Here is a 57671-nt window from a genome sequence, read left to right as displayed (position 1 = left end):
CAACGTCGCCTTGCGCCCGTACTTGTCTCCGAAATGTCCGAAAAGAACGCTTCCGAACGGACGAGCAACGAAGGCGACCCCGAGGGTTGCCAACGAAGCCACCGTGCCAGCCGTCTCCCCGAGCGACGGGAAGAACACGTGAGGGAACACCAGCGCCGCAGCCAGCCCATAAAGGACGAAGTCGTTGCCTTCGACCAGCGTGCCGATCAGACTGGCCGCCGCGATGCGGCGGTTGAACCTCTCAGGGGCCGGGCGGCGGTCTCCGGGCACCAGGGTTCCTCGGGCGCCGTCCTCAGCATTGATGGACATGTCGAACCTCCTGAACGAACCGAGTGGCCGACCGGCGACCCGGGCTTTGCGGTCAGCCGACCCGTCGACCCCGTTCACGCGTGAGGCCTTTCCGCACCCGAAGTCCGCTCACCGAGCCTCCGTTCCACATCGTTGCGCGAAAAGTGCTGGCAACGCAGATGGCCGACGCCGGGCACTGTTCAATATTTCGGATACAAATTCGGAACTGGAAACAGAATAAGAAGGGCAACACGCCGTGTCAAGATCTCGGCGCCGCCCGGAGCGAGCGGGAAGCCCCCGATAGCGGGCTTTCAGTCAGCACTCAAGCACTCCCTGTCCACGCCGACGCCCGTGCCCGTTCACGAGCGCAGGGTGTGACGATCTTGTGCCAGTGGTCAGCCATTGGCCGCCACGTATGGCTGCTGAGTAGCCATTGGTTCGGGATTGGAGAGGCTCATTGCCCCAGGTGACCTGCACCACCTAGCTTTCGGGCATCGCCGCTCTACCTGTGGCCCGCCGCGGCGGGGCAACGCCCACCATTTGCTTTCACCTCAAGGAGGAGGACGACGTGGACGCCGCCGAGAACTTCGGCCCGGTCCGGCCCTCGACCGACTTCCCGCGGCTCGATGGCCCTACTTGGTGTTGTGTCTTCTCGTGGCATTCTCCCCGAACATCGGTGTGCTGATCGCGAGCCGCGGCTTGTGTGGCGTGTTCATGGGGCGGAGCTGATCTTGATCGACACCTACCTCAGCGAGTTGATGCCCAAGCTCAGGCGGGGTCGGATGATCGCGATCGCCTACACGATCGGATTCTTCGCACCCGGTGGTCGCGCTGCTCGGCGGGCTCCTGGTCGCCGACTCCCACTTCCTGTGGGAGGGCTGGCGGTGGTTGCCGCTGTTCGGCTGGGTCCGCGCAGCCTTCCGGAATCCGCACGTTGGCCGGCCGAGCACGGCCGTGGTGCCGAAGCCGACCGTGTCGTCAGCCGGATCGAACGGGAGTTCGAGGCCGAGCGCGACCCGCTGCCCGAACCCGAGCCGGCGGCGCCGGTCGCCATGGTGTACCGCATCTCCGACGAGCGCAAGCGGATACGGGCCCGGCTATACACACGTATCCACTGATCGGGGTGCCGGCTCCGTAGCAGCCGCGCCATCCGGTATGTAGTCCGCCGCTTGAGAGTGCGGTCGACAGACAGCCGAGCGGCGGCAAACCCGCAGTCGCCAATACCTGAATTTATTTGCGCAGGGCACAACGATGTGCTGCGTGCCGCCGGGAGTGTTGTTGGCAACGTCGTGCAGCGATCCTTGGCCCCCGCCGACGTCCCGGCGTCCACTATGGACGACCTGGCGGACCTCGCCCGCGATCTGTGGCCCGCGGTATGGCGCGACGCGATCCTCGACTGCATCGATCGGCGCGCCGTCATCGGAACCCCGATCGCGGAGCATGTACCTAATCGGATCGTCGACGGCCGCCTTGCCCTCGTCGGCGACGCCGCCCACGTGGCGACACCGATGACTGGATCCGGTTTCAGCGCCGCCCTGTACGACGCCGAGGCCCTTGCCGACGCATTCCCGTCCCGTGGCCCCGGCGGCTCGATAGCCGAAGGTCTGCTGGAGTACGAAACAGCACGGCTCGACAACGTGCAGAGGATGGTCGAATCCGGTCGACAGTTCAGCCGTTCTTTCGCCCGTCGGGCAGCCTGAACGCAGCTGCGCGAGCGGGGTGTTCGGATGATCCACAAGCGACGGCTAGGGCACCGGCTCGGGTTTTCGCCCCTGGGCTCGGCTGCATGGGGATGAACGTCCACTGCGGCACCCGACGGTCGAGGCGGACATGGTTGCCCTGATGCAGGCCACCGCCGCCCGCGGTTTCACCTTCTTCAACACCGCCGAGATCTACGGCCCGTTCGACAATGAAGAACTCGTCGGCAAGGCTCTCGCCCCGCAAACCGTAGAAGGCTCCCTGCGGCCCCTGCGCACCGACCGTATCGATCTGCTCTGCCAGCACGCGTGGACCCCGAGGTGTCGACCGAAGAGATGGCCGGCGCCATGGACGGCCTCGTCGCCGACGGAAAAGGTTGGCCACTTCAGGCAGCCTGAAGCCTACGCGTCCACCACCCGCCGCGCCCACATCGGCTAATCCCGCACTACCGGGCGATACGACTTGGTCACACCCCATAATCCCAGCCAAACCCCTTCGGCGGCAATCGATTCTGCAACAGCCTCTACGACGTCGAGATACGCCGTGTGATCTGCTCGACCAACGCGATCGAGTCGCTCAACGCCTGCTACCGGCGCGCAGTGGGGACTGTCTCAGATCTGGTCGGGTGGCCCGGGGTATCTCAACCCCGGGCTCCCACAGATCCGTACGTGACAGTCTCCCGTCATACGGCTCTTGTCGTCCTGGTCATCCGGCAGCCGGTTTCACCCAGGCCCAGTGCGCGAAGTACCTCGGCCGGTCGACAGCCGCGTCAGCCAGCACTCGAATGGCTTTCTTCCAGGTGCTGTGCTTGTTGTACTTGCTCATGATCCAGCGCAGCAGATAGGTGTTGATGCGCCGGAGCACGGGATACAGCGCCGAAGGATAGAAAGCCCCGTAGTAGGCCATCCAGCCTCGTATCTTAGGGTTGATCAGCTTCGCGATCTCCCGTCCGTCCGAGCTGACCCAGCGGTGCAGCCGCCAGGATCGAACTTCGGCACCGATTTTCCTCAGGGCATCCTTGCTGATCGCAGGCAGGAACGCGGTAAACCGCATCCCGTCCTTGCGTTGCGACTGCCGTGGCCGGAACGTAAAGCCCAGGAACGTGAACGACGTGTTCTCATACGAGCCGCGCCGGTTGCTGTCTTTGCAGTACACGATCCTGGTCTTGTCCGGGTGCAGGTGCAGCCCTACTCCCGCCATCCTGTTCTCCAGTGCGGCAAGCACATTCGTTGCCTGCTGCAGGCTTCTGCAGTGAATGACCGCGTCATCGGCATAACGCTCGAACCTGACCGACGGGAACTCCCTCTCCAGCCACAGGTCGAACGCATAGTGCATGAACAGGTTGGCGAGCACAGGCGAAATCGCCGATCCTTATGAGCAGTGCTGGGTTATGCGCAGTGCGGCTGGATGTGGGCTGGTGACAGTGGATTTCGGGGTCGAACGCTGCGCATAACGCGGATCCTCTGATCTGGAGGTCTCGGCATGGGGCCGGGCCCGGGTGATCGGAGGTCGATTGTCATGACGAGGTTGTCTGTGCTGGTATCGGGCCTGGAAGCGGAGTTACGGCGTCTGGGATATAAGGACTCGACTCTCGTGTGGTACCAGGGTTGTTGGCGGCGGATGCAGAGACACTTCGACGCCCGCGGTGTCGAGGAGTTCTCCCTGGACGCGGCGATGGCGTGGGTCGATGATGCGTGCGGCTTCTTCGCCAAGGAACAGGCTGGCACTTTGAAACAAACGGACGTCTATCTGTTCAGGGTCGCCCAAATGCTGCAGGACTACGCCGTTCATGGCGCGGTCCTGCGCCGCTACAGTCGGTCGGTCAGCAAGCTCGACACCGGCGGTGCCGCGACGATCGCCGTGTTCCAGGCGCACCTGCGCTCGACCGGTCGTTCGGTCTCGACGGTGCGGACATATGGAACGCTGGCCGCGGAGTTCCTCGCGTTCACCGACACTCGCGCAGGGCTGGGCTGCTGCGACGCCGCCGTGATCGGCGCGTTCGTCGCTACCCTGACCGGTTACCAGGTCAAGACCGTCGAGCAGAAACTGTGCGCGGTGCGGTCGTTCCTGCGGTTCGCCGCCGCGGCGGGTCTGGTCGACGGCGCCTGCCTGGACGCGGTGCCGGCGGCGCGTTCGACCAGAGGGGCGCGGATCCCGTCGGTCTGGGATCCCGGTGAGGTGGCCGCGATCGTGGCAGCGATCGACCGCGACAACCCGTGTGGGAAACGCGATTACGCGATCATTCTGCTGATCACCCGACTCGGTCTGCGCGGAATCGACGTCAAGCGGCTGGAGTTCGCCGACTTCGACTGGCCGGGCAACCGGCTGCTGGTGACCCAAGCCAAGACCGGTCACGAGGTTCGGCTACCGCTACTGAAGGATGTCGGCTGGGCGGTCATCGATTACCTGCGTCACGGCCGCCGGATTGTGACTGCCCGCAGGTGTTCGTGCGGCACACCGCGCCGATCGGCGCGTTCTCCGACCAGGATCATCTGCATCAGATCCTGGTCAAACACGCTCGGGCAGCGCACGTTCCGGTGAGTGAGAAACGCCGTCACGGCATGCACTCGCTGCGGCACACCCTGGCGACCCGGCTGATGGAGAACGGCACTCCGGTCGAGCAGATCGCTGACATCCTGGGTCATCAATCGGCCGAATCGGCCGGGGTCTACCTGAAATCCTCGCTGAGTCTGCTGGCGCAGTGCGCGCTGGACCCCGACGCACCGGCGGACGGGGCGTCGCGATGAACACCGCCGCTATGCCGATGACCGACGCGATCACCGCGCTGATCACCGAGAAACGCGCCACCGGTTACAAATACGACGCCGAACAGCGGGTGCTGAACCGGTTCGCGGCGTTCACCGCGGACCGGTTTCCCGGACAGCAGGCACCCACCCAAGCCTCGGTCGAGGCGTGGATCGACGCCGCCCGCAGGCGCGGCGTCGCCCCAGCGACCCTGCACGGTTTGGTCACGCCAGTGCGGGAACTGGCCCGCTGGCTGGGCCGCCGGGGCGCGGCGGCCTACGTCCTGCCCGCCGGGGCGTTGCCCCGCCCTGCCCGCTACGTCCCGCACATCTACACCGATTCTGAACTGGCGGCTCTGTTCGGTCGAACCGACCTCTGCCACTACGACTGTCAGGTCCCTTTTCGGCACCTGGTCATGCCGGTACTGTTCCGCACGATCTACGCCTGCGGGCTACGCGCTTCCGAAGCGCGGCTGCTGCGTTTCGGCGATGTCGACCTCGACGCCGGGGTGCTGAGGATCCGCGATGGCAAAGGCGGCAAGGACCGTCAGGTCCCGGTCAGCGCCGGGCTGCGCGACAGGCTGGCCGGCTACCACGCCCGCGTCGCCGGGCGCACCGGCGGCGACTGGTTCTTCCCCGGCACATCAGGAAATCCGTTGACGATCGGCAACATCGACAAGAACTTCCGCCGGTTCCTCTGGCAGGCCCGCATCCCGCACGGCGGCCGAGGCCACGGCCCCCGGGTCCATGATCTGCGACACACGATGGCGGTCAACAATCTTCGGTCGTGGTTCGCTCGCGGGATGGACGTCGGCGCGTTGCTGCCGGTCCTGCAGGCTTACATGGGTCACTCCAGCATCGCCGACACCGACTATTACCTGCGGTTAACCGCCGAGTCCTACCCGCACATCACCGCCGCGGTCCAGCGAGCCTACGGCGACATCATCGCACCGGTCACGGCAGGAGCGGGTCATGGCAACTGATTTCGCGGTGCTGCTGCACCGCTTCCTCACCGCGCATCTGGCCGGGCTGCGGGGCTGTTCACCCCACACCATCGCCTCCTACCGCGACACCTTCAAACTGCTGATCGCCTGGTTCCGCGACAACAGATCCGTCCCGCCCGAGAAACTCACCCTCGACTACTTCGATGCCGCCGCGGTCACCGGGTTCCTCGACTGGCTCGAAACCGAACGGCACAACAGCATCTCGACCCGCAACCAGCGCCTCGCCGCGGTCAGCTCGTTCTTCCGGTGGCTGCAATCGGAAGACCCGGCCCGAATGGCCTGCTGCCAGACCATTCTCGCCGTCCCCGCCAAACGCGACGCCCAGCCGCGGGTGAATCACCTGACCGTCGATCAAACCCGCTGCCTGCTCGCCGCACCCGACCGGGCCACCCGGCGAGGCCGTCGCGACGCGACCCTGCTGGCCACGCTCTACGACACCGCCGCCAGGGTTTCCGAATTCGCCGACCTCACCGCAGCCGACATCCGCCTGGCACCTCCGCCGCTGGTGGTGCTGACCGGCAAAGGCCGCAAGACCCGCCACGTCCCGCTCGGCGACAACACCGTGGCACTGCTGAACGCCTACCTGACCGAACACGGCCTCGACCGGCCCGGACACGATGACCACCCGCTGTTCACCAATCAGCATCACCACAAGCTCAGCCGCGGCGGCGTCGCCTGGATCCTCACCAAATATCAAGCCCGCACCGCAGATCCGGCGCTCACTGGCGCGGATCTCAGCCCGCATATCCTGCGCCACAGCAAGGCGATGCACCTCTACGAGGCAGGCGTGGCGTTACCGTTCATCCGTGACATCCTCGGGCACGTCGATCTGACGACCACCGAGATCTACGCCCGCGCCTCCACCGAGGCCAAACGCAAAGCCCTCGAAGCCGCTTACACCGATATCGTCACCGACGAACTGCCCGAATGGAACCGCGACACCGGACTACTCGACTGGCTCTCCAGTCTGTGAGCCCAACATCCACCGCGAAGGGTTATGCGCAGCGTGCGACCCCGAAATCCACTGTCACCAGCCCACATCCAGCCGCACTGCGCATAACCCAGCACTGCTCATAAGGCGGGTTATGCGCAGCTGCGCATAACCCGCCCTGCGGGGTTCCGCGATCCCGCTCTTGCAAGGTCCCTTCGGGCAGCTGCAGTGCAGCGGCCAGCCACCGCTTCACATACAGCACCACCCAGCGGGTCTCATGGTCGGTGTGCTTGTCCACCGCCTTGACGATCAGGTCCCACGGCACGCTGTCGAAGAACTTCCGGATGTCCATATCGATCACCCAGTCGAACTCCCAGCAGCGTTTGCGGCATGCCGCCACCGCGTCCAGCGCGCCTCGCTTGGGCCGATACCCGTAGGAGTCGGGATGGAACAGCGGTTCCACCACCTTCTCCAACCGGGCCGCGGCCACGGTCTGCGCGATCCTGTCCGCGACAGTGGGCACCCCGAGCACGCGAGTCCCTCCGCCATGCGGCTTCGGTATCTCCACCGCCATCACCGGCGGCGGGAAGTAGGTCCCCCGACGACATCCGGTTCCAGACCTTGTACAGGTTGTTCCTGAGATCCTTCTCGAACGCCTCGATGGACTGCCCATCCGCCCCAGGCGCGCCCTGATTCCCCTTCACCTTCAGCCAGGCGTCCCAGACCTCATACTTCGAGATCTCGAACGGCTTGCCAGATGCTTTCAGCTCGCCCACGCAACTCCTCCCGGCACGCGCCGGTTGATCGAACGGACAACAGCCACGGACAACCCGGCCCCTTCGCTCCGCCTCCATTACAGAGACCTCACCGCTACTACGAGCCGGTCCGCCGGCGTGTCGGGCAACGGTACTCACGTCCCTACGGGGCACTCCCGGCTCGGGCGCTCCCTCTCACCACTGCTGAAGCGGCAGTATCCAGACACGCCTTCTCACGTTCCGCACGACAGCCGCAGGCCGGGCTCACGCCACCTCTACGCCGGACACCGCCTGGCCAGTCAGCGGACACCCGCCAGGCTCATCCCGAGACACAGAGCAACGCCCCGGTTTCGATGTCATCTGAGTGAGTTACGACGCTTCAGCAGTGGTCGTCTTCCCGTCCCCCGCCTGACGCCTCCAGGACGCCTTTTCCTCATCGCTCACCACGACAGTCTTCAGCTAACGCAGCATGAGGCGGCTTGAAGCCTCCCTCCGCAGGGCGACTCCGAGGGGCCATCAATCCCTCATCTCTCGTGCAGCACCGCATCAAGAAACCTCCCCACCTACACAGGCGGCCCCTCTCTACGTTCGTGACACACGCTCTGTCGCACTTCCGACACTCCCGCGGTCGACGATCGCCGCGCCCGGCAATTAGTCAAAGACGAATGCGGCCTTGCTTGAGGTCTGTCGGTCGAACTCGGCGTAGGCCTCCTCGGCCTGGTCGAGGCGCCATTGGTGCGAGAAGAGCTCGTCGACTGGGAGGCCATGCTGTGCGATGAACCGGGCGCACTCGGCCTGGTGGACGATCGACATGGACCATGAGGTCATGACGGTGATCTGCGTGCGGAGGTACGACTGCGGGGCGAAGCTCACCGTACCGCCGAGGCCGATCATGCAGGCCTTACCCCACTTGGCCAGCGAGTCCAACGCGGTCGTGGCTGCGCTCGACGAGCCGGACGTCTCGAGGACGAATGGCGTGCCGACGCCGTCAGTGAGGTCTCGTACCGCCGCAGCGACGTCCACTTCGGCCGGGTTGAGGGTCTCGGTAGCGCCGAACTTCCGAGCCGCTTCCAGCCGCTCGGGCGAGAGGTCGATCGCGATCACCCGGGCGCCGCGCGCTCGGGCGAGCATGGTTGCGGACAGACCCACCGGCCCCTGACCAAACACCGCCACAGTCGCGCCGCCGATGTCGTCCTGGAGCCGGGCGAGGCCACCCCACGCGGTGCCGGTGCCGCAGCCGATGGCGGCACCCGCCTCGAAACTGAGTGCGTCGGCGAGCGGGACCAAGGTGCTGACCTGGGCGAGCATGAACGGCGCGTGCGCACCGTTCGTGTCCGTCCCGTAGACCTTGGCGAACACGCGGTCACACATCTGCGGCCATCCCGACCGGCAGCGGTCGCACGCGCCGCAGCCGCCATAGTGGTGCATCATCACCCGGTCGCCGACGGCCGCGACCTCCGGCGCCACGCCCGGCCCCACCGCCGCGACGACGCCTGCCGGCTCGTGACCTGTGACGCACAGCTGCCCGACCTCGTCCTCGCGAACGGCCGGTCCCCGGTAGCGATGGAGGTCGCTGCCACACAACCCCGACGCCTTGATCGCCAGGACCACCTCACCCGCCCCAGGTTCCGGCTGGTCGAACTCGCGCAGCTCGACGCGCCGCTCCCCGAGGAATACCAGACCCTGCATTGTGCAGCCTCCTTCGCACAGACCAATCAGAAAACGGACAACGGATCCATCCCGGGCGTGGAGGACTCAGTTCTGTTCCTCCGAATCTGCGGCGGGCGGCGAGACGATCGACGTTCCCGCGATCCGGTCGACATACAGGGCGGCAGTGTCGACCCGCGCTTCCCCGCCGTTCTCGTTGATGCACAGTTGCAGGTAGTCGCGGGTCAGGTTGCCGAAGAACATCGGCAACCCGCTCTCGGATCCGAGTTGGCAGGCCAGCCGGACGTCCTTGTGCGCGAGGGCGAGGGTGAAGCCCAGATCGAGGTTGCCGTTCATCACGTGCGGCAGGCTCGTGTCGAGGTAGGCGTTGCGCGCACCACCTGCGGCGAGGACCCGGACCGCTACCTGGGGCTCCAGGCCGTTGCGGGCCGCGAGCGCCACCCCCTCGAGCGTCAGCAGGCGCTGGGCTCCGGAGATAAGGTTATTGACGAGCTTGATCGTGTGGCCCGCCCCGATGTCGCCGACATGGAACACGTTGGGGCTGATCGACTCGAACAGCGCCTTCAACGCGTCGAACCGCTCCCGAGGGGCGCCGACCATGATCGCGATCGTCCCCGCCGCGGCTCTCATCGGGCCGCCGCTGACCGGCGCGTCGATCAGGTGGATGTCCCGTGCGGCAAGCGCCGCGGCGATCTCACGAGTCGCACTGGGGTCCCCCGATGTCTGGTCGACGATCACCGTGCCCGGGTTCGCGAGGTCCGCGAGCGCCTGCTCCCCGAAGAGCACCTCGCGGACATGGTCCGAGGTGGGCAGACAGAGCATGATCGTCTCGCTGCGCGCGGCCAGCTCTGCGATGTCGACAGGGGTCGCGCCAAGCGCGGCGAGCCGCGCGCCAGCGGCCTCGCTCCGATCGTGCACCAGCAGTGGGTGGGTGAGCAGCAGCCGCTCTGCGAGCGCGCCGCCCATTGTTCCCAATCCGATGTAGCCGATGGTCATGCCGTTCCTTCCGTAGGTGTCGACGCGTGGTGGTCCCCCGTGCCACACCGATCACTGGTCTGCGGCCGCCGCGTCGAGCTGCGAGCCGCGGGTCTCCCTGAGGCTGAAGGTGCAAACGGCGCCCACCCCGCAGAGTCCGGCGAGCAGCAGGCCGAACGCCATGGGCCCGAACCGCGCGCTCAGCGCGGTCGCAAGCAGCGGCGTGATCGAACCGCCGACAAGGTTGCCCAGGTTGTAGGAGATCGCCGACGCGGTGAAGCGGTACCGAGTGCGGAACAGCTCCGCGAAGAACGCTCCTTGCGGCCCGAAGACCGCACCGGAACAAGCCATGGTGACGATGAGCGCGAGGATGTAGATCCCGGGCGTGCCCACGTCGAGGACCGGGACGAGAAACACTGCCCAGATCGCGCCAGCGATGCTGGCGGCGGCGATGGTGCGACGGCGCCCCCACCGGTCGGAGAGCAGCGCGGTCGTGACGACGGCGACGGACAGCACCACACCTCCGATCGCCCCTGCGGCGAGGACCACGGAGCGAGACAGGTGCAGGGTGCCGGTGGCGTACGTGGTCAGGTAGGTACCGGAAACGTAGAAGAAGCAGGTCGTCCCGAGCCCGACGCCCGCCGCGACCAGGATCTCGCGGGGTTGGCTGCGGAACGCCTCGACGATCGGGATACGGGCGGGACCTCCACGGGCCGCTTCGGCCCGGAAGACCGGCGTCTCCTCGATCTTGAGCCGGAAGTAGAGGCCGGTGACGACCAGGAGGGCACTCGCCAGGAACGGGATGCGCCAGCCGTAGCTCGCGAAGGCCTCGTCGCTAATGCTGAATCCGGTCGCCAGGAAGACGGTGTTGCCGATCGCGGTCGCCGAGGTGGCGCCGACCTGCGGGAACACCGTCCAGAAGCCGCGTTTGCCCGCCGGAGCGTGCTCGGTGACGAACAGCGTCGCGCCGGCCCACTCGCCTCCGGCCGCGAGCCCCTGGAACATTCGCAGGATTACCAGCAGGATCGGCGCGGCCAGACCGATCTGCGCGGCTGTGGGGAGCAACCCGATAACCACGGTCGAACCCCCCATGACCATCAAAGAGGTGATGAGGGTCGTCTTGCGGCCGAGCCGGTCTCCGAAGTGACCGAACAGCGCACCGCCGACCGGGCGGGCGGCGAAAGCGACCCCGAACGTCGCGAACGACGCCAGCGTCCCCGCTGCTGCCCCGAGGTCGGGGAAGAACAACCGGGGGAAGACGAGCGCCGACGCGACACCGTAGATGATGAAGTCGTAGAACTCGATCATCGTGCCGATCATGCTGGTGATGGCGATACGACGCTTCTCGGTGCGGCGATACGGTGGCTCTGCCGAGCGCACTGTGCCGTTGTGGACGGCCCCGATGTGGGCGACGGGAGGTCTTTCGTCGAGCATGTCGTGTCTCCAAAGATCCGCGCCGCCGTCGGCGCGAAAATCGCAAGTTGGTCAGGTCGGCCGTCGTACGCCGGCCTGTCACGCGAGCTATCGGGCGTGCGGGCAGTGATGCGGCGGCCCGGAGGCGCCGAGCCCCCGCTCGAGCAGGAAGTTCTCAATAAGGGTCGCAAATTCGACGTTGTCGAGATCGGCCATGGGGAAGTGGGTGTTGCCAGGCAGGCCGCAGTCCCGGAGCTCAAGCAGGGTCGCGTCACCGCCGCGGGCGTTCACGGTCGCCACGAACTGCTTCGCCCGCTCACGGACGACGCGCCACAGCTCGACCCCGAACGCCTCGTCGGGCTCGTCGGCAATGAAATCGCCGAACATCACGAGGATCGGGATCCGTGTCAGAGCGGCGAAGTCCGCTGCCGGGATCACCTGCGGAGCCATGAACTCACGCAGCAGGTCGGAGTCGGTGGAGACGTCCTCAGGTACCCCGTCATGGGGGAATGCGTACTCGCCTGGCTCGATAGCGACCACCGCGCGCACGAGTTTCGGCTGCCTCACAGCGGTCACCCAACCGTATTGGCCGCTGTGCGAGTGGGTCATCAGGACCGAGGGTCCGATGCTGGCTACCAGCTCGGCCACCGCACCGCCGAGGAACTCACGGTGGCCGGCGTCCGGGAACGGCTCGACACCCGTGCCCGGCGTTTGCTGGCGCATGAGCTGCTCAATTGACGCCTGGTCCCGCGCCATGCGGAGCCCGTCGAAGAACGATGCGGCGCCCGGGGGCTTCCATCGCCCTAGACGGAAGGTGGCCCAGGCCTCGCTCTCTGCCTCCATCGTCGGGATGAGCGGCTCGGCGTCGTCCGCAGGCATGGCTCGCCCGGCGCGGCCGCGGCGCGGCTGGTCGATGATGTAAACGGGCCAGTTCCGACGCAGGAAAAGTTGCCAGAAGCCCTCCCGTCCGTCCGGTGTAGACTCCCAGCACTTGCCGGACTGGCCGAGGCCGTGCCACATCACGAGGGGAAGGTCCCGCGCCGGCTCAGGCACGAAGTATTGCGCGTAGCCGTGGTCGCCATGGAAGGTCTCCCCGTCGACCGCCCGCGCCACTCGGCCCGCGAAGAAGAAGCTTCCCATCTGGTTGAGGATTATTGGTTGCTGTCCGACGTCGCCGGCGGTCGTTGCCAGCAGAGCGTCCACGTTGACGATCTCACTCATCCCATTCTCCAGGTGATCGTATCGCTGTATCACCCCGAACCGTCGGTGTCCGGAGGCGCAGCACAGTACGGCCAACGGCTGCGCCGAGGCCGCGGCGCAGTACGTCCGGCTTCGCGCCGGAGGACGGGCCGCAGAAGTCAGATGCCGACCTTCGCGTCCTCGGGCTGGGGAATCTCCGGCAGACCTGCGCGCCGCCGGTTGAGGTTGATCGTCCGGTAGACGCCCGCCTCCATGCTGAATCGGCTGTGGAAGCCGAAGTCCGTGGTGGCCCGATTCGAGTCGTACTGGCGGGAGAACGCGAAGCCGGAGCCGGGCGGGAGGACGAGGTCCTCCATCTCCAGCTCGATCCTGGCGTCGGGCAGCAGCCGCCGGACGTACTCAACCGCCTTGGGGATGGGCTGCCGGTCACCGCTGAGGATGTAGTTATTGGCCGCCTTGTCACCACGGAAGCCCAAGGCCTTCACGAAGCCGTCCGCGATGTCCTCGACGTAGACGAAGTCGAGGCTGCGGGAGCCGAACGGAACCGTGACGGCGGTGTCCCCGACCGCCGGAGCGTAGAGCAGATTGCCCAGCCAGGAGCTGCCACCACCGCGACCGGCCTTGATGTATTCCCCGTAGCCGTAGACGCGGGTGGGCCGCAGCCCAGTGATGTCGATGCCGTGCTTGTCGCTGTAGGCGAAAGCGAGCTTCTCCGACATGACCTTCGACGCACCGTAGAGCCAGACCGGGTCGTACATGCAATCGTCCGTAAGGACGCCCGACTCGGGGACTGATCGCGGCCCGAACACATCGACGCTGCTAGCCCATACCACCTTGTCCATCTGCATCCGGGCAGCGACCTCGAAGACGTTCGTCGTGCCGATAACGTTGACGTGCGTAGAGATCAGCGGGTTCGCTTGGGCGCCTGCGGAGAGCATGGTGGCGAAGTGCAGGACGGACCGCGCCTCGTGCCTCTCGGCCGCGTCAGACATCCCACGCAAGTCGCTGACATCTCCGACGACGACCTCCACCTGGTCGCGGTACCGCCCGTCGGTCAGCCCGCCGCCGGTCAAGTGGTCTATGTAGTCGATCTCCGGCAGCTCGCCGTGCGGGTCTCCCTGGCCGCCGAGGTAGCCAAAGAGGACGACCTTCTCCCCCGCGAAGAGAAGATCCCTTACCGCGTACCCGCCGATGTACCCAACCCCGGTGACCAGTACGGCCATAGCTCGATGACTCCTCGTGTCGACGTCGCCGTGTCCACCTAACCCGACCGGAATAAGCCTTCAAGGTGTTCACCATATTGAATATAGGTACGATATCCCGACTCTTGGTGAACGTCAATGAAGGCATTGGAAACCTGCTCCCGGTCAGAAGCGCATCCGGAACGGGTCGACGGCAGTGGGTTCGTTCTCGACGAACACAGCCTTGACCTGAGTGAAGTCGAGAACGGCCTCGATCCCGCCCTCGCGGCCGATGCCGCTGTCCTTAACCCCACCACCGGGCATGTTCGGAGCCATCGCCCGGTAAGTGTTGACAAAGACCGTGCCCGCCTCGAGCGCACGTATCACCCGGTGCGCCCGTGCGAGGTCCGCCGTCCAGACTCCGGCTGCGAGTCCATAGCGCGTCGAGTTGGCGATCGCCACAGCTTCCTCCTCAGCATCGAACGAGATGACCGCGAGCACCGGCCCGAACACCTCCTCCTGAGCGAGCCGGGAGTCGGCGGCCACGTCCGCGAAGATTGTCGGGCGGAACCAGAAACCGTCGCCGACTCGCTCGCCGCCGGTCACGAGCCGGGCCCCGTCCTCGTGCCCGACCGCCACGTAATGCTCGACCTTCGCCAGCTGCGGGGCGTTCGCAATCGGCCCCATCTCAGTACTCTCCTGCGCGGGGTCGCCCACCACGATCGCCGCAGCCCGGGCACGCAGGCGCTCAAGTACCTCGTCGTGCACGGCGCGATGCACTAGGACCCGGGACCCAGCCACACAGCTCTGGCCCGCCGCCGAAAAGATCCCGCCCAGTGCACCGACGACAGCGGCGTCGAGGTCCGCGTCGTCGAACACGATGTTGGCGGACTTGCCCCCGAGCTCGAGGGTGACACCCTTGAACCGGGCGCTCGCCGCGGCAGCTACCCGCGAGCCGGTGCCGGGGCTCCCCGTGAAGCTCACGTGCGCGACATCGGGGTGCTCGACGAGCGCGGAGCCCGCCACCGAACCACCGGTGACCACGTTGAGCACTCCGCTGGGCAGGCCAGCCTCGGCCCAGAGCCGGGCCAACGCCAGGGTTGACGAGGACGCGAACTCGCTCGGTTTGAGGACCACCGTGTTGCCGGCCGCGAGCGCGGGGGCGATCTTCAGAGCCGCCATCAGAAGGGGCGAGTTCCAGGCCGTGATGCAGGCGATAACGCCGAGAGGCTCCCGCAAGGTGAAATTGAAGGCCGAGGGGCTGTCCGAATCGAGCGTGGCACCATGGATCTTGTCGGCCAGTCCGGCGTAAAACCGGTACCAGCGGGCGGTACTCCCGATCTGATTGATCGTCTCGCGCAGGATCTTGCCGTTGTCCCGGACATCAAGCCGGGCCAGGGCCTCTGCGTTCTCGGCGACGAGGTCCGCCAGACGGTGCAACGCCGCGGCGCGCTCCGAGGGTGAGGCGCGCCAGCGCCCGCGCGCGGCGGCCGTGGCAGCGGCGACCGCCCGGCCGACCGCAGCCACGTCGGCGTCGACCAGGCTCGACCACGGCTTACCGGAGGTCGGGTCAAGGACCGTCAGGCGCGCGGACCCCCGAGGAGTCACCTCCTCGTTCGCTATCCAGATGCCGAACTCACGGACGTTCTCTGTGACCTGAGTTGTCGTATGGATGGTCGTCACGTCGCTCCCATTGTCGTCCTGTTTGGGTTTGTCTGCGCGGTCACACCGGCTTCGCACGTCGCTCCGCGACTGCGTAGGTGGTGTGACCACGATGATGAGGATGAGGCCATAAAGGATCTGGCTAACCGCGTAGGGCACGGCCAACAGCTGAGTCACATTGCTCAGCATGAGCAGGAAGATCCCCCAGCAGCGGTTCCGGAGAACGTGCCACGGCCACCCTGAGCGTGGCGCCACCCAGGAGGCAAGATGCGAAGACAGGCAGGGCGAAGGTCAAGGCAGCGTTGTTGCTGCCGACGGCCCTCACCGACTTGAATACAAGACCTTGCGATCCGATATACGTACAAAAATACATATATTCAGACATAGATCCGAGAGGCGCTTGAAGACCGAACCCGACTACTTGTCCCAGACTGTGAACAGCACGTCGGTTCGATCGCGCCGCGACGGGGTCCACTTCGGATCCAGCGGGAGGTAGAGCTCGTCGGTCTCTCGGCGGACCCAGTCGAAGGCCACGAAACGCCGCGCGATGCGCCAACCCACCCTGGGCCGGTCCTCGAAGACATCCACGAAGCGGGACGCGACCGTCCGCCGCGCCACCCCGTCAGCCCCGTTCCTACTGAGGAACGGATCGTTCGCCGCGGAGGAAACCTCCTTGAGGCTGAGGCAGTAGCTCTCGACGCGCGCCGACCGGCGGTCGGCCGAGAGCGTGATCGAAATGTTCGTGAGCATGTGCATTGACGATGTCACGGTCTCGTGGTTTCCAGTCAGCCAGGCCACCAGGTCGTCGGGCGCCCCGACGAAGTTGCCATGCGAGTCGACGGCATCGTCGTGGTAGCAGGCACGCACCTGCTCCCACTCCCGGCGGTCGACGCCCTGGCAGTATGCATGGAGCACCTTCGTGATTCGGCGCTCGACCAAGAGGTCCTCGAGCTCCGAGTTGACCTCGGGCTGGATTGTGGTCATAGTTCCTCTCTCTCCGTCTCTGCTCACCAGCGGCCCGACCGGGCTCGCGGGTCTGCTGTTGCCGCCTCGTCGACAACGAGTTCTTCGGGGTCCTCGACCGGGCCTCCCATGATCACGACGCCGCAGTACAGGGCGGCCCCGGCAGGGGGTCACGTATTCGTCCCGGACGTCTCGCAGCACGCTCGCCGGGTCCTGAGCGAGGGGATCTTCGCCCCAGCCGCCGCCTGCGTTCGTCTGGTAGCGGAAGACCGCCGCGCGATCTACGCCCAGCTCCGCGACGCCGACGACGACCAGTCCGTAGACCTTGTCATGGTCGGCGGCCAGCTTGGCCTTCCGAATCCGCCCGTTCAGGAAGGAGGCGACGTCGGTGAACGTGCCTCCCACGTCTACGACGAACAACCAGACCTCCATCGTTGGTGGATCCGTCGAGAAAACAGCTTCCATAGAATACCGTATTTTGTCCAGTAGAACGGAATGTCGAACGCCTGAGAGCGGGGCGTCCCGGGACACGCAACTACACGAAGGCAGGCGGCAACATGGGCAGGCTCGAGAACAAGATCGTGCTGGTAACCGGGGCAGGAGGAGGGATCGGGCGGGCAATCTGCGCCCACATACTGTCCGAGGGCGGCTCCGTGGCCGCAGCCGACATCGACCTGGACGCCGCCCGGGCGGGTGTCGGCGAGGAGCACATCGCCGCGGGCCGCGCGACGGCGATCGAGTGCGACGCTGGCGACCCAGCCTCGGTGCGTGCGACGATCGACGGCACCATAGCCGCCCTGGGTGGACTGACCAGCATCTTCACCGTTGCCGGCGGGTCTACGGACCGCGACGGCCCGGTGATCTCGGCCCCCGAGGAGGAGTTCTGGCGGGTCGTCCGCCTTGATCTCTTCGGAACCTTCCTGGCGTGCAAGTACGGCATCCCGAAACTGATCCAAAATGGCGGTGGCGCCGTGGTGACGATGACGTCGATGGCCGCACTGATGGCCGTCCCCAACCGAGATTGCTACACCGCAGCCAAGGGGGGAGTCGCCGCAATGACGCGTTCCATCGCCGCTGGTCACGCGCAGTCGGGGGTCCGGGTCAATGCGATCGCTCCGGGCATCACGGCGACCCCGCGGGTGCTCGCGCAGCAGCGCTCCAGTCCGCAGATGTCCGCATTGACGGAACGACACCTCCTTGGCGCGGTCGAGCCCGCCGACGTGGCCGCTCTCGGCGCCTTCCTCATCTCGGACGAGGCGACCAGGATAACTGGCCAGGTACTTTCGGTGGACAGCGGCGTGACCATCCACTGAGCGGACCGCCAAATCTTCGGCGACCCTGACACCCCCGATGGCCAATCGTTGGTCTTTCTCAAATCGGAGCGAATGTACGCAATAATGAACGGCCACACTTTGCGAAGACGGGATCCCCGATGATGTCGACCACAGAGGGCCCCGGCTGGGTCGTAAGAGGATGCTGGTAGCCACGATCGTCATCGTGGGTTTGGTACCACGTTGATGGGAGTCCCCTCGGCGGCGACGATCGGCGTAGCCGCCCCTACCTTGCTCGTGGTTCTGCGCTTCGTGCAGAGCCCTCGCAGTCAGGGGCGAGTGGGTGTGCTCGGTGCTGTTCGCCACCGAGCACGCTCCGACGAAGCGCCGCAGCCTCTACGCCTCCCCCAGATCTGGCCCTCCACCATGCTTTCGGCGCTCAGCTTCCTGCTGATCAGCGCCAGTCAGCCCAGAGACATTCCCTGCGGGGAGCTGGCGCAGCCGTTTCTCGGGAGCGCGGTGCTCGTTGCGTTCGACCTCTGTGTCCGGTCGAAGGTCGACGAGACGCCGATCTTCGAGCGCCAGCAGGAAACAGGTGCCATCGTCCGAATCCCGCTCATGGTCGCGTTCCACGCCCAGCCCTGGGGAAACCTCAGTGGTGCCGGCGTGCCGCCGGTCGCCATCGCCTACACGGTCAGCGCATTCATCGCGAACTATGTCGTGGACTATGTGGGGCTTTCGCGCAACCAGATCATCGGTGCCACGGCGCTCGGCGGGTTTGGATACCTGGTCTCAGGCACTGGCTGCCTGGTCTCCGACCGTGTCGAACGCATGCGGGTTCTAGGCTACGCGCGGCTGCTCGCGGCGGTGTCGGCAATCTGCCTGTTTCCGATCCTGAACTTGGGTACGGTCTTCGCCTACTTCCTTGTGCTCCGCCTGACCTTTGCCATCACTGGGCGGGCCTACGGCGCCATCGGTGCCTTCCTGCCGGAGCAGTTCAAGACGCGCTACCGCATGACCGCGACCGGGGTGCCCTAACAACCTCGGCAGGGTCGGTGGTGGTGGTGGTGTGGTCCCGCTCGTCACGCCGATCATCGTCGGCTCGGCGGGTTCGACGATCTTCGGCATCGTCCTGGCCAGCGCATGCGTCGTCTCCTTCGCCTGCACGCTCTCCCTGAAGGACTCGTCGTCGCGCAGCCTGGACTTCTGAACGAGGAACCAGCCCGAATGCTCATCGTCGACAAGAGGAACGCACCCGAGGTGGCGGGCACCTCACGCGCCACAATCACGTCACCGGCGAGATGTGGCGCGACCACCTGCACCATAAGGTGACGGCCTCGGTGTCAGTAAGAACAACTTCACCCCTGCGCGCGGACCGGCTGGCACGTGCACGAGGGAGGGCAGGTCCTGATCTGCGAGCATGCTGAGGGGTTCGTGGTCACCGCCGACGAAACTGTCCGGATGGGCTTCGGTGATAATGTGTGGACACCGCCGGACATCCGGCACTGGCACGGCGGAGCCCATGAGCGCGGCATGCTCTCCACACTGCGGTCTCTTTCGGGGACATCTACTAGGCTGAGCCGGTGACCAACGAGCAGTATGAGGCGACCCGCAGCGAGTAGAAGCCCTTCCCGTGCGATAACCACCGGCGCTGCCCGCCCCCTGCAGTTGGGCGGGCAGAGCCCGTCGGTGCCTTATCGCCAAACAGTGTCGAGGAAGGACGCGATCGCGGTCCAGCTCGCCTCCCGGTTGCGGTGCATGTTCATACAGTGGCCCATGCGGGGAAGACTCTCGACAACACAGTCCGTGCTCGCGGGCCAGCACTCCCGCTCCACTGCGGCGAATCGGCCAGGCATGATCGGGTCGAACTCGCCGAGTTGTACGTACACCGGGCACGTCACCGAACGCGAGCCATTGACCTGCGCGTCCCCGCGCGCGGCACGGCAGTCGAGCCACAGGCGCCGTGGTAGGGAGACGCGCAATGTCGCGTTGTCGTAGTCGATAATCCGGGGATCGGTCTGCCCGGCGTGGAAGAAGAAGCGAGCGCGCTCCGCTATCGGCAAGCAGGCGTACGGACTCTGTAGGGCGTCGGCGACGACGCTCGAGTTTGGGGACACCGCCTGCCCGAGGTTGAACCCGGTCGCCAAGACGACTAGCGCGTCTGCTGAGTGCCACCGGCTCTGCGCGACGGTGCTCACGACGCCGCCCAGCGAGTGTCCGACCAGGGCCACCGGCACGTCGCGACCGTGATCCGCGGTGAGATCCGCGCGGACCGCGGTAACGACCTCGTGCAGATCGCGGGCTACGGCGTCCAACGAGACCGCGTCCCCGTCCGGCCGCCCGCTGTCCCCGGTGCCCGGCAGGTCGACAGCAAGGCACGCGTAACCGCGGGCGGCCATGTGATGGACGTAGGAATAGTCGTCCGGCCCGGGAAAGGACACGTCCCAGTAGCGGTGGTCGTACGTGGCGCCGTGCACCAAGACCTGGAGCCCGCGCGGCTCCCCCACGACCGGTGTCCAGTGTGTGGCCATCCCGGCCGCCGGCCGGGCATCAGGCACGCGCATCGGTGAGCTCCTCGTTGTGGTCTTTCAAGGAGAGCGTCCCTGCGGCGCCTAGGGCGCACAGCACGGCCATCACGACACCCCACGCCGTAGTCCCCGCGTTCGCGACGACGAGCGGCGCTAGAAGCGGCGCCAAGCCGCCCGCGACAACGCCGGTGATCTGGTACGAAAGTCCGAGCGCGCTCGCCCGATAGCGGGTGTCGAACTGCTCGGCGAGGTAGGCGCCCGCGGGTCCGTAAGCCAAACCTGCGAACATCATCGTCACACAGAGCGCCCCGAAGTAGGTGCCCAGGCTTGTCAGGTTGAGGATCGGGAACAACGCGAGCGCCCACACTGCGGCGCCCGCCTGCGTGAACCCGATCAGTTTCCGCCTGCTCACCCTGTCGGAAACGTAGGCGCTGAGGACGGTCGCTGCGGTAAAAACCAGGCCAGCGACGGCGTTGGCCGCGAACACCTGGTTACGGCTCATGCCCAGCTGCCCGAACCCGTAGTTCGCGATGAAGGCCCCGCTGACGTAGACGAACATCAGGGTGGTGACGGCGACGCCCGCGCCCCGGATGATCCGGCTGGGCTGCGCCTTAAGGGCGTCTCGCAGGGGCGAGTGCGAGGCGCCCCGGGTCTCGACCTCGTGTGAGAAGACCGGGGTCTCCTCCGCCTTCAGCCGGACCACCAGCCCGACGATCACGAGCAGCGCGCTGGCCAGGAACGGGATCCGCCAGCCCCAGCTGATGAACGTCGCCGGGTCGATCGTCAGCCCGACGACGAGGAAGGTAACAGCGGACAGGGAGACCGGTAAGGCATGCCCGAGCTGGGGGAACATCACGTAGAGGCCGCGCCGGCGGGCGGGCGCGTGCTCGGTCGCGAAGAGCACCGCCGCCGCGAACTCGCCGCCGAGGGCGAGGCCTTGGAGGGCGCGCAGCAAAATGATCAGGATGGGTGCCGCGACGCCGATCGCGGCCGCCGAGGGCACCACGCCCATCAACGTAGTACCGGCACCCATCCCGAGGATGGTCGCGACCAGCATCCGTTTGCGCCCCAGCCGGTCGCCGAAGTGGCCGAGAACCACGGCGCCGAGGGGCCTGATCACGAACGCGACGGCCACGGTCGCCAGCGAGGCGACCGTCCCGGCCGCGCCGGTGAGCCCCGGGAAGAACACCTTGGGGAATACCAGGGCAGCGGCAACGGTGTAGAGGCCGAAGTCGTAGCCCTCGATGAGAGTCCCGACCATGCTGGCCATCGCCACCCGGCGCAGCCGTGGGTCCTTCGCGGCCCCTGCCCCGGACGGGGCCTGCTCGACTCGACCCGCCTTGACGGTGCCGTTCTTTTCGTAGACAGACATCGTCGTCTCCCTTTACCTTCGCGGCACCCCGATGGGCACCGATCGTTATCTGCTCGATTTGCTACCGCGCGTGCGCTACGCCTGTCCGAATTTCCGCACCGCGCGGTCGACTCGCTCCTGGTCGACAGCGACGGTGACCCCGGCGCGCTCTAGCTGGACCTTCAGGAAGGCCCGTGAGTCCTGCTTGCCGTAGCCCTTGACCAGGGCCTCGTTCATCTCGGCCAGGGTGAGCGCGCCGATGTGCAGCGGGACGCCGAGTTCCTTGGCTAGGTCGTTCGCCAGCACCACGTCCTTGCGCGCGCCATCCAGCACGAACGCCGGCGGCTCGTACTTGCCGGGGAGGAACTGGGCCACCAGCATGTCCAGCGGCGAACGGCGGCCGACCAGCCCGGGCTTGAGCGCCTCCCAGAGATCCAGCGGGTCCATGCCCGCCTTGCACGCCATCGAGAACGCCTCGGCCAGCGACTGCATGATCATGTAGCCGAGCAGGTTGTTCGTCAGCTTGGTGACCGAGCCCATGCCGATGTCCCCGACATGACGGGGGGACTTCCCGATGATGCGCAAAAGATCCTCGTGCCGGTCGTAGACCTCGCGGTCACCACCGACCCACAGAGACAGCTCGCCCGACGTCGCGCCCGCCGGCCCGCCACTGACCGGGGCGTCGAGCATCGCGCATCCGCGGGCACGGAATGCCTCGTCGATGCGCTGGGCCAGGGAGGCCGAGCTCGTGGACAGGTCGAACAGCACCAGACCGGGTCGGGCGTGCTCCAGGATCCCGCCCGAGCCCAGGATCACCGCCTCCACCTGGGCGGGGCCGGGCAGGGACGTGAACACGACGTCCGCGGTGCCAGCGAGGTCCGCGACGCTCGAGGCCACTTTCGCGCCCAGCCCCAGCAGCCCCGCCGAGGCATCCGGGTTGCTGTCGAAGACCACAAGGTCGACATCTGCCCGCGCCAGGTTGATCGCCATGGGCCGGCCCATCCGACCCAGCCCGATGAATCCGACGTTCATTTTCTCCTCCTAGGAAACATGGTGCCGCTCCGGCACCTCAGGCCCGCGAGAAACGGTCCACGAGCGCACGTTTGTCGACCTTGCCTACCGACGTCAGTGGCAGCGCGTCCACGAAATACACGGTCTTGGGCGCGTACACCGGCCCCTTGCGGTCACGGACAGTGGACCTCACCACGGCCGCGAGCGCCTCCTGGTCCATATCGGGCGCGCTGACGACCACAGCGGTCACCCGCTCGCCCCACTTCTCGTCCGGCAGACCCACCACACACACCTCGCGCACGCCGGGAAGCTGGTCGAGGACGTCCTCGACTTCCCTGGGGTACACGTTGAAGCCCCCAGAGATGATCATGTCCTTCATCCGGTCTGTGACGTAGAGGTAGCCGTAAGCGTCCCGGTGCCCCAAGTCCCCGGTGTGCAGCCAGCCCCCGCGCTTCGCCACTGCCGTCTCCTCGGGTTTGTTGAGGTACTCGAGGAATACGTGAGGGCCGCGGACCAGGATCTCGCCGCGCTCGCCGAGCGGGACTTCGTTGCCATCCTCGTCGGCGATCCGAACCTCCGCGATGGCGACGGGGCGCCCCGCTGAAGAGAGCAGCCCGGGCCGCGTCAGTGCGCAGATGTGGTCCTGCTTATCCATTCCCGAGATCTGCGAGTAGCACTCGGTCTGGCCGTAGCACTGGACCAGGATCGGGCCGAACGCTTCGACGGCCCTGCCCAGTGTGGACGGCGAGATCGACGAGCCGCCGTACACCAGCGTCTCCAGGCTGCCGAGATCCCGCCTACCGAGTTCGGGATGGGCCAGCACCACGGTGATCATCGTCGGCACGAGGTGTGTACTGGTGATAGCGTGCTCCTCCACCAGATCGAGGAACCGCGTGGCGTCGAAGTCGCCCAACAGATAGTTGGTGCCGCCGCGCAGCCAAATCGGCAGAAGGCCCGCGACACCACCGTGGGTGAGCGGAGTGCAGTGCAGGTATCGCTCGCGCTCCCGCGTGCCCCACTCCAACTGGACGCCGGTCATCGAGCTCAGCAGGGTCCGGTGCGAGTGCACCACGCCCTTGGGCAGCCCGGTCGTGCCCCCGGTGTACTGGATGAAGACCTCGGCCTCCGGGTCGACGTCGCGCGGCGCGGTGGCATGCGGGTCCTGCCCGTCGATGTCCAGCGGGGTCACGCCCGAAAGCTCGGCGCCGAGGGTGCGGACGTACTCGACTGAGGCGGTCTCGAGGATCTTCTCCGCCGCTGCGGCGGTGCGCCCGTGGTAGAGCAGCACACGTGCCGCCGCGTCCCGGACCATGTACGCGTGATCGCTCGGTGAGAGCTTCACATTCAGCGGCACGATCGTAAGTCCCGCCCACAGCGCGCCCTGCATCGCGAAGACCAAGTCGGAGGTGTTTTGCATGAGAATCGCCACCCGGTCACCGGGGCCGAGGCCCAGCGCACGCAGCGCCTGGCCCACTGCTCGGATCCGGGTGACGACCTCGATGAAGGTCAGCCGCTCGGCGCCTTCGACCAGGGCGAGATCGCCGGGGAACCGCTCGACCAACGCATCGATCACGCTTCCGAACGTACGTCCATACACATTCCACGCTCCTTCGGGCAGAACCGGTACTGGAAATATGAGAAGGTTCAGGTCACGGGCACGAAGCGGCGGCCACCCGCTGCGGTAACCAGCCGCCCCAGGCCAAGGCCTGGGAAGTGCCCCGCCGCGACGAGAGCGGCGCTGTCCAGCGCCTCGTCTGCAAGCCGGTCGCGGACTTCACGGGCACCTACCGGGTCCAGGTCGTAGAGCCCGTGCCATTGGGGGTCGGTGAGCTCGCCGATTGCGTGGACCACGTCCCCGAGCAGCAGCGCCCGCTCACCGCCGCCCGCCACCACGAAGATCGTCGAGCCTGGCGTGTGGCCGGGGGCGGGGCGGGCCACGATCCCTGGCACCAGCTCTGTCTCGGTGTCAAACGGCTCGATCCTCTCCTGCAGCGGCGACAGCTTGCGGACCGCACCGGGAACTGCCAACGGGCCGGACACGAAGTACTCCCAGTCCGCCGCGTGCACGCGATGAGTAGCCCTGGTGAAGATGACCTCGCCCTGTTGGGTGGACCACCCGACGTGGTCCCAGTGCAGGTGGGTGAATAGCACGTCGGTGACATCCGTGGGCTCTACACCAGCCGCCCGCAACCCGCCGAGCAGCCCACCGGCCTGCACGCTCGGTTTGTCCACCTGGCCCATCCCGGCGTCGACGAGCACAATTCGATCGCCGGTGCGGACGAGATAGCCGCCCAGACCCAGCTCGATTCGGCCGTCGGCATCGACCGGATGGCCCGGGCAGCACCAATCCGCGCCGACGTCATGCGCGACAACCTCGGACAGCGGCTCGTGTGCGACGCCGTCCACGATCGGCAGCAGGTCGATTTCGCCGATCCGGATTGAAACCGGTCGGCCCATAACGGTCACCGGCCCTGGTATTTCGGCGGTCGCTTGTCGAGGAAGGCTTGCATGCCCTCCTTCTGGTCCGCCGAGTCGAACAGGATTTGAAAGGTTTTGCGCTCCAGCAGCAGTGCAGTCTCCAGCGGGACGTCCGCACCAGCCTGCACGACCTCCTTGACCGCCGCGACGGCCAGCGGTGGCATCGCCGCGATCTCCACCGCGATCTCGCCAGCCCGAGCCAGCGCCTCGCCCTCCGGGGTGATCTCGGAGACCAGGCCCATTGCGAACGCCTCGGGCGTGCGGATCATCGCGCCGGTCAGCAGCAGGCGCATGGCCTGGTAACGGCCCACTGTTCGCAGCAGCCGCTGCGTCCCGCCAGCGCCGGGGATCACGCCGAGCTTGATCTCGGGCTGCCCGAACCGGGCTCGCTCCCCCGCCACGATCAGGTCACAGCACATCGCGAGCTCACAGCCGCCGCCGAGTGCGTAGCCCTCGACCGCGGCGACGAGCGGAGTCGCGCAGCGGCGCAGCGACGTGAACATCCGGTCGGTGACTCGGAGCGTGTGCTCCACCGGGGTGAGCGTCTGCATCTCGGCGACGTCTGTGCCGGCGACGAAAGCGCCACCGGCGCCGGTCACCACAATCGTCCGCACCTCGGGATCGGCGTCGAGCTCCTCGACGGCGTCCGCCACAAGGGTCTTGACCTCGATGTTCAGCGCATTGCGCCGCTCCGGGCGGTTGATCATAAGCTGCGCCACGCCGGGCTGCGGCCGCTCGACGATGACGACGTCGTCGGCCCGCATCACACCGCTCCCTGCGAGAAACCGGGCCGGACGCGAGCCCGGATCAGGTCGGCCGCTCTCTCAGCGACCATGATCGTCGGCAGGTTGAGATTAGTTCGGGTGATCCGCGGCATCACGGACGCGTCCGCGATGTACAGCCCCTCCAATCCGATAACCGCGCAGCTCGGGTCGACGACGGCCTCGGGATCGTCCTCGGCGCCCATCCGGGCGGTGCAGGAGTGGTGCCATGCGAGGTTGACGCGCTTGCTGAGGAACTCGTCGAGCAGCTTGTCGTCCGCCAGCACCTGCGCCACTGTCGGGCCCTCGCGAACGACCTTATCGAGCAGGAAGTTCCGCGCCGCCGAAGAGGAGTCCATGATCGCCGCGCCTACCCGGGTGAACCAGTCGTTGAACAAGGTCGGCTTGCCCAGCTTCTCGACCCGCCACGACAGGTGAGTCGGGAACGGCATGCTGACCAGCTTCGGGTAGAGGTCCTCAAGCATGACCGCCGCGGAGAACCGGAAGCCCTCCCGCAGCCGGACGAGGTCCCGCTCGTCGGCCAGGCAGTTGTTGTCGATGACCGGGTTCACCGCCGGGTCGGCGCTCGCGAGGGACACGGTGCCGGTGGAGTACGGCATGGCAACGTACGGCGAGAGTGTAACGATGCGCTGGCCGATCGCGTGCCACATCGAGCGAGCCCCGGTGGAGAGGACCATGTCTTCGGCAGCGCAGCCCTCGACCCCGGAGGAGTAGCGCAGATAGGAGAAAACACGCCGCTGCGGACGGACCCGACGGCCCTTCGGCTCGGTGTACGCCGACACCGAGGTCATCGGATGGTTCTGCAGGTTCCGGCCGACACCGGGGCGGTCGGCGACCACCTCCACACCCAGCTGAGCCAGCACGGCGCCGTCACCGATCCCGGAGCGCAGCAGCAGTGCCGGCGAGTTGATTGCCCCCGCCGTGACGATCACGTGCCGGGCCGGCACGAAGACCTGTGCGCCCTCCGAGGTCGCCTCGACGCCGACTGCGCGCTTGCCTTCGGTGCGGATCCGGGTGACCTCGACCTCGGTCAGGACACGAAGGTTGGGCCGCGCCCGAACCGCCGGGGTGAGATAGGCCCGAACCACTGAGCTGCGGAGCTCGCCATCGTTGTTTAGAGGGACGGCACCGTGGCCCGCGGCGAACTCGCCGTTCATGTCGTCGATGTACTGGTGGCCGCGCGCGACGAGCGCGTCGCTCACCGCCAGCGACACCGAGTCCCACTCTTCGCGCGGGGTGCGCCTGATGTAGGTCGGGCCGTCCTGGCCGTGCAGCGGGCCGCAGAAGTCCAGGTCGTGCTCAAGCTTGATGAAGTAGGGCAGGACGTCGTCCCAGCCCCAGCCGCGGGCGCCGGCCTTCGCCCAAGCGTCGAAGTCGTCCGGCGCACCGCGGAAGGCCACCTGGCCGTTGACCGACGAGCCGCCACCCAGCAGCCGCGGCTGCTTGTAGGAGACCCGTGGGGGCTTGCCGCCGGGGAACCTCGACGGGCTCGCCGTGGTCCCGGTCAGCCCGGGCCAGTAGTACTTCGGGCGGAGCACCGCCTTGCCGCCGTAGAGCTCGGTGAGCTCGTTGGGGCCGCTCTGGTCGTACTCCGCGCCCGCCTCGAGCAGCACAACCCGGACGGACGGGTCCTCGGTCAACCGGGCGGCCATCACACATCCGGCGGAGCCGCCGCCGACGACTACGACATCGGCAGGATCGTGGAAGGGAGCGATTTTAGGAATTGGATTCTCGGCCATGGGACCTCATCACTACGTCGTCAACTACGTCACCGTGCGGCCGGGGCCCGCCCTCTCGGGCCGGGCCCCCAACCCGCGTTGTCACTACGGAAGCGGGAGCGCCGGCTCAGCCGACGGAACCGTTCTCCCGAGCCTTCGCGACCTCGTCCGCCAGCGGCGCCAGCATCGAAGTCAGTGCCTGTTGGTTGGTCAGCCCAACCAGTTCGAGCGCCTCGAGGATCTCGTCCTCCGAAGCATCGTGGGCGAGCGCGCCACGAACATGGAACCGGAAGCCGAACTCCCGCAGCGACGCCGCGTTCAGGCACGCCAGGATGATCTCCTTGTACTTGCGGGGGACGCTATTGCGACGGTCCAGCACGTACGTGGTCGTGTCGTGCATCAACTCCAGCATGTCTGGGTCGCGTGCAGCGAGGAGCTTCGGCCAGGCACGCACGCCCCGCTCCCGTTCCACCCGCTCCAGCACCTCTTTCGACCGCTGCGAATCGACCTCGGCCACGTTCCTCACACCCTCACGTTTTTCGTTATTTCGAATTATTGTTCAGAATACAGTACATATACGAGGTGCCGCTGGTCGGTCACAGCACGACGAGTCCGTCCACCGCCACCACGCCGGCTCCCTCCGGACCGACCAGCAGCGGGTTGATCTCGGCCTCGGAGATGCACCTCAATGCCGGGTCGAGCGCGGCAAGCTGGGAAATCGCTACGACCGAGGCCGCCAGCGCCGCAGTGTCCCCAGGCGGCAGTCCTCGGTAGCCGCGCAACACAGCCAGACCGGTGACCTCCTCGATCATCGCCCGCGCATCCTCCGGGCCCACCGGAGCCAGCCGCACGGCGATGTCCCTGTAGAGCTCGGCGAGCACTCCGCCGACGCCAAGCATCACGACCGGCCCAACCTCGGGATCGCGGCGGAATCCGAGGATCACCTCGGCCAGACCCTTCTCCATACGCTGCACCAGGATTCCGTCGATATCCGCGTCGGGGTGGCTCGCGGCCACGTTCGCGCGGATCGTCCGCACCGCAGCGGCAAGCTCGGCCGCGTCCTGGATCCCCAGCACGACACCGCCTGCATCCGTCTTGTGCGGGACGTCCGCCGAGAGCACCTTGGCCACCACCGGGAACCCGACGCACGAGTCGAGCTCCATGCCCACCTCGAGGTCCGTGAGCACGGCGGATGCCGCGGTCGGGATGCCCAGCGCGCCGAAGACCCCGGCCGACTCGACCTCATTGGGGCGCAGTTCGCCTAACGCCTTCAGCCGTGCCGCGACCGCGGCGAGACGTTCGGCGTCAGCAGCGGGCGGGACGGCGGGTGCGGTCCACCGGCTCCAGGCCCGCACGGCGTCCGCGCAGGACTCGGGAGTCCGGAAGCCCGCAACGCCTGCCTCAGCAAGGCGAGCCAGGCCCTCGACGGCGTGCGGAGCCAGGAACGTCGCCACCAGCTTGTCCCGCTGCGCGGCCCGTATGATTGGCTCAACCGAGATCTCCGGCTGGAACTGTGCGGAGCTGCCGGCGATCGCGAGCACGAGGTCGCAGTGGTCGGACGCCACGAGCTCGTCGATGACCGCCCCGTAAACCTCCGCCCTGGTGCCAGCGTGGGTCAGGTCGGTGAGTGGGCCGCGCGGGATGGTGACCCCCTTCGTGGCAAGCGCGTCGACGACCGCGTCGCTCGGCGGCACCACGTTCACTCCCATCGACCCGAGCCGGTCGACCACGGTAGCGGCGCCGCCACCGGTGGTCGACATCACCGCGACCCGGTGTCGTTCCGACGGTCGCTGCCCAGCCAACAGGGCAGGCAGCTCGAAAAGAGTCTCGATCGTGTCGACCCGCAGAATCCCGTTGGCGGCGAAGAAGGCATCCGCCACCTCGTCTGCGCCCGCCATCGCCCCGGTGTGTGAAGCAGCCAGGCTCCGGCCGACGTCCGAGCGGCCCAGTTTGTAGACGATCACCGGCTTGCCGGCTTCCACCGCCCGCCGCGCCGCCCGGCCCAGCCGTTTCGAATCCCGCAGCGTCTCAAGGAAGAGCAATACCGCGCCGGTGTCCGGGTCGTCGACGAACCAGTCGGTCAGCTCTGCCACCGTCAGGTCGCTCTCGTTACCGATGGAGACGACCTTGGAGAACCCAACGCCCCGGCCAAGGCCCCGCGACACCAGCCCTCCCGTCATGCTGCCGGACTGCGAGATCACGGACAATGGCCCCGGCGTGATGGTGAGCTGCTCGATCGCGGCGTTCACCGACAGCGCGCAAGACGGCTTCGTACTGACGATGCCGCTGCAATTCGGGCCGAGCAGCCGGACGCCGCCCTCTCGGGCCCGCTCAACCAGCTCGTCCTGCCGGCGCTGCCCTTCCGGACCGGCCTCGGCGAAGCCGTCCGCGTAGATGGTGGCGACCGGGACCTTGTGCTCGATGCACTGTTCCAGGGCCTCGCTCACTGCGGCCGCGGGCACCATCAGGAAGGCGTGGTCCACGGCGTCGGGCACCTCGTCGAGGCTCGGATACGCCCGATCCCCGAAGATCTCCGCCTGCTTGGGGTTGATCGGCACGATCTTGCCGGTGTACCCATGCCGGCGCAGCGTCCTCTGAGGACGCGAGGTGTGCTTGCCCGCGTTGCTCGACGCCCCCACAAGCGCCACCACTCGCGGCGCGAAGACTGCGTCGAAAACCATGCGGTCCTGCTCATTCACTGTCGACCCTTTCAGAGGTCGCGGGGCCGGTCGGCGCCCGCCACGGCGTACATTCGTGTCAGTCCTGCGGGCGTGGCGGCCGCTGCGGAAACCGCCGTTCGAAAACCGACTCGGCGATCCGGTTGAGCAGCATCTCGATCGTGCCGCCGGCGATCATCCAGCCGCGGGTGCGGCGCAGGCAGTACTCGACGAGCATCTCGTCGCTGTAACCCATCCCGCCAAGAACCTGCAGCGACTCGTTCGCTACGTCGAAGCCGGTTCGGTTGCACAACACCTTGGCGATGGCGGTCTGCTCCGTAGACGGGAATCCGTTCTCCGCGTTGGTCACCGCCCGATACAGCACCAGCTGGGCCGCGTCGAGCTTGATCTTCATTTCCGCGAACTTCCACTGCAGACCCTGGAACTCGCACAGCGGCCGGCCGAACTGACGGCGGGTCAGCGCGTGCTCCCGGGCGAGTTCGTAGGAGTAGCGGCCCAGGGCCAACGCACGGGCGCTGTTGCCGATGCGTTCAACGTTGAACCCGCTCATTTGCTTCTTGAACCCGCCTGGGCCGAGCAGCACATTCTCTTGCGGCACGTACACGTCGTCGAAGAACAGCGGGTTCCAGTCCTCGCCGCTAAGGAACGACGCGGGCTTGCCGAAGGCCAAGCCTTTCGCGCCACGCTCGACCAGCACGGACCCGATGCCGTTCGTACCGGGACCGAAGCGGACGTAGACCAGGAACACCGAGGCGTGCAGGCCGTGCGTCGTGAAGATCTTACTGCCATTGACCCGAAAGCCGTCGCCGTCCGGCGTCGCCGTCGTGGACAGCTCGGTCACCGCGGAACCCGCGTCCGGCTCGGTCATGGCCACGCAAATCAGGCCCGTTCCGTCCAGCAACGGCGCCAGGTAACGTTCTTTCTGGTCAGCAGTAGCGAAGTTGGCCAGCACTCGTAATGCGCCGAAGTTCCCCGCTTGGATCACGTCGGCGCTGCGCGGGCACGCAGCCGCGATCTCCTCGATCGCTATCACAGCATCCATCAGCGACCCGCCGCCACCGCCGTCCTCCTCATCGACCGTGATGCCCAATAGGCCGTTCGCGGCCATCTTCTTCGCGACGTCCCAGGGGTAGTCGCTGCTGTGCGCCCGCTCTCGTGAACCGGGCGCCAGCTCACGCTGGGCGAAATCCCGGACAGTGTCGCGGAAGAACTGCTGGTCCTGTGTGAGGTCGAACTCCACGTCGTCTCCTTTATCCGTGTACGGCGGTCAGGGCTGCCGCTCGAGCGAGGCGACATCGGCGGACACGAGAAAGTCCGCTCGGGAAGCGAAGCGCCGGATCGGCCTGGTGCCGTCCCAGGTTCGTGCCAGGGCCTCCATGGCGGCCACATACTGCCGCCTCGCCTCGGTCACGGGGATCACCTCGATCAGAACCCCGAGCAGCGGCGGGCCCGCGAAGTAGCTGACGTTCTTCTCACCGTCAGCGGTCCGAACAACGGTGACCTCCTCGAAGCCGCGGCGCTCGAGTTCAGCGCAGGCGTGCTCGTAGTCGTCCGGCCAGAACGCGAGATGCTGGACGCCCTCGCGGCCTTCCTCAAGGAACTCCCGGTAAGCCGACGGCGCATCGTTGTTCTGGGCGATCAGCTCGAACTGGGTCTCGCCGATGTAGGAGAACGCGACGGACATGTCCACTGGGCTCACCTCGCCGCGGTGCACGAACTCGCGGTCGCCAAGCGACTGCTCGATCACGATCCAAGGGCCGACGTCCATGACCTCGGTCCAGAAGGTCAGGGCCTGCTCGAGGTCGTTGACGATCATGCCGACTTGCATGCGCTCGCCGAGGAACGACGGGTAGTAACGGGCGTCGGGCAACTGGAACACGAAGACCTTCTTTTCTGCGACGGAGATGGACCGGGATGCTGGTGGGTGTCCGGTTACCGCGGAGGCATGCGGATGGCCCCGTCGAGACGGATGGTCTCGCCGTTGACATAGGAGTTCTCCAGCAGTGCCACGGCGAGGTGGGCGTAGTCCTCGGCGTGGCCCAGCCGCTTGGGGTGCGGCACGGCCGACGCGAGCGTTGTCCTGATGTCCTCGCGCAACCGGGCGAGCATCGGGGTGTCGAACGTGCCCGGGGCAATCGTGTTCACCCGGATGCCGATGCTCGCCAGGTCGCGGGCAGCGACCAGGGTGATCCCGTGTACAGCCGCCTTCGAGGCGGTGTACGAGGTCTGCCCGATCTGCCCGTCGAACGCCGCGACCGACGCGGTCAGCACCACCGCGCCGCGCCCGTCCTCAACCGGCTCGTTGGCGGCCATCCGCGCCGCGCTGAGCCGTAGCACGTTGTAGGTACCGAAGAGGTTGACCCGGACGACGTCCTCGAAGGACGCGAAGTCCCCCGGGTTGCCTTCCTTGTCGATGATCCGTAGCCGGTCGCCGCCACGGCCGGCGCAATGGACGACGCCGCGGAGTGGACCGTTCGCCTCGGCAGCGTCGAGTGCGGCACCGAACTGCTCGTCGTCGAGGATGTCCGCCGAGACGAAGGTCGCGGCTTCCCCGAGTTCCTTCACCACATCCGGCCCCGGTGACGACGGCAGGTCGACCAGGACCACACGGGCGCCCTGCCCGACCAGCCTCGTCGCCGTCGCGAGGCCGAGCCCGGACGCCCCTCCCGTGATGAGAGTCGATGTCCCGTCGAATTGCACTTGTCGTCTCCCTGCCTCGTTCTCGTAATCGGTCTCTCGCCGCCTACGCAACGAGCTCGACCAGCGTCGCGTTCGCGGTACCGCCGGCCTCGCAGATCGCCTGCAGGCCGTAGCGGATCCCGTTGTCGTGCATGTGATGGATCAGCCGGGTCATCAAAATCGCTCCCGACGCTCCGAGCGGATGGCCCACGGCCACCGCGCCGCCCAGCGGGTTCAACTTCGCCGGATCCGCACCGGTCTCGGACAGCCAGGCCAAGGGCACGGTTGCGAACGCCTCATTGACCTCGTAGACACCGATGTCCTCCAGCGGGACGCCACTGCGCTTCAGCAGTTTTGCTGTGGCCGGGATGGGCGCCGACAGGACCATCGTCGGGTCGTCGCCCGCGACCACGCCGGTGTGCAGCCGCGCGACCGGGGTCAGGCCCCGCTCGGCCGCCCGCTCCGGCGTGGTGACTACGAGCGCGGCCGCGCCATCGGAGATTTGCGACGAGTTGCCCGCCGTGACCACACCGCCCTCGGCGAAGGCCGACTTCAGACCCGCCAGCTTCTCCAGCGAGGAGTCCCGACGGATGCCCTCATCCACACGGAAGTCCGGCACCGACGGCAACGGCGCGAGCTGAGCTGCGAAGGCCCCAGCGTCCGTGGCCGCTGCTGCTTTGCCGTGCGAGGCAAGCGAGAACTCATCCAACTGCTGCCGCGAGAACGACCAGCGGACCGCCATCGCCTCGGCGCCCGCGCCCTGCTCGAAGGTGCTGCCCGGATAGCGCCCGGACATCAGCGGACCGTAGGGCTGGCCGACCGCACGGGTCGCCCCGAGCGGCACCCTGCTCATCGTCTCGACACCACCAGCGACCACCAGGTCGTAGCGCCCCGACATCACACCCATCGCGGCGAACTCGATCGCCTGATGGCTGGACCCGCAGGCGCGGTTGATCGTCACACCGGGGACGGATTCCGGCCAGCCGGCCGCCAGCAGGGCGAACCGGCCGACGTTGCCGGACTGGTCGCCCAACTGGGTCACACAGCCCCAGACGACGTCATCGACGTCATCGGCGCTCAACCCGGTGCGCTCCAGCACTGTGTTCAGCACATGGGCGGACAGGTCGACCGCATGGACCTCCGCGAAGGCCCCGTTGCGGCGGCCGATCGGCGTCCGCACGGCCTCGCAGATCACGGCTTCGCGCACAGCTCACTCCCTTGGTTCACGGACCGACCTCACACGGCCGGGTCGGCAGTCACAGCCCGCCCATGCAGATGTACTTCACCTCGAGGTAGTCCTCGAGGCCGTAGCGCGAGCCCTCGCGCCCGACGCCGGATTCCTTGATGCCGCCGAACGGGACGGCCTCGTTGGCCATCAGCCCGACGTTGATCCCAACCATGCCGGTCTCGATGGCTTCAGCCATCCTCCAGATCCGCCCGATGTCGCGGCTGAACACGTATGCGGCCAGCCCGTACTCGGTGTCGTTGGCTGCGCCGATTAGCTCGGCCTCGTCCCGGAAGCGAAACAGCGGGGCCAGCGGGCCGAACGTCTCGTCGCGGGACACCAGCGCGTCCGCAGTCACGTCCACGAGCACCGTCGGCTCGAAGAACGATCCGCCGAGCATGTGCCGCTTGCCACCGGCCGCCACGCGAGCGCCCTTGCCGACGGCGTCCGCTATGTGCTCCTCCACCTTCTCGACGGCGTCCGTGCTGATCAGCGGACCCATGACAGTGTCAGGGTCGGCACCGTCCCCCACCTTGATCTCCATGACCTTCGCCGCCAGCCGGGCAGCGAAGTCGTCGTAAACGGCTTCGTGCACATAGAACCGGTTGGCACCAACACATGCCTGTCCAGTGTTGCGGAATTTCGAGGCGATCGCCCCCTCGACGGCCGCATCGAGGTCCGCATCGTCGAACACGATGAACGGGGCGTTGCCGCCCAGCTCGAGCGCGAGCTTTTTGACCGTGCTGGAGCTCTGCTCCATGAGGATCTTGCCGACCCCGGTCGATCCGGTGAACGACAGCTTGCGCACTGTTGGGTTCGTAGTCAGCTCGCGACCCATGTTTTGTGGGTGCCCGGTGATGACATTGAGCACGCCGTCAGGAATCCCCGCGCGAGCCGCCAGTTCCGAGAGCGCCAGCGCGGAATACGGCGTCTCGGTGGCGGGCCGGACGACCATCGTGCAACCTGCGGCCAGCGCGGCGGCGGCTTTCCGCGTGATGATCGTGTTCGGGAAGTTCCACGGGGTAATCGCGGCACACACGCCCACCGGTTGCTTGATCACCACGACCCGGCGGTCTTGCGCTGGGGCCGGGATGGTCTCTCCGTATGCCCGGCGCGCCTCCTCGGCGAACCACTCGATGAACTGCGCGCCGCTGACGACCTCCGAAAGGGCCTCCCGGTAGGGCTTACCCTGCTCGGCGGTCAGCAGGTGTGCTAGGTCCTTCTGGTTCTCGATAACGAGGTCGAACCATCGACGAAGAAGCCGGCTGCGCTCCTTGGCCAGCAGGCCACGCCACGCGGGCAGAGCCGCGTCGGCTGCCTCGATCGCCCGGCGGGTCTCGACCGCCCCGAAGTAGGGCACCGTCCCAATCTCCGCGCCCGTCGCCGGGTTGCGGACAGGCACGGTCCCACCCGAGTCCGCGCCGATCCACTTTCCCCCGACATAGCACAGGTCGCGGTGCAGCGTCGGATCCTTCAACGCTAGTTCGCTCGCCATCGATCAGTTCCCCTCAGTCGTGGGCCGGCGTCGTGTCCGCATCAAGCGGACCGGCTTTCCAGGTGGCGTGGTAATCGGCGGGGTACGGGTACCAGATCGCGCGGTACTGCGGGGTTTCCAGTTCGGTGTCTACGCTGATCACGGTGGGCTTGCGGCTGTCGAGCGCCGCCTCCAGGGCCGGCTTGAAGTCGGCGGCCTTGCTGACCCTCACCGCCTCGGCACCCATCGCCACCGACATCCCGACGTAGTCGGGGCCCCAAAGCTCCTCCTCGCCCTCGATCCGGTAGTCGCACATGGACTCCCGGCCGTAGAGCTTCAACATGGTCTCGCGCTCGATCTGCAGCGAACGGTTGTCCATGACGATCCACACGATCGGCAGCTTCAGTTCCACCGCTGTGGGCACGACCGTGGCGCGCATGAGATATGCCCCGTCGCCGAGCAGCGCGATCGCGGGGCCGCGGTCCGAAGCCAGGCTCGCGCCCAGCACGGACGCCGCACTCCAGCCCATCCGATGCATGAACCCGCTGTGCACCACGTGCCGCGAGGACGCGGGCAGAAACGACGGGCCGAAGCTGAGCATGTTGCCGGTGTCGAAATGGATTGACGCGTCCGGGCACTTCTCGGCGACGACCGCAGCGGTGTCCGTGGTAACCCGCGCGTAGTGTAGCGGCGCGATATCCGAGGTGCGCATCTCTTCGGTGTCCGCCAGCCACGTCGTGCGCACGCCGTCGAGCTCGTCGGTCCAGGCTTTCCGCTCGGTGACGCCGACTTCGGTCGCGGCCTTGGTAAGCGCGTCCAGGCCGAGCCTGGCGTCGGAGTTCAGCGCGACCGCCGTCGGGTAGGCGCGGCCCAGCTCCGTCGGGTCGATGTCGATGTGGATCAGCTTGGTGGCATTCGGAATGTCGAACAGCGTCCAGGCGCCGGTGTCGATGTCGGTGAAGTGCGTCCCGACGCCGAGCACCACGTCCGCGCGCCGCGCACCGTGGTTGCCCTGGCCGGTGCCCGCGCGGCCGATGCACCCCAGGGACAGCCGGTGGTCCTCGGGGAATGCGGCCTTGCCGCTCGGGGTGACCGCGACCGGGATGCCAGTGGCCTCGGCGAATCTGAGCAGCGCGTCGTACGCGCCGGAGTTGGCGATACCGCTGCCGACCACCACGTACGGGCGCTCAGCATTCTTCAGCAGCTCGACCGCCTCGGCAACTCCCTGCGGATCGGGAGCTGGCCGCCGCGACACCATGTACGGCGTCGGGTCCGGCAGGTCGTCCGGGATCAGCGTGTTCTGGATGTCGAACGGCAGCGCCATCACGACCGGGCCCGGTCGACCGGTGTGCGCGGTCTGGTACGCGCGCAGGAAGGTCTCGATCACAGTATCGGGCCGGATGGCGGTGAACGCCTTCTTGGTGATCGGCTTGAGAATCGCCACCCAGTCCTCGGGACCGTGCCGGTAGAACTCCTCGATGCCCCCGCGATCGAACCAGTGGGTTGCGCCGACGCCCGCCAGCACCAGCATGCCGATCGACTCGTAGAAGGCCGTGGCGATGGGCGGCACCGCGTTCATGTTGCCGGGGCCCACGCTGGTGCTGACGATGGGCAGCGGGGCACCGCGCTTGCGTCGCCAGTATCCGTCCGCGAGTTCGACGGCGTGGTCCTCGCTTCGGACCGCCACACTCTGGATCTCGGTTTCGTGGACCAGGGCGTCGAGCAGCGCCCAGTTGCCGTGGCCATTCAGGCCGAAAGCGACCTCGGTGCCCATCTGCTCAAGCAGTCGGGCGATCGCCTGTGCGACCGTGATCTTTCCCATGTCAGGTGTCCTCGGGGGTCGGCGGCGGCGCTCACGGCGCCATCCGGTTAACAGGGGGAACTAGTCGGTGAAGATGCCCATGCAGGTGGGTACGTCGGTGACGGAGTCCAGCGAGTCGATGCGCTGGAGCACGTCGAACAGCTCGCGCGCCTCGATCTCGCCGTGGGTCTTCGTGGTGCATTCGCGGAACTTGCCCCACAGCTGCTCGGTGGTCAGCGGCTCGCTGGCGTGACCTGGGATCGAGGCGATGGGACCGCTCTCGAGGACCTCTCCGTTCTTGAGCTTCACCACCACGTTCTCTGTGGGCGAGAAGACCGGGTCGCGCTCGTCTACCTCGTCGACCGGGACCAGAGTCACCTTGGGATAGAAGGCCTGCATCTCTCGCCGTTGGACGACCTCGTCGGCCAGCTCCGGTACGCCCATCTTGCCGAGCAGCACCGCCGCCGCGATGCCGTACTGGCCGCTGAACTCCGCCTCCCAGCGGGTCTGCGGACGCTCGTAGACCAGGCAGGTGATCTGCCCCTTGCCCATGTGTACATCGACCGACTCGATTTCGTCCGCCGTCACGGGGTGTTCGGCGAGCAACCGGACTGTGGCGTTGAACGAGCGGTGCAGGAAGTAGCAGGTGGGGTGCAGCTTGATAAGCAGCTTGTGGTTGGGCAGGTACCACTCCTTGCCCAGCTTCGACGGTGAGTCGAGGTCCGGGGTGCGCGCGGTCGAGAACGCCATCAGGAAGCCCTGCTTGTTCTCGATCGCGTCCGGCCCCGCGGACATCCCGGCAGCGGCCAGGCGCGCGGCCACCAGCCCGTTGCGGGCCGCCATCCCGGCGTGGAAACCCTTCATCATCGAGCCGAAGTTCGAGAACAATCCGCCCGCATGGCTCGCGGCGATCGCAAGAGCTGTGGCGGCGCGTTCGGCCGGGAGGTGATGCAGCACCGCGCCCGCGGCGGCCGCAGCCATCGCCCCGAACACCGACGTTGGGTGCCAGCCCTTATTGTGGTAATCCCGGTCGCGGCGCCAGAGTTCGCACCAGACTTCGTAGCCCGCTACGAAGGCGGTGACCATCTCCTGGCCTGTCGAGCCAAGCACCTCGGCCTCGGCGAGGATCGCCGGAACGAGCACCGCGCTGGGGTGTCCCGACATCGACTGATCGTCGTAGTCCAGAGAGTGCGCGATCGCCCCCGCCAGAAGGGCTGCCTCCGGCGCTCCGATGAGCGACTCGGACAGGCACGAGCGGGCCTCGCGCACACCCGCAGCCGGCTCGGCGAGGGTCCGGCGAACGATGTCCGCAACCGGCTGGTCGATCCCCACCATGATCACGGCGACTGTGTCGGTGAACGCGTTCCGCACCATCGGCAGGACCTCGGGCGGGAGCTTGTCGTAGCTGATCTCCGCAAGGAACTGGCCTGCTTTCGCCGTCAGCGACTCCATGGACTACGTCCTCTCCACGTGGAACGGAGCCCGGTCCGTGGTCACAGACAGTGACCACGTCGCTCAGGCTGTTCAGAATGCCGTATGACTGTTCGTCATTAGCTACGGCCACTATACGAATCTCGCACCGCTCCGTCAAGCTCGGCGGGCCGTGCGATGCCCGAATCGGGCCCCCGGACGCCGACGGGCCCGCGTGGCGCCGAAGCGCCACGCGGGCCCGTCGCGCGAAACGCATTGCTCAGTACGTTTACGCAGCCCCAGTGACGCCTGACGGGGCCTCGCGGGGGCTCGCCCCGTCAGCGCGTCTCGGTCGACAGCGGGGCGTCCGCAGCCCCGCCGGCGCGCGGCACACCGGCGGACACTTCCTCGATCCGCTTCGCGGACTTTCCGCCCCGCCATACAGCAGTCAGGACAGTGCAGATCACCAGCGCGACGAGCGGCATCAGGAGGCCGGGTGTGACAGTGGCTCCGGACGACGCCCTGCCGACGAGGTAGGGGCCGATGAACCCGCCCAGCGCCGACAGGGTGTTGATGCCCGCGATCCCGACCACGGACTCCTTACGGGTGAGCGAAACCGTGCTCATCGCCCAGAACATGGGAATGAACGGGAACATCGCGAGCGCCGCGACGGTGAGCGCCACGAGCGCGGGCACGGGCTGGGCGCGCAACAGGATGACCCCTGCCAGGCCGAGAGTGCTCACAAGCGCGAGCCCGGTCGTCAACAGGCGCAACTCCGTCGGCCGCTTGCCGAACCTGGAGAACACCAGCAGGCCGCCGATCGCGAAGAGGTACGGCACGACGGCAACGAGGCCAATGTTCGTCGCGCTGTACGTAGGATTGATCTGTTTGAGGACGAGCGGCACGAAGAGGTTGAACCCGTAGAAGCCGAGCGCGAAGACGAAGTTGATGAGGCCGAGGTGCAGAACCCTGGGGGACTTGAGCGCCGCCAGCTGCGCCCACAGCCCGTGCCTGGTCTCCGACACGGTTTCGGCGTCGATCGACCGCAGCAGCCACGTGACCTCACGCTCGGTCAACCATCGCGCTTTCACGGGCCGATCCGGCAGCAGCCGCAGGATCAATAAGCCGACGAGCACCGCTGGAACCCCCGTCAACACGAAGACCCACTGCCAGCCTTGAAGGCCGAACCAACGCACGTGGTCGAGGATGACACCCGAAGTGAGACCCCCAATCACGAAGGCAACGGGCTGGGCGATGACCAGCCAGCTCAGGGCGACGGCGCGGTCGCGGCCACGGAACCAGCGCGTCAGGTAGAGCACCATGCCGGGAAAGAACCCCGCCTCGGCGAGCCCGAGCAGGAAGCGCGCGATGTAGAGCTGCGTCTCGTTCTGCACGAAACCGGTCAGCACCGTGACGATGCCCCAGCTCAGCATGATGCGCGTCATCCAGACCCGGGCACCGAACCGCTCCATCAGGATGTTGCTCGGGATCTCACAGACGCAGTACGCGATGAAGAAGACGGCCGCGGCCAGCCCGTACGCCGCCGCCGTGACGCCAAGGTCGGTCGCCAGCCCGAACTGGGCGTATCCGAGGTTGACCCGATCCAGATAGGACATCACCGAGCCGAGGAAGATCAGCGGGATCACGTGTCGGGACACCCTCGATACGAGCGCCTTTTGCTCGTCGGCGGCCAGCGCCGTGGCCCGGTCGTTGGAAGTTGTCACAGATACTCCCCATGTCGTCATTGACGAGGCGGTCGTGGACAGCGGAGCTACACACCGGTCCAGGATTCATATTTAAGTACAGCCATACCAGATATCGGCCGAGACTATGAATACCTGGCCCGCAGTGTCAATGTCAATGTTGCGGCGACCATCGATTACCGATATTGGACGACGGCTAGCAGGTACGTATATGGGGACAAAATCGACATCCTTGCGTATGAGACTGAAGCTCCGACACACTGCATCGACTTTGACGACGACGCTGGGAGGACAACGACATGGCCGGCAGGTACCTCAACGTTCGCGCACGCCGAACGGTGGCGGGGCTGAACGAGTCGGGGCGCTCGACGATCGTTGACGACGCCTTCACCGAGACCCGCGTGGCGACCGAGGCCTTCACAATCAACCAGATCTGGCAGGTCACGCACATGCCTGCGAACGTGCTCGCCGAAGAGACCCTCGGTGACAAAGCGGTCATCCCACCGCCCCGTACGGCTTCACCTACGTGATCACCACATTCCCGCCGGACAGCGACTAGAACGTCGCCGACAAGTAGGAGTCACTGGAGGCGTCCGTCGCGGAGGATGCCTACGTCGGTGGGGACATCCCCGGACTGCACGCCACGGACTCTCTCGACCTCATCACCGTGGTCTCGGGCGAGATCTGCGCGGCCCTCAAGTCCGCGCAGGCCCTGCCGAAAGCGGGCGACTCCTTCATCCAGCGCGGCACCAAGCACACCTGCAGCAACCGTTCCGACCAGCCTGGCGTGATCGCGGCACTGCAAGTCGGCGCCACGCACTGACCCCGACACGCCCGGCCGGGCGGTGACATCACCTGCCCGCCGGATTTCCTGTGCGGCAGTTCAGTCCGCCGCGAGCTTCTCCGCGTAGTCCGCAGGCAGCCCCAGGGACTTGATCTCCATATAGGCCTCGAGGCCCTCGCGTCCGGCTTCTCGGCCGATCCCGCTGCTCTTGAAGCCGCCCATCGGCGCTGTGAAGCCCGCCGAGCTGCCATTGATCTCTACGGTGCCGGTGCGGATCCGGCGCGCGAGCGCCAGGCCGTGCTCGACGTCCGCCGTGTAGACGGCGCCGCTAAGGCCGTAAACAGAGTCGTTGGCGATGGCGACGGCCTCGTCCTCGTCGTCGTAGGTCAGCACCGAGAGCACCGGCCCGAAGACCTCCTCCTGCGCGATTCGCATATCCGGGGTCACGTCGGCGAAGACCGTGGGTTCGACGAACCAGCCCCGGTCGATCCCTGCCGGACGGCCGCCACCGACGACGACCCTGGCTCCCTGCTCGCGCCCTGATGCCACGTAGGATTCGACCCGCTCGCGGTGTCGGGCGCCCGCCATCGGCCCGATCTGGGTGAACTCGTCGAACGGGTCCCCGACCGGCATCGATGCCAGGAGCGCGGTCAGCCGTTCGAGCAGTTCAGCCTCCCGTCGCCGGGACACCACCAGTCGGGTCTTGAGGCTGCACACCTGGCCGCTGTTGCGCAGCGATCCCAGCCGCAGGCTCTCGACAGCCGAGTCGAGGTCGACGTCGTCAAGGAAGACCGCAGCCGACTTTCCGCCGAGCTCCAGGGTCACCCGCCGGAGGTCGTTGCCGCATCTCGCGGCGATACGCCGCCCGGCCGCCGTGGAACCGGTGAACGTCACCTTGTCCACGCCGGGGTGTCCGACGAGGTACTCGCTGGCTTCGCGGTCAGCGGGGACCACGTTTACGACGCCGTCAGGCACACCGGCCTGCTGAAGCAGCTCGGCCATCAGATACGCGTCGAGCGGAGTCTCCGGCGCCGGTTTGAGCACCAGAGTGCACCCGGCGAGCAGGGCGGGGACGACCTTCTGCATGGCGACGCTCTGCGGCACGTTCCACGGAATCACGGCGGCGACGACGCCGACGGGCTCGTGCGTGACCAGCGCATCGCCCGCCGTGCCGCGGCGCAGCTCGTCGAACGGATATTCCAGAGCGACTTGAAGGTAGGCTTCCAGGATCATCCGCGGCGTTGTCGCCTGAATGGTGCGGGACAACGCGATCGGGCAGCCCATCTCCTCGGTGATGAGCTCAGCGATGACGTCCCGGTTCTTCTCGTAGAGGTCCCGGAACCGCTCGAGCACGGCCACCCGTTTGTCGACCGGCGTCCGCGGCCAGCGGCCGTGGTCGAAGGCCTGCCGGGCGGCCGTTACGGCGCGGTCAACATCCGCCACCGTCCCCGACGGGACGGTGGCGATCTTCTCTTCGCTGACCGGGGAAACGACGGCGATGGTGTCGGTCCCTGAGGACTCAACCCACTCCCCGCCGACGAACAGCCGGTCCAACTTCCCTCTCCAGCCCACGATGCTCCTCTCCCGAGGCCTCGCCCCGGATCGTCGGTCAACCAAACGGACGCCATGTGCCTGCGTTGGTACCTTCGTCGCCCCGACCTGCCGGTCACGGCCCGCAGTGCGCGTGCAAGCGACGTAGCCGGACACACCCAAACGCAGCAATTCTCATATCGTACGCGATATCGTGCAATCATACGTACATAGAGACGTACGATCTCGTCGAGCACGGGATGCGTGACACCGCAAGGCCACCTCGCCCACCGAGGAGAAAACCGATGACCTCAACCGCCACCGATCGCCATCAGGCCACCACCGACGAGCACCGCACCGTCACGCGAGTGATGTCCATCATCGAGATGGTGGTGCGGACCGAGGCGAACAGTGTCCGTCTAGCAGACCTGGCCGCGTCGATCGGCGCGCCCAAGTCATCGATCCACAGCCTGGCCAAGGGCCTGGTCGCGACCGGCTACCTGCGCGAAGACAAGGCCCGCTACTTCATCGGGCCCGCGATCTCGGGCCTACTGGCGACTGGCTCGACCGAGCGCTCCTCCGCCTACCAGCACACCCTGACACGGCTGACCGAGACCTGGGGCGAGACCACCATCCTCGCAACCCTGGTCGGGGACACCCTCGTCTACGTCGACGTGGTGGAACCGCAGGCGGTGATCCGGGCGTCACCCGCTCGACACAAGCGCCAACTGCTGTGGCCCCGAAGCAGTGGCAAGATCTTCCTCGCGCATATGGAGCCGCGGCGGATCGACAACTACCTCCGACGGCACCTCGCCGAGCCGGAATTGGAGGAGGCGGCCCGCGACGAACTGCGCGTGGTTCGCGAGACCGGGATCGCGATCAACTCCAACGGCTACGGCGGTCTTGAGATAGGCATCGCCAGCCCCGTGGTTTTCGCCGGTTCACCGGTCACCCTCGCAGTCGCGGTAGCCGGGCCCGACGCCCGGATGAGGAGCAAGATGGACGATCTGCCCAGGAGCCTGCTGGCCGCCGCGCGGGCACTGTCCGGCCGCACCCGCTAGCAGGCTCCTCGCCGCTCAGCCCGTCCCAAATCGGTCCACCCCCAACCGCAGTGGGCCGAGCAACGCCCCTGGCGCCCGCGACACCGAATACAGGCAGTGCTGACACTTGACCACGTCGAACCACCCGCCCCGCTGCTCACCGGATAGGCTGCCAAAGCGGCGGCACTGCAGCGGGGGCACGCTCCCTCAACTGGTGCACGCTCCCAGCAGAGCCCGCGATCATCAACCGAAAGCTCGTTCACGTCGCGCCTTTCCTCTCCACAGTCGGACTCAGCCCAGGCGGTAGACCCGCCTGGCCGTGCCGGAGTACAGCTCGGCTTTCTCCTCGGCCGAGCATGTGGCGGTGATGAGCTTGAGCGCGTTCCACAGCGGGACCCAGCCCGCGCTGCGGCTGTCCGCCGGATAGTTGCTCTCCACCATGCAGCGCCCGGTTCCAAAGATCTCAATCGTCCGCTCGACATACGGTCGCCACGCCTCGGCGAGCATAGGCGAGCTGATCGCCCCCTCTCCCTTCTCGAAACCGAATCCCCAGAATGGCAAGCCGAGGCCGCCGACCTTGCAGGAGACATTGGGCCTCCGGGCGAGCTCACGCAGGTTGGCCGCCCACCGCTCCTCAACCTCCGCGCGCTCGGCCGCGCCCGCCCCATACACCAGAGCCATACCGCAATGATTGAGCACGATGGTCGTCGCCGGGAAAGCATCCGCCAACTCGGCGATGTCGGGTAGCTGATGATGGAAAGCCGCCGCATCGAACGACAACCTGCGAGGCGCCAGCTCGCCAAAACCCTCCCGAAAGCCGGGCCGCTGGAGGATACCCGCCTCTGGCGCCTTAGTGTAGAACCGCGCGAGTTCGGGCCAGGGCGGGTCGTTGGTGAGGACGCGAACCCCGCGGAGCCGGTCCGGCGCGGCCGCGACCGCCCGGTCCAGCAACTCGGCGACCCGAGCACCGGCCGATAGGTCCGCGTACGCCACGATTCCCGCGGCGACGCGGCACGCCCCGTACCCGCCGCTGGCGCTCATCGCCGCCACACCGTTCACGAACTCGACCTCGCCAAGCGGCTTCAGGATCTCGGGCCCCTCGGCGCGCTCCATCGCCCGCGTCTCAACGTATACCGACGCCACGACGTGGTGGCCCGCACCCACGTCATCGAGGTAGTCCTCGATCATGTAGCGACCACTCGGCCGCTCGAAGAGGTGGTGGTGCGTGTCCACGATCTGGAGGTCGGGCTCCAGGATTTCCTCGGCACGCCCCTCGTGCTGTCTGTTCACGAAAATTCCTTGCTGTGCCTGGGCGCCTACCGTACGTCCGCGGTCTGGCTCTCGAGCTCCTCGAACACCCTCCGGGCAACCTTGAAGCCGCTCATCCCAGCCGGCATGCCCGCATAGACGGCGACCTGCAGCAGGCACTCACGGACCTCTGCCTTGGTCACCCCATTAGCGACCGCACCTCGGATGTGGCCGGAGAGCTCGTCGAGCCGGCCGAGAGCGGCGAGCATGCCGATGTTGAGCATGCTGCGGCTGCGCCGGTCCAGGTCCGGGCGGGTCCAGATCTCGCCCCAGCAGAACTCGGTGACCAGCCGTTGCATCGACATGGTGAAGTCGTCGGCATCGGCAAGCGCCTTGTCCACGTAGGACCGGCCCGCCACCTCCCGACGCACCTCAAGCCCCTTCTCCCACAACTCCTCGTTCAACGTCGCCTCCTCCTCAAATCAATGGCAGCGCCGTGCGCAGACCAACACATCGCGTTCGACATAATGAACGTGCGTACGTTATTCTACAGAGTGGCGGCACGTCAAGATGTCGTTGGGCCCGTCGGCCGAAATCCGCCCGCCGGACGAAACCTGGAGGCAACGTTGCCGGACACCTCTCCACCCAGCGAATCCCCGCGGCGCTACTTGATCACCGGCGCCGCCAGCGGGATCGGCCAATCCGTCGCGGAACTCGCCGCGGACTCCGGAGCATCCCTCACTCTGATAGACGTCGACCAAGCGTCCCTCGGCACCGTTGCCGCTTCGGTCCGTGACCGTGCCACAGTCGTCAAGACCGTCGTGGCCGACCTCGCCGATCCCAGGGTGCCCGAGACCGTCGTGGCCACCGCCGTCACGGCGATGGGCGGTATCGATGCGCTCATCAGCAACGCAGGCATGGCCCCGCGCTCGAGCCTTCTGGACCTGACCGTCGGGGCGTTCGATCTCTCGGTCGCAGTGAACACGCGCGCCACCTGGCTACTTGGCAAGGCAGCACACCCTTGGCTGTCGCGATCTGAGGGAGCCGTCGTGGCGACAGCCTCGATCACCGGCCATCAGCCGACCACACCAATCGGCGCCTACGCCACAGCCAAGGCCGGGCTGTTGATGCTCGTCAAGCAGATGGCACTGGAGTGGGGACCGGACGGCATCCGTTGCTGCACCGTCTCACCGGGGCCCACGATCACCGGGATGACCGCGGGCCTGTTCAACGACGACAACGATCCGACCCAACGCGCCATGCGCAAGTTCCGGGAGTCCCATCTCCCGCTCCGCAAGCTGGGCCGAGCGGAGGAGGTCGCCAGGGCCGTTCTTTTCCTCGCCAGTCCTGCCGCCAGCCAGATCACGGGTGTCGATCTACTGGTCGATGGCGGCCTCTCGCTCGCACTGATGTCGGCCGCGGGAGGCTGGCGCCCCAGCAAAGAGGATCCAACCGACTGAGTGCGGTAGAGGTATCCCTATTCTGCTGATATCAGGACTACGAGCCCGGGGCCCGGGAGCTCGTCCAGCGGGGTGGGCACTATGTCCGTGTCGGGCCTGGTAGCTTTCTCCTTAGACAGCAAAACGCGAACAGCCGATCAGATCGTCGAACGCCGAACGTTCGTGGCGAAAGACGCGATCTACCAAGACAAGGGGATTTCGGCATGAGCCACGCCGTGAGCGATGACCGACCGACGCCTGCGCTCGCGCCCGAGCACCGCACGGTCAGTCGGGTCATGTCGATCCTCGAGCATGTGGTTGGGAGTGAGCCACATGGTCTGCGTCTGGGTGACCTGGCGACGGTCATGGATGCACCGAAATCGTCGATCCACGGGCTCGTCAGGGGGTTGATCGCCACGGGCTACGTAGTAGAGCGGGACGCGCATTACCTCCAGGGGCCAGCGATCTTCAGTCTTCTCGCGAGCGGTAAGCCACTCCAGGTGCCCATCGCTTTCCACCATGCCCTGGAGAAGCTTGCCGCGGAGTGGAACGAAACGGCGTTGCTCGCAACCCTGGTCGGCGATTCGGTGATTCACATCGACATCGTCGAGTCGACACACACCATTCGAGCGCATCCACCCCTCCATGAGCGACGACCGCTGTGGCCCGTCAGCTACGGCAAGTGCTTCCTCGCGTTCATGGCACCACGACGGCGAGACGCCTACCTGCGCCGGTACATCGAATCCGATGAGCGTGGCGCTGTACTTCGCGAACTGGACGACATCCGAGCCAACATGATCGCCTTCAACCGCAACAGCGAGCTCTGTGGTGTCGCCAGTCCCATCATCGTGAGTGGGTCGGAGGTCACCATGGCCGTGGGCCTGACTGGACTCGCCCCCCGGATGGCCGACCGGCTCAAAGAGATCGAAGACAGCGTGCGGGAGGCCGCCCGCGCGCTGTCCGCGGTCCGCGCCTAAGCGGCGTTGCCCAAGCCCCGGGCAGGTGAGGCTGGAGCCCGAAGTTTGATGTGCATCACTGCCACGTAGGGCAGGCCAGCACGCTGCAGCGGACAGTGACCGCGCAGTGTCGCCGAGTGCGGACAATGGTCGTCTCGTTTAGCCGTCATAGGCGAATCGCGGCCACCTGAAGCGCCGTGACTAACCTCAGGACACGCGATGCGACCCCTGCGCTGCGGTCCTCTCGACTTGGACGGTGACCTGTGCGTGTTGCTGGAGGACGGTTTTCCGCCGTCGGCCAAGCGGGACAGCACGGTGCCCGCGGCCACCCGCGAGACGGCGCGCGCGGTCATGATCGCCTCGACCAGCGGCAGCAAACGGGCTGAGCTGCGTTGCGGGCTCCGGCGGCCTGGCCCGCGAAGGAGCGACTGAACTGCTGTCCGGACTGCACCGAGGCCCGGACGCGGCCCAGCCGCGCCCGCTCGTAACGCTCCAAGGCCGGTGCCATACGCGGTCCACGAACGCCTGCTGCGACGGCTTCGGCGACCACCTCGGCGTCATGCAGGGACATGCTGAAACCGGAGCCGGTCATCGGCGTGGGCACGTGAGCCGCATCCCCGACGAGGGCGAGGCGTCCGTTGACCAGCCGATCAGGAACGTATTCGGCGATCGGGATGCCGAGGACGGCGCGCCGCTCAACGCTGTCGCTGATGACATCGCGCCAAAGCGACGGCCACAGGCCACTGGCTTCGACCTCGAGTTCGCGCAGTGTCGTCTCGGGGACGTCGGCGGCGCGCAGAGAATGCTGGACGACTTCGCCGACCACGCAACCCTTCTCGCGCAGCAAATCGTTGCGGCTGGTGTCGTACCAGGCCCAGCCGAGCTGTCGAGAGCCGGGAGAGAAGGAGCCCTTCGGACTGGATAACGGGTAGCCGATGAGGCAGTCGCGGCCTCGGTAAAAGATGTCACTGTCACGTGGCCAGCGGTGACGCGTCCCGATCGCGGGCTCGTCCACCAACCCGAGCCAGATCGTGTATCCGGCGAAGGTCGCGTCAGGATGGTGAGGCGCAACGCTGCGCCGCACCACGCTGCGGTGACCATCGGCGCCGATCACCACGTCAGCCCTGAACATGTCGCCGTCCACAGTGGTCGCCCAGGCCGCTTCAACATCCTGGCCTACGTACCGGACGGTCGCGGCGTGTCGCAGCCTGATGTACGGATCAGCTTCGACGGCTGTGCGCAAACGCGCGTGAACGGCGGACCAAGTTTGACAAGTCTCGTGCGTCGTTTCATCCCTGACCGTACGCGCGCGGCCGGTGATGTGCTCCAACATCCGTTCGGTAACCCCGCCGAGCGCGGCCCCGGTATGGGGGAAGGCGCTTGCGCGTTCCAGTATCGTCACGTCGATCCCGGCGCGTGACAATGCGAGGCCAGTCATCAGGCCCGAGAGTGAGGCGCCGACGACGACCGCAGTGCCCTTGCGCTCGCGCCGGATACTGCCAACACTCACGGAACGCTGCTTCGTGCTCATCGTGGGGGTCCCTTCAAGAGTTCAAGATTGCGCTCGGACGCTGCCGACGCCCGGCAGATCGGGGCACTTGATGAGAACCCGGCGATGACCTGTGTGGGAGTCCGTGCTGTGAGGGGCACTGGCAAGGACCCCCACCTGCGACGGAGAGTCCCTACGCTGGACGTATGGACAACCGGGACGAAGTCAGCGCATTCCTCCGATCCCGACGGGACAAGGTCGCGCCTGAGCAGGCGGGTTTGCCCGTCTATGGGCAGCGGCGAGTGCCCGGGCTGCGTCGGGGCGAGGTGGCGATGCTCGCGGGGGTGAGTGTCGAGTACTACACCCGCCTGGAGCGCGGCAACCTAGCCGGTGCCTCGGACGGTGTCCTCGACGCTCTCGCCCAGGCCCTGCGCTTGGATGACACCGAGCGCATGCACCTGTACGACCTGGCCCGGGCCGCCGGGCCAGGTCCCAGGATGCGGGCCAGGCGTAGGGAGGCCCGGCCAATGGTGCGGCCGAGTGTGACGCGAATCGTTGAGGGCATACCCGAGCTGCCCGCGTTTGTTGCGAACAAGCAGTTCGACATACTGGCCGCCAATGCCATGGGCCGAGCGCTGTATTCGGAGATGTACGCAGACCGGACCTGCGCGGCGAACACCGCCCGGTTTGTGTTCTTCAATCCGGAGGCTCGCCGCTTCTACGCCGACTGGGAGCGCATCGCTCACGCCGCCGTCGGTGGGTTGCGTATCGAGGCTGGCAGGAATCCCTACGACCGGGAATTGTCGAACCTGATCGGTGAACTGTCGACCCGCAGCGACGCCTTCCGCGTGTTGTGGGGCTCCCACGACGTGTACATCTTCCGTGAGGGCACCAAGCACTTTCGCCATCCAGTAGTCGGCGACCTAGAGCTCAATCACGAGCGGATGGATCTATCCGACGAGAGCGGATTGAACGTCGTCGTCTACAGCGCACCGACCGGCTCCGCGGCCGAGGACGGCCTGAAACTACTTGCCAGCTGGTCCGCCACCGCTGGCCAGACGCGGGAGGCCGACAGCGAATTCCAGGGTTGATCGCCGGTCAGCGGCCTTGGAGGGCCCTCTTCCCTGGCCTTAGGGTCCCTGACGGTACCCCTCACCGCAGGGACTCCCGGGTCAGGGTCGATTCGCGTTGCATTGTGAGTGCCCCGATGTACGGGGCCTGGCCCAGTGGAGTCCATCCAGCTCCCCACCCGGCCGTCCGAGGGAAGGAGCACCGCCATGATCGGCACTCAGGGGCCAACAGGCTCCTACAAAGCGGTCGAGAAGCTGCTGGCCGACGGCCGGGTGCGGGCGATCGGCGTGTGCAACCACAACCCAGGCCACCTGCGGACCTTTGTTGACCGCACGGACGTCGTCCCCTCGGTCAACCAGATCGAGCTGCACCCGTACTTCACCCAATTCCCGGTGTGGGACGCGAACGCGGCCCTCGGCGTGGTCACCCAGTCCTGGTCGCCGCTGGGCGGGGTGAACATGTATCGGGAGAGCGGCCGCAAGGCCACCAAGAGTCCCCTCTCCCACGTCACGATCACCGAGATCGCTGCCTGGCATCGGAAAACGCCAGCGAAGGTAATCCTGCCCGGGCACCTCCAGCACGGTCTGGCCCCGATCCCGAAATCCGTCCGAGCACACCGCATCGCGGAGAACTTCGACGTCTTCGACTCCAGCTCTCGGCAGACGAGACCGCCGCGATCGACGCTGGCGACACCGGCGTTCGCGGCGGCCCCGCCCCCGACGCGGTGCGGCTCGGCGACTACTGCTGACGCTACGCACCCGCCCACACCACCTGAAGGTCGTCGTCTCCACATGTCTGATCCCCCGGACAAGTTCACCAACATGTCGTTCGTCGTAGGCTTGCTGGCGCTCGGCACATTCCTGATGGGCACCATCGAGTTCGTCATCGCCAGCATCCTGCCCGAGATGGCCTCCGTTCTCGGCGTCAGCGTTTCCCAAGCCGGTCTGCTGATCACCGCGTTCGCGATCGGCATGATCGTCGGCTCACCGGCGATGGCAATCGCCACCTTGGGCCTGCCTCGACGTCCCACCCCGGTCCTGGCCTTGGTCGTCTTCGCCGTCGGGCACGTGATCGCCGCGCTCAGCTCCTCCGTCACTGTCGCCTTCACCCCGCGCGCGCTCACCGCGCTGGCGACCGGCGCCGTGTGGTCGGTGTCCTCCGTCGTAGCCGCCGCTGCCCCGCCCTCCGCCCGGTCATGCGCTCTCGGCGCGATGCTGAACGGAGCGAGCCTGGCCACGGTGGTCGGTGTGCCGGTCGGCTCCCGGGCCGGTCAGGCGATCGGGTGATGCAGTGCGTTCTGGGCCCTGGCCGTCCTTGCCACGCTCGCCGCTGTGGCCATCAGCCGCTTCGTGTCGGCCGAGGCACACTGCCGAACGGTATCGGTACGCTCCGAGATTGCCGCACTCGGTCAGGCCGGCTGTGGCTGTCGATGGCTGTCACCGGCGGGTCCCATGGCGACCTTCACCTAGATCTCACCACTGCTGACCGACCGGGCAGGCATCGCCGCGGGCGCCGCGCCACCCGCACGGACACCCCGAAGTCCTCCGCCCTCGACACGGACGGTGAAACGGCGTCCGCAGCCGCTGACCCGTACGCAGCCATATGACCACCACCGGACGCGCTACCCCTACCCCGCCTTGCGGGTGATCAACCGGCGCGCCAGACGGCGCGCTCCCCCTCACCAGGAGACACGCATGAGTAAGATCTACTTCGTCACCGGGTCGTGGCCACCGGCCCCAGCCCTGAGAAGGTCGAGGCGACCTTGGGCGGCCCCCAGGACAACCTGCTCGTCACTCGGCTCGACATCACCAATCCGCAGGACGCCACGAGCGCCGTCCAGGCCGCCGTCAACCGGTTCGGACGGATCGACGTCCTGGTCAGCAACGCCGCCAACTGCTACATCGGCTACTTCGAGGAGGTCTCCGACGCACAGCTGCGCCAGCAGCTGGAGACCAACCTCTTCGGGCCGATGAACGTCACCCGCGCCGCACTCGCCGTTGCTGTGCGCCCAACGCACCGGACACATCATCACCATTTCATCGATCGCTGGATTGATCGGCCAGGAGTTCGCTTCCGCCTACGCCATCAGCAAGAAGTTCGCCCTCGAAGGATGGATGGAGTCCCTGCACTTCGACGTGCAGCCCTACGGCATCCACACCGCCATCGTGGAACCCGGCTTCTTCCGCACTGAGCTGCTGGTCGACGCCTCAACCAGGTGGCCGGAGTTGACCATCGACTACTACGCCGAACGCACCGGCGCGCAGAAAAAATGGTGGCAAGCCCAGAACGGGCAGCAAGTCGGCGACCCCGCCAAGCTCGCTCGCGCCCTGCTCGAGCTCGCCCACGGCGAGCAACCACCCCAGCGCTGGGTAGGCGGCGCCGACGCCATCGATGCCGCCACGGGGAAGGTCGCCCAGCTCAAGCAGCAAGTCGAAGCACCGCGCGAACTCGGCCTAACCCTCGCCCTGGATGACGTCGAGGCTGCCACAGCCGGACCCAGCCCTCGCACGCCCCTGACCGAGTGACTTCCCAAGGGAGGCCAAGGCCAGCGCTCAGACCTCCGTGACGTCCCTATACAGACCAGACGCTCCACCCGCGAAAGGTAGGACAGATTCATGCGAACCACCACACTCGGCTTGAGGGGCCCCGCAGTCGGCGTACTTGGCCTGGGCTGCATGGGCATGACCCACGGCTACGACCTGGCCAGCCCACGAGACGAAGCCGTCATGGTTTCGGTGATCCACCAAGCCCTCGATCTGGGCATAACCCTGCTGGACACAGCCGACGTCTACGGCCCGCTCACCAACGAGGAACTGCTGGGCCGGGCCTTGGTCGGCGGTCACCGCGACCGGGCGGTCCTGGCCACCAAGGTCGGAGCTCTGCGCCGGGATGCCGACGACAACCCCGTGCCCGGCCTCAACGGCCGCCCCGAGCACATCCGCAAGTCGATCGATGAAAGCCTCGCCCGGCTTCGCACCGACCGCGTCGACCTCTACCAGCTCCACCGGGTCGACCCCGAGGTACCAATCGAAGAGAGCGTTGGGGCCCTCGCTGAAACCGTCGCCGCAGGCAAAGCGAGCCACATCGGCCTGTCCGAGGTCACCCTCGACCAGCTCCAGCGCGCCCAGGCCGTGCACCCGATCACCACCGTGCAGTCCGAGATGTCGCTGTGGACCCGACAGTGGATGGACGACGTCCTGCCCTACTGCCGCGAACAGGGCATCGCGTTCCTGCCGTACTCGCCGCTCGGGAAGGGCTTCCTCACTGGCCGTTTCACCTCCTTCGACGAGCTGCCCGCTGACGACTTCCGACGCACCCTGCCCCGGTTCCAGCAGGACGCGTTGCGCGTGAACCTGGCGATCGTCGGCAAGGTCCGCAAGATCGCCGACCGCATCGGCGCCACCCCGGCCCAGGTCGCACTCTCCTGGCTGCTGGAGCAGGGCGCGTACATCATTCCCATTCCCGGCACCAAGACGCCCAAGTACCTCAAGGACAACGCAGACGCCGCAGACGTGCAGCTGAGCGACGCAGATATGGCCGAGCTCGACGCACTGCCTACCCCCGAAGGCGGCCGCTACTGAACGGCTGCACAGCCGTGCACGACTACCGGTCCTGCATTCCAGCACTCCTTCGATGCTGACCGAGCCCCCGCCCCGGTCTAGCTACTCCAGCGGGGACGGGGGGCTGGAAGTATCCCGGAGGCGACGAGGTGCGGTGGCGACCGGGCGAGCAACTCACGGTCGCCCGGTCCTGAATAACGTCAATACGGTCGAACAGGCGAGATGCTCGGCCGCGACCTGGAAGACGCCGCACTCCGACGAGGGACTGTGGATCTAACGGTGGTTCCGGCCTGATTCGCTGAACGAAGTTCAGCGGGAAGGTGCCACTGTGACCACACTTGATCCGGTGACGAGGAAGAAGAAGCCGGTCGCGGTTTCGGCCGAGGAGTTGGCTGGTGCGGATGGCCAAGGAACAGGGATTGTCCCTGACCGGGCCCGACGGATTGCTCAAACAGTTCACCAAGACCGTCCTGGAAACCGCGTTGAACGAGGAGATGACCAATCACCTCGGGTTCGACAAGCACCAGGCGCCCGAAGATCGCACAAGTACGAACGTGCGCAACGGAACCCGCCCCAAGACGGTGCTGACCGAGTCGAGCGGTCACGTGCAGATCGAGGTGCCCCGTGATCGCGAGGGCACTTTCGAACCTCAGATCGTCAAGAAACGTCAGCGGCGGTTGACCGGTGTCGATGAGATCGTTTTGTCGTTGTATGCGAAAGGCTTGACCACCGGAGAGATCTCGGCGCACTTCGGCGAGATCTACGGCGCCTCGGTGTCGAAGGAGACTGTCTCCCGGATCACCGACATTGATGATGGGATGCGTTCCCGTCCGGGCCCTCGCTCAATCACTGACTGACGCCCTGCTGGGTTGTCCTGACCTTGGTCAGCCGGCTCGGGCGGGAACGTCCCTGAGCGCTCCGGCCGGGTAGAGATGACCTAATAGGGGCCTGGTTGCGCCTCACCAATGTCTTGTCTGCCTGTCTGTCCGGTGTGCTGTCACGACACCGAGGAGAGGCTGAACCAGCGAGGATGCCCGAGACGAACGAGATCATCGGCGGTGCCGACACACATGCCGACACCATCCATGTCGCGGTCATCTCCACCGACGGTAGGCCCGTGGCCGACCACGAGTTCGCGACCACTATGGCCGGATATCGAGCAGCCATCAAATTCCTGAACAGCCAGGGCGTTCCCCGTGTCGTCGGCGTCGAAGAAACCAGCAGCTATGGTGCTGGATTCACCAGAGCCCTTGTTGCGGAGGGAATTTCGGTCGCCGAAGTCTACCGCCCCGACAAGGCGACACGACGTCGGACGTGCTGGATGCCTATTCGGCCGCTCGGTCCGCACTGTCCGGTCATGGGGTATCCGAGCCGAAAGACGAGCGGATCGGTGTCGTGCGGGCCCTGCTCAGCGCCCGTCGTTCAGCAGTCAAGGCGCGCACCGCCTCGATCAATCAGATGAAGACCCTGCTGGTGACCGCGCCGGAGGTAGTGCGCGACCGATTCCGCAAGGTGGCCACCAAACAGCTGATCGTCGCGCTGACGCAAGGCTCGCGCCTGTGCTGCGGTTGTGTGGAAACGGCTGGCGGGTCTGCGACAACGCCGTCACAACCACTGTGGCCGAAAGTGACTGGGCAACATGGGTTTACAACAGCCTTGCCGAAGCGTTCAAGTCCACCCGGAGAATGGAGTTCGCCCGCTGCGCCCGCGTCGTAGCGAGGTTGAAGATCGTCACTTGGGTCATCGTGCTCGCACCCCGCCCGCCGGCACTCGCTGTGGCGTTAAATGCCCTGATCGGCTACGAGACTCATGGACGCCGTCTGCGCGGCGGCCGAGCCAGCCCTGTCACCTCCCTTCGAGGGAACTGGCAAAGGGATATTGTTGAGTAGATGCATCAACACGTGCGCCCAAGTCAGTTTGCGCTGGTTATGCCGTCGGGACCAGTGCGTATGGAAAGAGCCGACGGAGTAAGTAGACCGTTCGGATGGGTGAAGGTGATCCGCTAGATACTCAGCCGTACCCGCCCTCCCTGGCCGCGGATCTGGGTAGCGCCGGATTCCACGGCGCGGAGGAGATCGGACGCGGCGGTTTCGGCGTCGTCTATCGATGTATCCAGAAGGACCTGGATCGTACGGTGGCAGTGAAGGTACTTACCGTCGAACTCGACGAGGAAAGCCGGGCCCGGTTCTTCAGGGAGCAGCGCGCAATGGGCCGCCTGACCGGTCATCCGAATATCGTCAACGTTCTGCAGGTCGGCGTCACCGATAGCGGACTCCCCTACATAGTCATGCCCTACCATCCGCAGGATTCCCTCGACGCGCGGATCCGCCTTCATGGTCCGCTGCCGTTGAGCGAAGCTCTGCGTCTAGGGGTGAAGCTGGCTGGTGCGGTGGAGACTATGCATCGACTCGGCGTCCTTCATCGAGATATCAAACCTGCAAACATCCTGCTCACCGAGTACGGTGAGCCCGCTTTGTCCGACTTCGGCATCGCGCACATCGCCGGTGCCTTCGAGACCGCCACCGGTGCCATCACCGGGTCACCGGCCTACACCGCGCCGGAGGTGCTGGGCGGCGATCCACCGAGTCCGGCGGCCGACGTCTATGGCCTGGGTGCCACCTTGTTCAGTGCTCTGACAGGCGCCGCCGCATTCGAACGCCGTAGCGGGGAGCATGTCGTTGCCCAGTTTCTACGGATCGCCACGCAAGCGGCGCCCGACCTGAATGAAAAGGGGGTTCCCGACGAGGTGTCCGCGGCGATTGCACGCGCGATGTCCCACACGGTCGATGAGCGCCCGGCCACTGTCGCGGATTTCGGGGAGGAGCTACGACAACTCCAGCAAAAATACGGCTTGCCGGTCGATGAGATGGCCCTACGTGTGAAACCTGATATTGGCGTCGATTACCGAGGAGCCGCGTCGCGTGGGCGGCCACAATTCTCTGCGCACTCCGCTGTCGGCGCGACGGGAGATCTTCCCCTGGAACTGACTACTTTCGTCGGCCGCCGCCACGAACTGACCGAGACGAAGAATCTGCTCGCCCGGTCCCGGCTTGTGACCTTGACCGGGATCGGTGGTGTCGGCAAGACGCGGTTGGCGATGCGGATCGCGGCGAGGGTGCGTCGGGAGTACGCCGACGGTGTATGCCTCGTCGAGTTGGGTGAATTGCGCGACGAGGCATCATTGGCGGACGCCGTGGCCGGTGCCGTGGGATTGCGAGACCAGTCGGCGCGGCCATTCCAGGAAGTCCTGGTGGAGTACCTGGCACCGAAGGAACTCCTGCTGGTATTCGACAACTGCGAGCATATGATCGAGGCGGTCGCCGAACTCGCTGGCCTCCTGCTGCATACTTGCTCGGGGGTGCGGGTTCTGGCCACCAGCCGCGAACCCCTCGGCATCGGCGGTGAGGCGGCGCTTCGGGTCCCCCCTCTGACAGTCCCGGAACTACAGGGAGCGCTCGCGCCGCGGGAGCTGTCGAAATCTGATTCGGTGACGTTGTTCGCCGAACGCGCTGCTACCGCGGTTCCGGGATTCTCGGTCACCGACGACAATGCGGTGACGGTGGCAGGAATATGTCATCGTCTCGATGGATTGCCGCTGGCGATCGAATTGGCGGCGGCCCGGTTGCGGGCGATGTCACCCGAGCAGATCCTGCAACGGCTGACCGACCGGTACACCCTGCTTACCCGCGGTAGTCGAGGCGCACCGACGCGGCAACAGACCCTGCAGTTGTGTATCGACTGGAGCTTCGACCTGTGCGACGCCCGCGAACAACAAGTGTGGGGGTGGCTAGCAGTATTCGCAGGGAGCTTCGATCTTGATGGCGCAGAGCAGGTGTGCGGTGCCGACATTACACCGGAGGACTTGCTGGATACGCTGATGTCCCTGGTAGAAAAGTCAATTCTGATCCGTGAAGAACACGAATCGGTGGTGCGCTTCCGGCTACTCGAGACCCTCCGCGAATA

At 66.6% G+C, this 57671-nt stretch carries 52 protein-coding genes and 5 pseudogenes (2 of these 57 only partly in view); 26 read left to right on the top strand and 31 right to left on the bottom strand.

The genetic code is table 11. The annotated features are described in order from the left end of the window. Positions 1–309 carry the 5' portion of an MFS transporter gene (locus K7711_RS19670; protein ID WP_222970850.1) on the bottom strand. The gene continues 1023 nt to the left of window position 1, outside the view, so only the first 309 of its 1332 coding nucleotides appear in the window; it begins with the start codon at positions 307–309; its stop codon lies off the left edge, out of view. A 710-nt stretch (positions 310–1019) separates the two neighbouring features. On the opposite strand from K7711_RS19670, the gene K7711_RS19665 reads away from it, so the two are divergent. The 4 genes and pseudogenes from K7711_RS19665 to K7711_RS19650 all read left to right on the top strand — a co-directional run. Beyond that, positions 1020–1406 (top strand): hypothetical protein, encoded by a 387-nt coding sequence (locus K7711_RS19665; protein ID WP_222970849.1) that lies wholly within the window; start codon positions 1020–1022, stop codon positions 1404–1406. 171 nt (positions 1407–1577) lie between these two features. Further along, the gene (locus tag K7711_RS19660; protein WP_222970848.1) at positions 1578–1988 is read left to right on the top strand and encodes an FAD-dependent oxidoreductase; all 411 of its coding nucleotides are present in this window, start codon (positions 1578–1580) and stop codon (positions 1986–1988) included. A gap of 82 nt (positions 1989–2070) precedes the next feature. Next, positions 2071–2424: an aldo/keto reductase gene (locus tag K7711_RS19655; protein WP_308014835.1), complete on the top strand. Its 354-nt coding sequence runs from the start codon at positions 2071–2073 to the stop codon at positions 2422–2424. 86 nt (positions 2425–2510) lie between these two features. Further along, a pseudogene (locus K7711_RS19650) lies at positions 2511–2588 on the top strand (transposase); the annotation flags it as partial. Positions 2589–2691: 103 nt separating this feature from the next. Here the strand turns inward: K7711_RS19650 and K7711_RS48955 are convergent. Further along, positions 2692–3339: a group II intron maturase-specific domain-containing protein gene (locus tag K7711_RS48955; protein WP_372460161.1), complete on the bottom strand. Its 648-nt coding sequence runs from the start codon at positions 3337–3339 to the stop codon at positions 2692–2694. 165 nt (positions 3340–3504) lie between these two features. Between K7711_RS48955 and K7711_RS19640 the strand changes: the two genes are divergently transcribed. The 4 genes from K7711_RS19640 to K7711_RS19625 are packed head-to-tail and all read left to right on the top strand — an operon-like array spanning position 3505 to position 6707. Continuing rightward, the gene (locus K7711_RS19640; RefSeq protein WP_222970847.1) at positions 3505–4527 is read left to right on the top strand and encodes a site-specific integrase; all 1023 of its coding nucleotides are present in this window, start codon (positions 3505–3507) and stop codon (positions 4525–4527) included. Further along, positions 4524–4733, top strand: a complete 210-nt coding sequence (locus K7711_RS19635; RefSeq protein ID WP_222970846.1) for a tyrosine-type recombinase/integrase — start codon at positions 4524–4526, stop codon at positions 4731–4733. Before K7711_RS19640 ends, K7711_RS19635 begins: the two co-directional genes overlap by 4 nt. Then, positions 4730–5713, top strand: coding sequence for a tyrosine-type recombinase/integrase (locus tag K7711_RS19630; protein ID WP_222970845.1), 984 nt, complete (start codon positions 4730–4732; stop codon positions 5711–5713). The genes K7711_RS19635 and K7711_RS19630 overlap by 4 nt, the downstream gene beginning before the upstream one ends. Beyond that, positions 5703–6707 (top strand): tyrosine-type recombinase/integrase, encoded by a 1005-nt coding sequence (locus K7711_RS19625; protein ID WP_222970844.1) that lies wholly within the window; start codon positions 5703–5705, stop codon positions 6705–6707. The genes K7711_RS19630 and K7711_RS19625 overlap by 11 nt, the downstream gene beginning before the upstream one ends. Before the next feature lie 22 nt (positions 6708–6729). Here the strand turns inward: K7711_RS19625 and K7711_RS19620 are convergent, their stop codons facing one another. The 8 genes from K7711_RS19620 to K7711_RS19585 form a co-directional block, all read right to left on the bottom strand. Next, complete coding sequence (locus K7711_RS19620; protein WP_308014826.1) at positions 6730–7188, bottom strand: reverse transcriptase domain-containing protein; 459 nt, start codon at positions 7186–7188, stop codon at positions 6730–6732. An 883-nt stretch (positions 7189–8071) separates the two neighbouring features. Then, on the bottom strand, positions 8072–9109 hold the full coding sequence (locus K7711_RS19615) for a zinc-dependent alcohol dehydrogenase family protein (RefSeq protein ID WP_222970843.1): 1038 nt from the start codon (positions 9107–9109) through the stop codon (positions 8072–8074). Positions 9110–9175: 66 nt separating this feature from the next. Next, the gene (locus tag K7711_RS19610) at positions 9176–10132 is read right to left on the bottom strand and encodes an NAD(P)-dependent oxidoreductase (RefSeq protein ID WP_372460160.1); all 957 of its coding nucleotides are present in this window, start codon (positions 10130–10132) and stop codon (positions 9176–9178) included. A gap of 3 nt (positions 10133–10135) precedes the next feature. Next, complete coding sequence (locus tag K7711_RS19605; RefSeq protein WP_222970841.1) at positions 10136–11497, bottom strand: MFS transporter; 1362 nt, start codon at positions 11495–11497, stop codon at positions 10136–10138. An 87-nt stretch (positions 11498–11584) separates the two neighbouring features. After that, positions 11585–12697, bottom strand: coding sequence for an alpha/beta hydrolase (locus K7711_RS19600; RefSeq protein WP_222970840.1), 1113 nt, complete (start codon positions 12695–12697; stop codon positions 11585–11587). 137 nt (positions 12698–12834) lie between these two features. After that, the gene (locus tag K7711_RS19595; RefSeq protein WP_222970839.1) at positions 12835–13899 is read right to left on the bottom strand and encodes an NAD-dependent epimerase/dehydratase family protein; all 1065 of its coding nucleotides are present in this window, start codon (positions 13897–13899) and stop codon (positions 12835–12837) included. Positions 13900–14043: 144 nt separating this feature from the next. Then, a complete protein-coding gene (locus K7711_RS19590) occupies positions 14044–15708 on the bottom strand; it encodes an aldehyde dehydrogenase (protein WP_222970838.1) in 1665 nt (554 codons plus the stop codon). A gap of 228 nt (positions 15709–15936) precedes the next feature. After that, the gene (locus K7711_RS19585) at positions 15937–16947 is read right to left on the bottom strand and encodes a nuclear transport factor 2 family protein (protein WP_222970837.1); all 1011 of its coding nucleotides are present in this window, start codon (positions 16945–16947) and stop codon (positions 15937–15939) included. 92 nt (positions 16948–17039) lie between these two features. Here K7711_RS19585 and K7711_RS19580 point away from each other — a divergent pair, with 92 nt between their 5' ends. The 4 genes and pseudogenes from K7711_RS19580 to K7711_RS49330 all read left to right on the top strand — a co-directional run. After that, on the top strand, positions 17040–17795 hold the full coding sequence (locus tag K7711_RS19580) for an SDR family NAD(P)-dependent oxidoreductase (RefSeq protein WP_222970836.1): 756 nt from the start codon (positions 17040–17042) through the stop codon (positions 17793–17795). Between the two features lie 384 nt (positions 17796–18179). After that, on the top strand, positions 18180–18791 hold the full coding sequence (locus K7711_RS19575) for an MFS transporter (protein WP_222970835.1): 612 nt from the start codon (positions 18180–18182) through the stop codon (positions 18789–18791). 31 nt (positions 18792–18822) lie between these two features. Beyond that, positions 18823–18963 carry a hypothetical protein gene (locus K7711_RS19570; RefSeq protein WP_222970834.1) on the top strand — a complete coding sequence of 47 codons (141 nt, stop codon included), beginning with the start codon at positions 18823–18825 and terminating at the stop codon, positions 18961–18963. Between the two features lie 158 nt (positions 18964–19121). Then, positions 19122–19340 (top strand): annotated as a pseudogene (locus K7711_RS49330) (cupin domain-containing protein); the annotation flags it as partial. Between the two features lie 107 nt (positions 19341–19447). Here K7711_RS49330 and K7711_RS19565 read toward each other — a convergent pair. The 17 genes from K7711_RS19565 to K7711_RS19485 all read right to left on the bottom strand — a co-directional run bounded on the left by K7711_RS19565 (position 19448) and on the right by K7711_RS19485 (position 40612). Continuing rightward, a complete protein-coding gene (locus K7711_RS19565) occupies positions 19448–20317 on the bottom strand; it encodes an alpha/beta hydrolase (protein WP_222970833.1) in 870 nt (289 codons plus the stop codon). Further along, positions 20304–21653 (bottom strand): MFS transporter, encoded by a 1350-nt coding sequence (locus tag K7711_RS19560; RefSeq protein ID WP_222970832.1) that lies wholly within the window; start codon positions 21651–21653, stop codon positions 20304–20306. The genes K7711_RS19565 and K7711_RS19560 overlap by 14 nt, the downstream gene beginning before the upstream one ends. A 75-nt stretch (positions 21654–21728) precedes the next feature. Continuing rightward, positions 21729–22664, bottom strand: a complete 936-nt coding sequence (locus K7711_RS19555; RefSeq protein WP_222970831.1) for an NAD(P)-dependent oxidoreductase — start codon at positions 22662–22664, stop codon at positions 21729–21731. Positions 22665–22701: 37 nt separating this feature from the next. Then, positions 22702–24216, bottom strand: coding sequence for an AMP-binding protein (locus K7711_RS19550; protein ID WP_222970830.1), 1515 nt, complete (start codon positions 24214–24216; stop codon positions 22702–22704). 71 nt (positions 24217–24287) lie between these two features. After that, the gene (locus K7711_RS19545) at positions 24288–25100 is read right to left on the bottom strand and encodes an MBL fold metallo-hydrolase (protein WP_235747493.1); all 813 of its coding nucleotides are present in this window, start codon (positions 25098–25100) and stop codon (positions 24288–24290) included. Between the two features lie 5 nt (positions 25101–25105). After that, positions 25106–25885: an enoyl-CoA hydratase-related protein gene (locus tag K7711_RS19540; RefSeq protein WP_222970828.1), complete on the bottom strand. Its 780-nt coding sequence runs from the start codon at positions 25883–25885 to the stop codon at positions 25106–25108. Beyond that, entirely contained in the window at positions 25885–27642 is a 1758-nt protein-coding gene (locus K7711_RS19535) for a GMC family oxidoreductase (protein WP_222970827.1), read from the bottom strand. The genes K7711_RS19540 and K7711_RS19535 overlap by 1 nt, the downstream gene beginning before the upstream one ends. Positions 27643–27748: 106 nt before the next feature. Then, positions 27749–28138 (bottom strand): carboxymuconolactone decarboxylase family protein, encoded by a 390-nt coding sequence (locus K7711_RS19530; protein WP_222970826.1) that lies wholly within the window; start codon positions 28136–28138, stop codon positions 27749–27751. 79 nt (positions 28139–28217) lie between these two features. Beyond that, positions 28218–30320, bottom strand: coding sequence for an acetate--CoA ligase family protein (locus K7711_RS19525; protein WP_222970825.1), 2103 nt, complete (start codon positions 30318–30320; stop codon positions 28218–28220). A 58-nt stretch (positions 30321–30378) separates the two neighbouring features. After that, the gene (locus K7711_RS19520; protein WP_222970824.1) at positions 30379–31539 is read right to left on the bottom strand and encodes an acyl-CoA dehydrogenase family protein; all 1161 of its coding nucleotides are present in this window, start codon (positions 31537–31539) and stop codon (positions 30379–30381) included. A 27-nt stretch (positions 31540–31566) separates the two neighbouring features. Continuing rightward, positions 31567–32178: a VOC family protein gene (locus K7711_RS19515; protein ID WP_222970823.1), complete on the bottom strand. Its 612-nt coding sequence runs from the start codon at positions 32176–32178 to the stop codon at positions 31567–31569. A gap of 53 nt (positions 32179–32231) precedes the next feature. Further along, a complete protein-coding gene (locus K7711_RS19510; protein ID WP_222970822.1) occupies positions 32232–32999 on the bottom strand; it encodes an SDR family NAD(P)-dependent oxidoreductase in 768 nt (255 codons plus the stop codon). A gap of 43 nt (positions 33000–33042) precedes the next feature. Beyond that, a complete protein-coding gene (locus K7711_RS19505; protein WP_222970821.1) occupies positions 33043–34185 on the bottom strand; it encodes a thiolase family protein in 1143 nt (380 codons plus the stop codon). A gap of 49 nt (positions 34186–34234) precedes the next feature. Beyond that, positions 34235–35698 (bottom strand): NAD-dependent succinate-semialdehyde dehydrogenase, encoded by a 1464-nt coding sequence (locus K7711_RS19500; protein WP_222970820.1) that lies wholly within the window; start codon positions 35696–35698, stop codon positions 34235–34237. A 13-nt stretch (positions 35699–35711) separates the two neighbouring features. Then, a complete protein-coding gene (locus K7711_RS19495; protein WP_222970819.1) occupies positions 35712–37499 on the bottom strand; it encodes a thiamine pyrophosphate-binding protein in 1788 nt (595 codons plus the stop codon). Between the two features lie 60 nt (positions 37500–37559). Beyond that, positions 37560–38930, bottom strand: a complete 1371-nt coding sequence (locus K7711_RS19490; RefSeq protein ID WP_222970818.1) for an MmgE/PrpD family protein — start codon at positions 38928–38930, stop codon at positions 37560–37562. 296 nt (positions 38931–39226) lie between these two features. Continuing rightward, entirely contained in the window at positions 39227–40612 is a 1386-nt protein-coding gene (locus K7711_RS19485; RefSeq protein ID WP_222970817.1) for an MFS transporter, read from the bottom strand. A gap of 278 nt (positions 40613–40890) precedes the next feature. Between K7711_RS19485 and K7711_RS19480 the strand changes: the two genes are divergently transcribed. Together K7711_RS19480 and K7711_RS19475 are read left to right on the top strand one after the other, a co-directional pair. Beyond that, positions 40891–41121 (top strand): hypothetical protein, encoded by a 231-nt coding sequence (locus tag K7711_RS19480; protein WP_222970816.1) that lies wholly within the window; start codon positions 40891–40893, stop codon positions 41119–41121. A gap of 137 nt (positions 41122–41258) precedes the next feature. After that, the gene (locus K7711_RS19475; protein ID WP_222970815.1) at positions 41259–41414 is read left to right on the top strand and encodes a cupin domain-containing protein; all 156 of its coding nucleotides are present in this window, start codon (positions 41259–41261) and stop codon (positions 41412–41414) included. Positions 41415–41474: 60 nt separating this feature from the next. Here the strand turns inward: K7711_RS19475 and K7711_RS19470 are convergent, their stop codons facing one another. After that, positions 41475–42929 carry an aldehyde dehydrogenase gene (locus K7711_RS19470; RefSeq protein ID WP_235747379.1) on the bottom strand — a complete coding sequence of 485 codons (1455 nt, stop codon included), beginning with the start codon at positions 42927–42929 and terminating at the stop codon, positions 41475–41477. 281 nt (positions 42930–43210) lie between these two features. On the opposite strand from K7711_RS19470, the gene K7711_RS19465 reads away from it, so the two are divergent. Then, positions 43211–43966: an IclR family transcriptional regulator gene (locus tag K7711_RS19465; protein WP_222970814.1), complete on the top strand. Its 756-nt coding sequence runs from the start codon at positions 43211–43213 to the stop codon at positions 43964–43966. A 270-nt stretch (positions 43967–44236) separates the two neighbouring features. On the opposite strand, the gene K7711_RS19460 is transcribed toward K7711_RS19465, so the two are convergent. Continuing rightward, positions 44237–45235 carry an amidohydrolase family protein gene (locus K7711_RS19460; protein WP_222970813.1) on the bottom strand — a complete coding sequence of 333 codons (999 nt, stop codon included), beginning with the start codon at positions 45233–45235 and terminating at the stop codon, positions 44237–44239. 26 nt (positions 45236–45261) lie between these two features. Continuing rightward, the gene (locus K7711_RS19455; protein ID WP_222970812.1) at positions 45262–45657 is read right to left on the bottom strand and encodes a carboxymuconolactone decarboxylase family protein; all 396 of its coding nucleotides are present in this window, start codon (positions 45655–45657) and stop codon (positions 45262–45264) included. A gap of 204 nt (positions 45658–45861) precedes the next feature. Here K7711_RS19455 and K7711_RS19450 point away from each other — a divergent pair, with 204 nt between their 5' ends. Then, a complete protein-coding gene (locus K7711_RS19450) occupies positions 45862–46653 on the top strand; it encodes an SDR family NAD(P)-dependent oxidoreductase (RefSeq protein WP_222970811.1) in 792 nt (263 codons plus the stop codon). Positions 46654–46856: 203 nt separating this feature from the next. Next, positions 46857–47609, top strand: a complete 753-nt coding sequence (locus K7711_RS19445) for an IclR family transcriptional regulator (RefSeq protein ID WP_222970810.1) — start codon at positions 46857–46859, stop codon at positions 47607–47609. Positions 47610–47937: 328 nt separating this feature from the next. Here K7711_RS19445 and K7711_RS19440 read toward each other — a convergent pair whose 3' ends face one another. Beyond that, complete coding sequence (locus K7711_RS19440; RefSeq protein ID WP_222970809.1) at positions 47938–49119, bottom strand: FAD-dependent monooxygenase; 1182 nt, start codon at positions 49117–49119, stop codon at positions 47938–47940. 164 nt (positions 49120–49283) lie between these two features. Between K7711_RS19440 and K7711_RS19435 the strand changes: the two genes are divergently transcribed. The 9 genes and pseudogenes from K7711_RS19435 to K7711_RS19405 form a co-directional block, all read left to right on the top strand. Further along, the gene (locus K7711_RS19435; protein WP_222970808.1) at positions 49284–50168 is read left to right on the top strand and encodes a helix-turn-helix transcriptional regulator; all 885 of its coding nucleotides are present in this window, start codon (positions 49284–49286) and stop codon (positions 50166–50168) included. Positions 50169–50354: 186 nt separating this feature from the next. Continuing rightward, positions 50355–51434, top strand: a complete 1080-nt coding sequence (locus K7711_RS19430) for an MFS transporter (RefSeq protein ID WP_222970807.1) — start codon at positions 50355–50357, stop codon at positions 51432–51434. A 437-nt stretch (positions 51435–51871) separates the two neighbouring features. After that, positions 51872–52087, top strand: a pseudogene (locus K7711_RS47680) (SDR family NAD(P)-dependent oxidoreductase); the annotation flags it as partial. 58 nt (positions 52088–52145) lie between these two features. Continuing rightward, positions 52146–52673, top strand: a complete 528-nt coding sequence (locus K7711_RS47675) for an SDR family NAD(P)-dependent oxidoreductase (RefSeq protein WP_308014825.1) — start codon at positions 52146–52148, stop codon at positions 52671–52673. 90 nt (positions 52674–52763) lie between these two features. Further along, positions 52764–53729 (top strand): aldo/keto reductase, encoded by a 966-nt coding sequence (locus tag K7711_RS19420; protein ID WP_222970806.1) that lies wholly within the window; start codon positions 52764–52766, stop codon positions 53727–53729. Positions 53730–54054: 325 nt separating this feature from the next. Further along, positions 54055–54514: pseudogene (locus K7711_RS19415) on the top strand (transposase); the annotation flags it as partial. A 224-nt stretch (positions 54515–54738) separates the two neighbouring features. Next, positions 54739–54981: pseudogene (locus K7711_RS49325) on the top strand (IS110 family transposase); the annotation flags it as partial. A 41-nt stretch (positions 54982–55022) separates the two neighbouring features. Then, the gene (locus K7711_RS47670; protein ID WP_235747377.1) at positions 55023–55424 is read left to right on the top strand and encodes a hypothetical protein; all 402 of its coding nucleotides are present in this window, start codon (positions 55023–55025) and stop codon (positions 55422–55424) included. 268 nt (positions 55425–55692) lie between these two features. Continuing rightward, positions 55693–57671, top strand: the 5' portion of a protein-coding gene (locus K7711_RS19405; protein ID WP_222970804.1) for a protein kinase domain-containing protein. The gene runs 1288 nt beyond the window's last position; the window shows 1979 of its 3267 coding nt (coding positions 1–1979); its start codon is at positions 55693–55695; the stop codon falls past the right edge of the window.

Source organism: Nocardia coffeae, assembly GCF_019890715.1.
Lineage (GTDB): Bacteria > Actinomycetota > Actinomycetes > Mycobacteriales > Mycobacteriaceae > Nocardia > Nocardia jiangxiensis.
Note: the sequence above shows the minus strand (reverse complement) of the source record. Positions and strands in the feature narration are given on the sequence as shown.

Bases quoted from the DNA above. Each gene is read 5' to 3' on its own strand.
- K7711_RS19640 (WP_222970847.1), top strand. From the start codon at position 3,505: ATGACGAGGTTGTCTGTGCTGGTATCGGGCCTGGAAGCGGAGTTACGG.
- K7711_RS19630 (WP_222970845.1), top strand. From the start codon at position 4,730: ATGAACACCGCCGCTATGCCGATGACCGACGCGATCACCGCGCTGATC.
- K7711_RS19625 (WP_222970844.1), top strand. From the start codon at position 5,703: ATGGCAACTGATTTCGCGGTGCTGCTGCACCGCTTCCTCACCGCGCAT.
- K7711_RS19615 (WP_222970843.1), bottom strand. From the start codon at position 9,109: ATGCAGGGTCTGGTATTCCTCGGGGAGCGGCGCGTCGAGCTGCGCGAG.
- K7711_RS19605 (WP_222970841.1), bottom strand. From the start codon at position 11,497: ATGCTCGACGAAAGACCTCCCGTCGCCCACATCGGGGCCGTCCACAAC.
- K7711_RS19600 (WP_222970840.1), bottom strand. From the start codon at position 12,697: ATGAGTGAGATCGTCAACGTGGACGCTCTGCTGGCAACGACCGCCGGC.
- K7711_RS19595 (WP_222970839.1), bottom strand. From the start codon at position 13,899: ATGGCCGTACTGGTCACCGGGGTTGGGTACATCGGCGGGTACGCGGTA.
- K7711_RS19590 (WP_222970838.1), bottom strand. From the start codon at position 15,708: ATGCTGAGCAATGTGACTCAGCTGTTGGCCGTGCCCTACGCGGTTAGC.
- K7711_RS19585 (WP_222970837.1), bottom strand. From the start codon at position 16,947: ATGGAAGCTGTTTTCTCGACGGATCCACCAACGATGGAGGTCTGGTTG.
- K7711_RS19580 (WP_222970836.1), top strand. From the start codon at position 17,040: ATGGGCAGGCTCGAGAACAAGATCGTGCTGGTAACCGGGGCAGGAGGA.
- K7711_RS19575 (WP_222970835.1), top strand. From the start codon at position 18,180: ATGCTTTCGGCGCTCAGCTTCCTGCTGATCAGCGCCAGTCAGCCCAGA.
- K7711_RS19565 (WP_222970833.1), bottom strand. From the start codon at position 20,317: ATGCGCGTGCCTGATGCCCGGCCGGCGGCCGGGATGGCCACACACTGG.
- K7711_RS19560 (WP_222970832.1), bottom strand. From the start codon at position 21,653: ATGTCTGTCTACGAAAAGAACGGCACCGTCAAGGCGGGTCGAGTCGAG.
- K7711_RS19555 (WP_222970831.1), bottom strand. From the start codon at position 22,664: ATGAACGTCGGATTCATCGGGCTGGGTCGGATGGGCCGGCCCATGGCG.
- K7711_RS19545 (WP_235747493.1), bottom strand. From the start codon at position 25,100: ATGGGCCGACCGGTTTCAATCCGGATCGGCGAAATCGACCTGCTGCCG.
- K7711_RS19540 (WP_222970828.1), bottom strand. From the start codon at position 25,885: ATGCGGGCCGACGACGTCGTCATCGTCGAGCGGCCGCAGCCCGGCGTG.
- K7711_RS19535 (WP_222970827.1), bottom strand. From the start codon at position 27,642: ATGGCCGAGAATCCAATTCCTAAAATCGCTCCCTTCCACGATCCTGCC.
- K7711_RS19500 (WP_222970820.1), bottom strand. From the start codon at position 35,698: ATGGCGAGCGAACTAGCGTTGAAGGATCCGACGCTGCACCGCGACCTG.
- K7711_RS19495 (WP_222970819.1), bottom strand. From the start codon at position 37,499: ATGGGAAAGATCACGGTCGCACAGGCGATCGCCCGACTGCTTGAGCAG.
- K7711_RS19490 (WP_222970818.1), bottom strand. From the start codon at position 38,930: ATGGAGTCGCTGACGGCGAAAGCAGGCCAGTTCCTTGCGGAGATCAGC.
- K7711_RS19480 (WP_222970816.1), top strand. From the start codon at position 40,891: ATGGCCGGCAGGTACCTCAACGTTCGCGCACGCCGAACGGTGGCGGGG.
- K7711_RS19465 (WP_222970814.1), top strand. From the start codon at position 43,211: ATGACCTCAACCGCCACCGATCGCCATCAGGCCACCACCGACGAGCAC.
- K7711_RS19445 (WP_222970810.1), top strand. From the start codon at position 46,857: ATGAGCCACGCCGTGAGCGATGACCGACCGACGCCTGCGCTCGCGCCC.
- K7711_RS19440 (WP_222970809.1), bottom strand. From the start codon at position 49,119: ATGAGCACGAAGCAGCGTTCCGTGAGTGTTGGCAGTATCCGGCGCGAG.
- K7711_RS19435 (WP_222970808.1), top strand. From the start codon at position 49,284: ATGGACAACCGGGACGAAGTCAGCGCATTCCTCCGATCCCGACGGGAC.
- K7711_RS19430 (WP_222970807.1), top strand. From the start codon at position 50,355: ATGATCGGCACTCAGGGGCCAACAGGCTCCTACAAAGCGGTCGAGAAG.
- K7711_RS19420 (WP_222970806.1), top strand. From the start codon at position 52,764: ATGCGAACCACCACACTCGGCTTGAGGGGCCCCGCAGTCGGCGTACTT.